The sequence below is a fragment of the Eoetvoesiella caeni genome, from assembly GCF_003315175.1.
GTDB classification, from domain to species: domain Bacteria; phylum Pseudomonadota; class Gammaproteobacteria; order Burkholderiales; family Burkholderiaceae_B; genus Eoetvoesia; species Eoetvoesia caeni.
Genome location: NZ_QNRQ01000001.1, coordinates 568,875 through 625,551, shown reverse-complemented (window position 1 = coordinate 625,551; position 56,677 = coordinate 568,875). Strand labels below are relative to the sequence as shown.

The 56,677-nt window shown below is 59.7% G+C and carries 54 protein-coding genes (2 of these 54 only partly in view); 28 read left to right on the top strand and 26 right to left on the bottom strand.

All coding sequences use genetic code 11. The features are described from left to right. The 7 genes from DFR37_RS02875 to DFR37_RS02845 all read left to right on the top strand — a co-directional run. Positions 1-22, top strand: the final stretch of a protein-coding gene (locus DFR37_RS02875; RefSeq protein WP_113931721.1) for a DegQ family serine endoprotease. 1,493 nt of this gene lie to the left of the window's left edge; 22 of the gene's 1,515 nt are visible here — the last part of the coding sequence; its start codon lies off the left edge, out of view; its stop codon occupies positions 20-22. 119 nt (positions 23-141) lie between these two features. Beyond that, on the top strand, positions 142-1,935 hold the full coding sequence (gene lepA / locus DFR37_RS02870) for a translation elongation factor 4 (RefSeq protein ID WP_113931720.1): 1,794 nt from the start codon (positions 142-144) through the stop codon (positions 1,933-1,935). A gap of 37 nt (positions 1,936-1,972) precedes the next feature. Further along, entirely contained in the window at positions 1,973-2,860 is an 888-nt protein-coding gene (gene lepB, locus DFR37_RS02865; protein ID WP_113931719.1) for a signal peptidase I, read from the top strand. Beyond that, positions 2,860-3,621 (top strand): ribonuclease III, encoded by a 762-nt coding sequence (gene rnc / locus DFR37_RS02860; protein WP_113931718.1) that lies wholly within the window; start codon positions 2,860-2,862, stop codon positions 3,619-3,621. The genes lepB and rnc overlap by 1 nt, the downstream gene beginning before the upstream one ends. Continuing rightward, a complete protein-coding gene (gene era / locus DFR37_RS02855) occupies positions 3,618-4,505 on the top strand; it encodes a GTPase Era (RefSeq protein ID WP_113931717.1) in 888 nt (295 codons plus the stop codon). Before rnc ends, era begins: the two co-directional genes overlap by 4 nt. Then, positions 4,498-5,085, top strand: coding sequence for a DNA repair protein RecO (recO, locus tag DFR37_RS02850; protein ID WP_113931716.1), 588 nt, complete (start codon positions 4,498-4,500; stop codon positions 5,083-5,085). The genes era and recO overlap by 8 nt, the downstream gene beginning before the upstream one ends. Before the next feature lie 5 nt (positions 5,086-5,090). Next, positions 5,091-5,681, top strand: coding sequence for a PIN domain-containing protein (locus DFR37_RS02845; RefSeq protein ID WP_113931715.1), 591 nt, complete (start codon positions 5,091-5,093; stop codon positions 5,679-5,681). Positions 5,682-5,824: 143 nt separating this feature from the next. Here DFR37_RS02845 and DFR37_RS02840 read toward each other — a convergent pair whose 3' ends face one another. From DFR37_RS02840 to DFR37_RS02820, 5 genes are all read right to left on the bottom strand, one after another. Then, positions 5,825-6,532 (bottom strand): Bax inhibitor-1/YccA family protein, encoded by a 708-nt coding sequence (locus DFR37_RS02840; protein WP_113931714.1) that lies wholly within the window; start codon positions 6,530-6,532, stop codon positions 5,825-5,827. A gap of 193 nt (positions 6,533-6,725) precedes the next feature. Beyond that, positions 6,726-8,117, bottom strand: coding sequence for an amidohydrolase family protein (locus DFR37_RS02835; protein WP_113931713.1), 1,392 nt, complete (start codon positions 8,115-8,117; stop codon positions 6,726-6,728). 20 nt (positions 8,118-8,137) lie between these two features. Beyond that, positions 8,138-9,529, bottom strand: a complete 1,392-nt coding sequence (locus tag DFR37_RS02830; RefSeq protein ID WP_113931712.1) for a nucleobase:cation symporter-2 family protein — start codon at positions 9,527-9,529, stop codon at positions 8,138-8,140. A gap of 450 nt (positions 9,530-9,979) precedes the next feature. Continuing rightward, positions 9,980-10,423, bottom strand: coding sequence for a DNA polymerase III subunit chi (locus tag DFR37_RS02825; protein ID WP_113931878.1), 444 nt, complete (start codon positions 10,421-10,423; stop codon positions 9,980-9,982). Positions 10,424-10,481: 58 nt separating this feature from the next. Next, positions 10,482-12,002, bottom strand: a complete 1,521-nt coding sequence (locus DFR37_RS02820; protein ID WP_113931711.1) for a leucyl aminopeptidase — start codon at positions 12,000-12,002, stop codon at positions 10,482-10,484. 54 nt (positions 12,003-12,056) lie between these two features. Between DFR37_RS02820 and lptF the strand changes: the two genes are divergently transcribed. From lptF to DFR37_RS02805, 3 genes are all read left to right on the top strand, one after another. Next, positions 12,057-13,175 (top strand): LPS export ABC transporter permease LptF, encoded by a 1,119-nt coding sequence (gene lptF, locus DFR37_RS02815; protein WP_113931710.1) that lies wholly within the window; start codon positions 12,057-12,059, stop codon positions 13,173-13,175. 135 nt (positions 13,176-13,310) lie between these two features. After that, positions 13,311-14,279: a CysB family HTH-type transcriptional regulator gene (locus DFR37_RS02810; protein WP_113931709.1), complete on the top strand. Its 969-nt coding sequence runs from the start codon at positions 13,311-13,313 to the stop codon at positions 14,277-14,279. Positions 14,280-14,406: 127 nt separating this feature from the next. Continuing rightward, entirely contained in the window at positions 14,407-14,778 is a 372-nt protein-coding gene (locus DFR37_RS02805; RefSeq protein WP_113931708.1) for a DUF2325 domain-containing protein, read from the top strand. Positions 14,779-14,952: 174 nt separating this feature from the next. Here DFR37_RS02805 and DFR37_RS02800 read toward each other — a convergent pair whose 3' ends face one another. Then, entirely contained in the window at positions 14,953-15,540 is a 588-nt protein-coding gene (locus DFR37_RS02800; RefSeq protein WP_242341693.1) for a C40 family peptidase, read from the bottom strand. Positions 15,541-16,077: 537 nt separating this feature from the next. Here DFR37_RS02800 and DFR37_RS02795 point away from each other — a divergent pair. The 4 genes from DFR37_RS02795 to DFR37_RS02780 all read left to right on the top strand — a co-directional run bounded on the left by DFR37_RS02795 (position 16,078) and on the right by DFR37_RS02780 (position 20,863). Next, positions 16,078-16,485, top strand: coding sequence for a heme-binding protein (locus DFR37_RS02795; protein WP_113931707.1), 408 nt, complete (start codon positions 16,078-16,080; stop codon positions 16,483-16,485). A gap of 110 nt (positions 16,486-16,595) precedes the next feature. After that, the gene (locus tag DFR37_RS02790; protein ID WP_113931876.1) at positions 16,596-17,822 is read left to right on the top strand and encodes an MFS transporter; all 1,227 of its coding nucleotides are present in this window, start codon (positions 16,596-16,598) and stop codon (positions 17,820-17,822) included. Between the two features lie 159 nt (positions 17,823-17,981). Further along, positions 17,982-19,961, top strand: coding sequence for an acetate--CoA ligase (acs, locus tag DFR37_RS02785; protein WP_113931706.1), 1,980 nt, complete (start codon positions 17,982-17,984; stop codon positions 19,959-19,961). A 179-nt stretch (positions 19,962-20,140) separates the two neighbouring features. Beyond that, a complete protein-coding gene (locus DFR37_RS02780) occupies positions 20,141-20,863 on the top strand; it encodes a DMT family transporter (protein ID WP_113931705.1) in 723 nt (240 codons plus the stop codon). 40 nt (positions 20,864-20,903) lie between these two features. On the opposite strand, the gene DFR37_RS02775 is transcribed toward DFR37_RS02780, so the two are convergent. Beyond that, the gene (locus DFR37_RS02775; RefSeq protein WP_170139810.1) at positions 20,904-22,550 is read right to left on the bottom strand and encodes an electron transfer flavoprotein-ubiquinone oxidoreductase; all 1,647 of its coding nucleotides are present in this window, start codon (positions 22,548-22,550) and stop codon (positions 20,904-20,906) included. A gap of 284 nt (positions 22,551-22,834) precedes the next feature. Here DFR37_RS02775 and DFR37_RS02770 point away from each other — a divergent pair, with 284 nt between their 5' ends. The 10 genes from DFR37_RS02770 to ftsB all read left to right on the top strand — a co-directional run bounded on the left by DFR37_RS02770 (position 22,835) and on the right by ftsB (position 33,427). After that, positions 22,835-23,290, top strand: coding sequence for an acyl-CoA thioesterase (locus DFR37_RS02770; protein WP_113931875.1), 456 nt, complete (start codon positions 22,835-22,837; stop codon positions 23,288-23,290). Between the two features lie 97 nt (positions 23,291-23,387). Continuing rightward, positions 23,388-24,086, top strand: coding sequence for a CoA transferase subunit A (locus DFR37_RS02765; protein ID WP_113931703.1), 699 nt, complete (start codon positions 23,388-23,390; stop codon positions 24,084-24,086). Positions 24,087-24,099: 13 nt separating this feature from the next. Beyond that, complete coding sequence (locus DFR37_RS02760; protein ID WP_113931702.1) at positions 24,100-24,753, top strand: CoA transferase subunit B; 654 nt, start codon at positions 24,100-24,102, stop codon at positions 24,751-24,753. A gap of 159 nt (positions 24,754-24,912) precedes the next feature. Further along, complete coding sequence (locus tag DFR37_RS02755; RefSeq protein ID WP_113931701.1) at positions 24,913-26,715, top strand: aminopeptidase P family protein; 1,803 nt, start codon at positions 24,913-24,915, stop codon at positions 26,713-26,715. 115 nt (positions 26,716-26,830) lie between these two features. Next, positions 26,831-28,489, top strand: coding sequence for a CTP synthase (pyrG, locus tag DFR37_RS02750; RefSeq protein ID WP_113931700.1), 1,659 nt, complete (start codon positions 26,831-26,833; stop codon positions 28,487-28,489). Next, complete coding sequence (gene kdsA / locus DFR37_RS02745) at positions 28,486-29,334, top strand: 3-deoxy-8-phosphooctulonate synthase (protein ID WP_113931699.1); 849 nt, start codon at positions 28,486-28,488, stop codon at positions 29,332-29,334. Before pyrG ends, kdsA begins: the two co-directional genes overlap by 4 nt. Before the next feature lie 81 nt (positions 29,335-29,415). Beyond that, positions 29,416-31,071 carry an MFS transporter gene (locus tag DFR37_RS02740; RefSeq protein ID WP_113931698.1) on the top strand — a complete coding sequence of 552 codons (1,656 nt, stop codon included), beginning with the start codon at positions 29,416-29,418 and terminating at the stop codon, positions 31,069-31,071. After that, positions 31,071-31,565 (top strand): MarR family winged helix-turn-helix transcriptional regulator, encoded by a 495-nt coding sequence (locus DFR37_RS02735; RefSeq protein WP_113931697.1) that lies wholly within the window; start codon positions 31,071-31,073, stop codon positions 31,563-31,565. The genes DFR37_RS02740 and DFR37_RS02735 overlap by 1 nt, the downstream gene beginning before the upstream one ends. Before the next feature lie 202 nt (positions 31,566-31,767). Continuing rightward, complete coding sequence (gene eno / locus DFR37_RS02730; RefSeq protein WP_113931696.1) at positions 31,768-33,054, top strand: phosphopyruvate hydratase; 1,287 nt, start codon at positions 31,768-31,770, stop codon at positions 33,052-33,054. 37 nt (positions 33,055-33,091) lie between these two features. Beyond that, complete coding sequence (ftsB, locus tag DFR37_RS02725) at positions 33,092-33,427, top strand: cell division protein FtsB (RefSeq protein WP_113931695.1); 336 nt, start codon at positions 33,092-33,094, stop codon at positions 33,425-33,427. 147 nt (positions 33,428-33,574) lie between these two features. Here ftsB and DFR37_RS02720 read toward each other — a convergent pair whose 3' ends face one another. The 15 genes from DFR37_RS02720 to DFR37_RS02650 all read right to left on the bottom strand — a co-directional run bounded on the left by DFR37_RS02720 (position 33,575) and on the right by DFR37_RS02650 (position 48,539). Continuing rightward, complete coding sequence (locus tag DFR37_RS02720) at positions 33,575-34,594, bottom strand: TadE/TadG family type IV pilus assembly protein (protein WP_113931694.1); 1,020 nt, start codon at positions 34,592-34,594, stop codon at positions 33,575-33,577. A gap of 111 nt (positions 34,595-34,705) precedes the next feature. Continuing rightward, positions 34,706-35,632 (bottom strand): Hsp33 family molecular chaperone HslO, encoded by a 927-nt coding sequence (hslO, locus tag DFR37_RS02715; protein WP_113931693.1) that lies wholly within the window; start codon positions 35,630-35,632, stop codon positions 34,706-34,708. Positions 35,633-35,740: 108 nt separating this feature from the next. Beyond that, positions 35,741-36,262 carry a gamma carbonic anhydrase family protein gene (locus DFR37_RS02710; RefSeq protein WP_113931692.1) on the bottom strand — a complete coding sequence of 174 codons (522 nt, stop codon included), beginning with the start codon at positions 36,260-36,262 and terminating at the stop codon, positions 35,741-35,743. Between the two features lie 20 nt (positions 36,263-36,282). Continuing rightward, positions 36,283-37,674, bottom strand: a complete 1,392-nt coding sequence (locus DFR37_RS02705) for an acetate--CoA ligase (RefSeq protein WP_113931691.1) — start codon at positions 37,672-37,674, stop codon at positions 36,283-36,285. Positions 37,675-37,797: 123 nt separating this feature from the next. Next, entirely contained in the window at positions 37,798-38,292 is a 495-nt protein-coding gene (locus tag DFR37_RS02700) for an RDD family protein (protein WP_113931690.1), read from the bottom strand. Between the two features lie 163 nt (positions 38,293-38,455). Further along, positions 38,456-38,650 carry a hypothetical protein gene (locus DFR37_RS02695; protein ID WP_113931689.1) on the bottom strand — a complete coding sequence of 65 codons (195 nt, stop codon included), beginning with the start codon at positions 38,648-38,650 and terminating at the stop codon, positions 38,456-38,458. A gap of 137 nt (positions 38,651-38,787) precedes the next feature. Next, positions 38,788-40,332 carry a THUMP domain-containing class I SAM-dependent RNA methyltransferase gene (locus DFR37_RS02690; RefSeq protein ID WP_113931688.1) on the bottom strand — a complete coding sequence of 515 codons (1,545 nt, stop codon included), beginning with the start codon at positions 40,330-40,332 and terminating at the stop codon, positions 38,788-38,790. 14 nt (positions 40,333-40,346) lie between these two features. Beyond that, entirely contained in the window at positions 40,347-40,763 is a 417-nt protein-coding gene (locus DFR37_RS02685) for a CopD family protein (RefSeq protein ID WP_113931687.1), read from the bottom strand. Continuing rightward, the gene (locus tag DFR37_RS02680) at positions 40,763-42,055 is read right to left on the bottom strand and encodes a glutamate-5-semialdehyde dehydrogenase (protein ID WP_113931686.1); all 1,293 of its coding nucleotides are present in this window, start codon (positions 42,053-42,055) and stop codon (positions 40,763-40,765) included. The genes DFR37_RS02685 and DFR37_RS02680 overlap by 1 nt, the downstream gene beginning before the upstream one ends. Before the next feature lie 122 nt (positions 42,056-42,177). Continuing rightward, on the bottom strand, positions 42,178-43,233 hold the full coding sequence (gene holA, locus DFR37_RS02675) for a DNA polymerase III subunit delta (protein ID WP_113931685.1): 1,056 nt from the start codon (positions 43,231-43,233) through the stop codon (positions 42,178-42,180). Between the two features lie 6 nt (positions 43,234-43,239). Further along, positions 43,240-43,917 (bottom strand): LPS-assembly lipoprotein LptE, encoded by a 678-nt coding sequence (locus DFR37_RS02670; RefSeq protein ID WP_113931684.1) that lies wholly within the window; start codon positions 43,915-43,917, stop codon positions 43,240-43,242. An 8-nt stretch (positions 43,918-43,925) separates the two neighbouring features. Continuing rightward, positions 43,926-46,589 carry a leucine--tRNA ligase gene (gene leuS, locus DFR37_RS02665; protein WP_113931874.1) on the bottom strand — a complete coding sequence of 888 codons (2,664 nt, stop codon included), beginning with the start codon at positions 46,587-46,589 and terminating at the stop codon, positions 43,926-43,928. Positions 46,590-46,730: 141 nt separating this feature from the next. Continuing rightward, positions 46,731-46,898, bottom strand: a complete 168-nt coding sequence (rpmG, locus tag DFR37_RS02660) for a 50S ribosomal protein L33 (protein ID WP_113931683.1) — start codon at positions 46,896-46,898, stop codon at positions 46,731-46,733. Positions 46,899-46,932: 34 nt separating this feature from the next. Next, positions 46,933-47,169, bottom strand: a complete 237-nt coding sequence (rpmB, locus tag DFR37_RS02655) for a 50S ribosomal protein L28 (RefSeq protein ID WP_113931682.1) — start codon at positions 47,167-47,169, stop codon at positions 46,933-46,935. A 176-nt stretch (positions 47,170-47,345) separates the two neighbouring features. After that, positions 47,346-48,539, bottom strand: coding sequence for a Bcr/CflA family multidrug efflux MFS transporter (locus DFR37_RS02650; protein ID WP_379881314.1), 1,194 nt, complete (start codon positions 48,537-48,539; stop codon positions 47,346-47,348). 401 nt (positions 48,540-48,940) lie between these two features. On the opposite strand from DFR37_RS02650, the gene DFR37_RS02645 reads away from it, so the two are divergent. Next, positions 48,941-50,146, top strand: coding sequence for a class I SAM-dependent methyltransferase (locus DFR37_RS02645; protein ID WP_218951374.1), 1,206 nt, complete (start codon positions 48,941-48,943; stop codon positions 50,144-50,146). A gap of 38 nt (positions 50,147-50,184) precedes the next feature. On the opposite strand, the gene DFR37_RS02640 is transcribed toward DFR37_RS02645, so the two are convergent. The 4 genes from DFR37_RS02640 to radC all read right to left on the bottom strand — a co-directional run bounded on the left by DFR37_RS02640 (position 50,185) and on the right by radC (position 54,810). After that, entirely contained in the window at positions 50,185-51,591 is a 1,407-nt protein-coding gene (locus tag DFR37_RS02640; RefSeq protein ID WP_113931679.1) for an MATE family efflux transporter, read from the bottom strand. 1 nt (position 51,592) lies between these two features. After that, the gene (locus tag DFR37_RS02635) at positions 51,593-53,338 is read right to left on the bottom strand and encodes an ArnT family glycosyltransferase (RefSeq protein WP_113931678.1); all 1,746 of its coding nucleotides are present in this window, start codon (positions 53,336-53,338) and stop codon (positions 51,593-51,595) included. Between the two features lie 209 nt (positions 53,339-53,547). Next, positions 53,548-53,814, bottom strand: coding sequence for a type B 50S ribosomal protein L31 (locus DFR37_RS02630; RefSeq protein ID WP_113931873.1), 267 nt, complete (start codon positions 53,812-53,814; stop codon positions 53,548-53,550). Between the two features lie 306 nt (positions 53,815-54,120). Then, positions 54,121-54,810 (bottom strand): RadC family protein, encoded by a 690-nt coding sequence (radC, locus tag DFR37_RS02625; RefSeq protein WP_242341669.1) that lies wholly within the window; start codon positions 54,808-54,810, stop codon positions 54,121-54,123. 252 nt (positions 54,811-55,062) lie between these two features. Here radC and DFR37_RS02620 point away from each other — a divergent pair, with 252 nt between their 5' ends. The 3 genes in view from DFR37_RS02620 to DFR37_RS02610 are tightly spaced (at most 23 nt apart) and all read left to right on the top strand, a layout consistent with a single transcriptional unit that may run on beyond the window. Further along, entirely contained in the window at positions 55,063-55,539 is a 477-nt protein-coding gene (locus DFR37_RS02620) for an FKBP-type peptidyl-prolyl cis-trans isomerase (protein ID WP_113931677.1), read from the top strand. Beyond that, positions 55,539-56,504: a 4-hydroxy-3-methylbut-2-enyl diphosphate reductase gene (ispH, locus tag DFR37_RS02615; protein WP_113931676.1), complete on the top strand. Its 966-nt coding sequence runs from the start codon at positions 55,539-55,541 to the stop codon at positions 56,502-56,504. Before DFR37_RS02620 ends, ispH begins: the two co-directional genes overlap by 1 nt. Positions 56,505-56,527: 23 nt before the next feature. Next, positions 56,528-56,677, top strand: the 5' portion of a protein-coding gene (locus DFR37_RS02610; protein WP_113931675.1) for a YdgA family protein. Its footprint extends 1,293 nt past the window's final position; only the first 150 of its 1,443 coding nucleotides appear in the window; the start codon lies at positions 56,528-56,530; its stop codon lies off the right edge, out of view.

The following is a 56,677-nucleotide window of genomic DNA, read 5'->3' as shown; positions in this document are numbered from 1 at the left end:
TCCTGTAACGCCAGGAAAATAATCTTCAGAAACGGCTAAAATGCTGTGTTATCGGCAAAAGGGGGCGCTGAATGCGTCCCTTTTTGCTTGCCCTTCTTAAACTTCACCCAGGGCACTGCCCGGGTTTTCTTGTATTGGTGTATGGATCATATCCGCAACTTCTCCATTATTGCCCACATTGATCACGGTAAATCGACACTGGCCGATCGCCTGATCCATCGTTGCGGCGGCCTGGCCGACCGGGAAATGTCGTCCCAGGTTCTTGATTCCATGGAGATCGAGCGCGAACGTGGCATTACGATCAAGGCGCAAACCGCGTCTTTGAGCTACAAGGCCAAAGACGGCCGGGTGTATGCGCTTAATCTTATCGACACTCCGGGACACGTCGACTTTTCCTACGAGGTCAGCCGCTCTTTGTCGGCCTGCGAAGGCGCGTTGCTGGTGGTCGACGCCACGCAGGGGGTGGAAGCTCAAACGGTGGCCAACTGCTATACCGCCATCGAACTGGGCGTCGAAGTCATTCCGGTCCTGAATAAAATGGACTTGCCCTCGGCCGATCCGGACGGCGCACGCCAGGAAATCGAGGACGTCATCGGCCTGGACGCTTCCGATGCCATCATGGCCAGCGCCAAGACCGGCATGGGCATAGACGACATCCTCGAAGTCGTCGTTGCCAAGGTGCCGCCTCCGGTTGGAGACCCGCAAAAGCCATTGCAAGCCCTGATCATCGATTCATGGTTCGACAACTACGTCGGCGTGGTCATGCTGGTGCGCGTCGTCAACGGTATATTGCGCCCCAAAGACAAGATCCTGCTGATGGCCAGCCACGCCACGCACTTATGCGAGCATCTGGGCGTTTTTACGCCCAAGTCCGAGCCCCGGCCGCTGCTGTCGGCGGGCGAAGTGGGTTTTGTCATTGCCGGCATCAAAGAACTTGAAGACGCCAAGGTCGGCGACACCATTACGCTGGCCGGCAAGCCCGCGCCTGCGCCGCTGCCGGGCTTCAAAGAAGTCAAGCCGCAGGTGTTCGCCGGGCTTTATCCCGTTGAAAGCAGCGAATATGATCAGTTGCGCGACTCCCTCGAAAAACTCAAGCTTAACGATTCATCGCTGATGTTCGAGCCCGAAGTCTCGCAGGCCCTGGGCTTTGGGTTCCGCTGCGGGTTTCTAGGCCTGCTGCACATGGAAATTGTGCAGGAAAGGCTGGAGCGCGAATTCGACATGGACATCATTACGACGGCGCCGTCCGTCGTTTACCAGGTCGAACAGCGCGACGGCTCGGTCTCCATGATAGAAAGCCCTTCGCGCATGCCCGAGGTAGGCAATATTACCGAGATTCGCGAGCCCATTGTCACGGTCACGCTGTTCATGCCGCAAGAGTACGTTGGCGCCGTCATGACGCTGTGCATGGCCAAGCGCGGCGTGCAACTGAACATGGCGTATCACGGGCGCCAAGTGCACCTTACGTACGAAATGCCGCTGGCAGAAATCGTGCTGGATTTTTTCGACAAGCTCAAGTCGGTGTCGCGCGGCTATGCCTCGATGGACTACGAGTTCAAAGAGTACCAAAGCTCCGACGTGGTCAAGGTCGACTTGCTGATCAACGGCGATCGCGTCGATGCGCTGGCCATGATGGTGCACCGCGCCAATGCCCGCTACCGCGGCCGCGAAGTCGTGTCCAAGATGCGGGGGCTGATCCCGCGCCAGATGTTCGATATAGCCATCCAGGCGGCCATCGGCGCCGAAATCATCGCCCGCGAAAGCATCAAGGCCTTGCGCAAAAACGTACTGGCCAAATGCTATGGCGGAGATATTTCACGCAAGAAAAAATTGCTGGAAAAGCAGAAAGCCGGCAAGAAGCGCATGAAACAAGTCGGCAACGTCGAGATTCCCCAGGAGGCCTTCCTGGCGATCTTGCAGGTCGAAGATAAATAAATCCATAGTCAACCAAGATCGATAGGATGTGGTGTATATGAGTTGGGATTTTGCCCTGATATTGTTCGTGTTGCTGGTGGTCACCGGAGCCGTCTGGCTTGTGGACCTGGCGTTCCTGCGCCGCAAGCGCTACGCCCGCGCCGAGGCCGTCATGGCGGTATTCGACGCCAACCCGACCGGCGTCGGCACGTTCGAGGCGGCCCGGCTGCGCCAGCAGGCCTACGACAAGGCGCACCGCATACCCTGGTGGGTAGAGTACTGTGTCAGCTTTTTTCCGGTCATCCTGTTTGTATTCGTGCTGCGCTCGTTTTTGGTCGAGCCATTCCGGATTCCGTCCGGCTCAATGTTGCCCACCTTGCAAAACGGCGACCTGATCCTGGTCAACAAGTTTCAATACGGCTTGCGCCTGCCTGTCATCGATAAAAAAATCGTCGACCTGGGCGAACCCAAGCGGGGCGATGTCCTGGTGTTTCGCTATCCCGTCGATCCGACTGTCGACTACATCAAGCGCGTGGTGGGGCTGCCTGGCGACGTTGTGCTCTACCAGAACAAGACCTTGTCGATCAACGGCAAAGAAATTGCGCATCAGCGCGACGGCGACTATTACGAGCCAGATCGCTCGGCGTACGTCGGCCGCTATACCGAGAACCTGGGTACGAAGCAACACGAGATTCTGCTTAATAAAGATGCGCGGCAGGACTTTATGGCCATTTCGGACTATCCTTATCGAAGCAACTGCGAATACCTGGGCAATGGCGTGCGCTGCACGGTCCCGGCCGGACACTATTTCATGATGGGCGATAACCGCGACAACAGCCTCGACAGCCGGTATTGGGGTTTTGTGCCCGAGCAGAATATTGTCGGCCGCGCATTCTTCATCTGGATGAATTTCAGCGAGCCCAGTCGTATAGGCCGGTTCCGGTAATGGTCACTAATGCACATCTCGAAACAGCAATCGATTATCACTTCAGTGATAAGGGGTTGCTGCAGCAAGCGTTGACGCACCGCAGCCATAGTTCGCATCACAACGAGCGCCTGGAATTCCTGGGCGATTCGGTCCTTAATTTTGTTGTCGCCGCCTTGCTGTTCCAGCGCTTCCCGCGTATTGACGAAGGCGATTTGTCGCGCCTGCGCGCCAATCTGGTCAAGCAGTCTTCGCTGGCCGATATCGCCCAAAAGCTGGAGCTGTCCCAGTATTTGCGCCTTGGCGAGGGCGAGCTCAAAAGCGGCGGCTTTCGCCGTCCGTCCATTTTGGCCGATACTGTGGAAGCCATTTTCGGCGCGGTCTTCCTGGATTCCGGCTTCGATGCCGCGCAAAAAGTGATTGCCAGGCAATATGCGCCTATTTTGCAGAATGTCGATCCCCAAACCCTGGGTAAAGATCCCAAGACCCTGTTGCAGGAACTTCTGCAAGGGCGCAAGCTGGATCTTCCGCTGTACACCGTGGTGGCAACCCATGGCGCGGCGCATAACCAGATGTTCGAGGTAGAGTGTACGGTTCCGGCGCTGGATATCAAGGTAGGGGCCGCGGGCTCCAGCCGGCGCGCGGCCGAGCAGCTTGCCGCCACCCAGGCTATCGCCTCCATCCAGCAATTGGTCCCGGCCAAGGGCGCGGCCTCGCGCTCCAGGGCCCGCAAGTCCACGCAGTTATCTCTGCCTGTTGCAGTACCCCAGGAGCGTAAATGAGCCAAGCATTCCATTGCGGTTTTGTCGCCATCGTAGGGCGCCCCAATGTCGGCAAGTCCACGCTGGCCAACACCCTTATCGGCAGCAAAATATCCATTGTCTCGCGCAAGGCGCAAACCACGCGCCACCGCATCCACGGCGTCCTCACGCGCGAACACGAACAATTCGTCTTCGTCGACACGCCCGGTTTCCAGACCCGCCATGGCGGTGCCATGAACCGCATGATGAACCGGGTCGTGACCCAGGCGCTGGCCGATGTCGACGTAGTGCTGCATGTGGTCGAGGCCGGCAAGTGGTCGGCGGGCGACGCCCAGCTTCTGCCCTTGCTGCCCAAGGGCGACAAAACACTGCTGGTTGTGAATAAGGTCGACGCCCTGAAAGACAAGAACGCCATGTTCGCCTACGTCAGCAAAATCATGGCCCTGCATCCTTATGCGGCGGTCGTGCCGGTCAGCGCGTTGCGCGGCGTGCAGCTCGAGAATTTGCTGGGCGAAGTGGCCAAGCGCCTGCCCGAGGGCGAGGCCATGTTCGATACCGAAGCCCTGACAGACCGTTCGGTGCGGTTCATTGCCGCCGAACTGGTACGCGAAAAAATCTTCCGCCTGGTCGGCGACGAACTGCCTTACGGCTGCACGGTCGTCATTGAACAATGGGAAGAAAACGACAAGGGCGTGCGCATTGCCGCCTGCATCGTGGTCGAGCGCGAAACCCACAAGCCCATCCTGTTGGGCACCGGCGGCGCGCACATGAAGCGCATTGCGTCCGAAGCGCGCCAGGACATGGAAAAACTGCTGGATAAATCCGTATTCCTCGACGTGTACATCAAGGTACGCAAGGGCTGGTCGGATCGCGAGGGGGCCTTGCGCGAACTTGGGTATGAGTAGACGTTCGAACCGTGTCCAAGATGTTCGGGGGTATATGCTGCACGCCTCGCCCTGGCGTGAAACCTCTCTGATTGTGCATGTCTTTACCCGCGAACATGGCAATGTGTCGCTGGTTGCCAAAGGGGCAAAACGCCCGTATTCCGTTTTGCGCCCGGTGCTGTGCGCTTTCCAGCCGCTGTCCTTGTCATGGAGCGGGGCCGGCGAGATCAAGACGCTGGTGCGTGCCGACTCGCTGGGCATCCAGCCCTTGGGCGGGCGGGCCTATATGTCGGCCTGGTACATGAACGAACTCTTGCTGCGCCTGCTGCCGCGCGAGGATCCCCACGATATTTTATTCGACGCCTACGACGCGGCCTTGCAGCAACTGGCGCAAGGTTCCAAGGCGGCGGGGGCGTTACGGCGCTTCGAATGGATCTTGCTCAACGAAACGGGCTACGGTGTGGACGAGGCGTTGCCCAATTTCAACGATGCCGAGGGCGAGCCCGAACTGCGCCGCTCTTTGCGCGAACGTCTGGACGAACTGTTGGCCGGCCGGCCCCTGCTTACCCGGAAAGTCCTGATGGAGCTGCAGCGATTCTGACCGCTATGCCCGACATCATCGTCATCGATACCTGCGTGCTCATTTCCAATGTGCTGCGCCGCCTGCTGCTGCGCATGGCCGCGCACGGCTGTTTCCAGCCCGCCTGGAGCGCAGTGATAGGCGATGAGTGGCGGCGCAATGCCGCCCGCATCTGGGACGTTCCGGCGGCCGATATCCAGGCGCAGTGGGATCAATTGCAACGGGACTTCCCGTTGGCCGACCAGGGCGATGTCAGCGCCTACAAACAGGGTTTGCAGCGTAGCGACCCCAAGGATTGGCACGTCATTGCCGCGGCGCTGGCCGCGCAGGAGCGCAATCCCGGCAGCACCGTGGCCGTCGTGACACGCAACATCAGGGATTTCAATCGCAGCGAATTGCGCCAGCGCGGGCTTTTTCTGTTCGAGCCGGACCAGTTGCTGCAGTTGTACTGGCAAATCAACCCTGAACTGCTGCGCGGCCTGTGCGCCTTGATTCTTGCCGACTACGCCGAAGTGGGCCGGGCCGACGAAACACTGGAAGCCGTGCTCAAGCGCGAGCGCCTGTTTCGCCTGAACCGCCTGTGCGCAATGCCGGCGCAAGAGGGCAAGGCAGCCTGAGCGAAATACGGCAGGGCCGGGCAACTGCCAAAGAAACGAAGGATCAATCCGCAATCGCCATATGGCCCAGAAGCATGTGTAGACGGCAAAATGCATTGGGGCCGGAATTTCCGGCCCCAAATAGTATCTACGGCTTGGCTGATTTATTCGCGGTTGCCGCCGAAGATGCCCAACAGCATCAGCAGGTTCGCAAAAATATTGTAGACGTCAAGATAGATGGCCAGGGTAGCCGAGACGTAGTTGGTTTCGCCGCCCCGGATCACGCGTTGCAGGTCGACCAGCAAAAACGCCGAGAAAATGGCAATGGCCATGACCGAGACGGTAAGCACCAGCGCCGGCAGCTGCAGGAAGATATTGGCCAGCGAGGCGACGATCAGGATAACGACGCCGATGAACAAAAACTTTTGCCAGTGCGAGAAGTCGCGCTTGGTGGTGGTGGCCACGCTTGCCATGGCTCCGAAAACCACGGCGGTGCCGCCAAAGGCCAGCATGATAAGCTGCGAGCCGTTGGAAAAGCCCAGGACATGACCGATAAGGCGCGACAGCATGAGGCCCATGAAGAATGTAAAGGCCAGCAGCAGGGCTACACCCAGCGAGCTTTCTTTGTTGCGCTCGACCAGATACATCAGGCCAAATGCGCCGATCAGGAAGACGATGGCGCTGGTGCCGGGGCTGGCCGCCATAAAGCGGTTCATGCCGCTGCTGAGCCCGACAAGCGCGCCCAGAACCGTGGGGATCATGGACAGCGCAAGCAGCCAATACGTGTTGCGCAAGACGCGGTTACGCACCACGCCTTCTGTGCCGGCGTATGCGCCCTGGACTGGAAGAGGGGGTTGACGAAAATCGCTCATGAAATATCCTTTTTGCCAATAGGCGGTGTTGTTGCGTGAAACCCGCGGCAAAGCCCCATGCTGCAAGCATGGGCCAAACCGCAATGGTACATACCAAATATAGCACTTAAAGCCTGGCGCCCCGGCATTCCGAAACCGGAATATCAAGGCGCCGACAGCCAGTAGCTAGAATAACTGACAAATAGCTGAATAATCAAGCCATAGTAGGGCTGTTTCCCCGTATCGGTATATTCAGGCGGGTTACCAGTTGCCGGCATAAGTGGTGGGCTTGTGCCTTGATTTCCTCGCCGTCGGCCAAAAGCAGGCGCTTGTTTTCATAGACGACTTTGCCGTCCACCATCGTCAGCGTTACGTCGCGCCCCGATCCCGAGTACACCAGGTTGGCAACCAGATCGAAGCAGGGCGCTTGTGCGGGCGTATCGAGCGAAACAACCGCAATATCGGCCAATTTGCCTGCGCTGATCTGGCCCGCGTCGATACCGGCAAGCCGGGCGCCTTCACGCGTGGCCAGCTCGAAGGCGTCCCAGGCGTTGCTGGCGACCGGGTCCAGCGCGGACAGGCGCTGCACATACACGACCTGCTTCATAATTTGGAACAAATCCATGGAATGGCCCGCCGCGCCGTCGGCGCCTATGCCTACGGTTGCGCCGGCGTGGCGCAAGTCCTTCAGGCGCATGGCGCCCGACGCCAGGTATTGATTCGACATGGGGTTGTGGGCAATGCCGCAGCGGCGTCGCCCGGCGATTTCCACTTCCTCATCGTCAAGCCAGATGGCGTGTGCGAATGTGGCATTTTGATCCAGCAGGCCTTCACGCTCCATCCAGACGAAAGGGCGCGCCCCGTAGGAACGTTGATAGATATCGGGGTCGATGGGGGCTTCGGAAACATGGGTTTGCCACTTGACCTTGAATTCGGCCGCCAGCGCTACCGACTGGCGCACCAGGTCCTGGTCGTTATAGATGATATTGATGGGAGAGGGCCAGATGGCAATGCGATCGTCCTGCCATTGTTCCAGGCATTCGCGCATTGATGCGATTTCGTGGCCGGTGTCGTGCTGGAACAGGGCTGGATCAAGTCCGTTGTCGCGGGCTACATCGGTAAATGGACCAAACATGCCGCGCGCGACGACGCCGCGCAGGCCCATGTCGCGCAAAGCCGCCGCCACGGCCAATGTAGTGGCGGTGTCGGCGGGGGCATAGTGGTTGTCGATGATGGTGGTCGTGCCGCAACTGACCGCCTCCATCGCGCCGGCCCGCACCGCGGCAATGGCTTCAGCCGGCGAGATGTTGGCCGCAAGCGGCAGCATGAATTCGCCCAGCCATTGCCACAGGGCCATGCCGTCGCCCAGGCCTCGGCCAGCCACCTGGAAAAGATGGTTATGGGTATCGATGAGTCCCGGGATCACGGCCTGGCCACGGCAGTCGATGCGGCGTGCCGCTTGCCAATGCTCCAGGCTTTCGGCGGAGCCGACAGCCGCAATGCGGTTGCCGCGCACAGCGACTGCGCCGTCCTTGATAAGGCGGCGCTCGTCGTCCATCGTTACTACAGTGCCGTGCATGAACAGGGTGTCGCAGATATCGGGCATGGGGAATTTCCGTAAAAGAGTCAAGGTCGGGCGCTGGACTGGGCCATGCCCAGCTCGGGTGGTGCGGCGGCTTCGGCCGGATCGTCGGACAGGTCCAGTTGGCTGTGGCGCACACCATTGAAAATCACGTTCAGGATTACGGCGGTAATGACTGTCAAGAGCACGCCGCTTTGCAGGAAGGGAGCCATGTATTTCGGAAAGGCCGAGAAAAAGTTCGGCGACATGGTGGGTATCATTCCTACGCCCAGGCTGATGGCCAGAATAAGCGTGTTGTGGCGGTTGTTGCGGAAGTCGACGCTTTGCAGAATGCGTACCCCAGAGGCCGCGACCATGCCGAACATGGCGATGGCCGCTCCGCCCAGGACGTAATGGGGAATGGTGGCAATGACATGGGCGACTTTGGGCAGCAGTCCCAGCATGATCAAAAAGATGCCCGCCGCGGCGCAGACATAGCGGCTGCGTACGCCCGTGATTCCCACCAGGCCGATATTCTGCGCGTACGAAGTGTAGGGAAAGGCATTGAAAATACCGCCGATGGTGGCACCCAGGGCATCGGCGCGCAGGCCGCGCTTGAATTCGCTGCGCGTGATTTTATGATTAAGGATTTCCCCCAATGAGAAAAACAGGCCGATTGACTCGACCATGGTGATCAGCACAATCAGCGTCATGGTGATGATTGCTACGGGCTCGAAGGTGGGCAGGCCGAACTGGAAGGGCCGCACCATTTCCACCATGGGCACGGCGTCAAGGCCGGTGATACTGACTTTGCCGAAGGCAACGGCCACCAGCATGCCCGCGGCGATGCCGGCCAGCACAGCCAGGCTGCTGAAAAAGCCGCGGGCAAAGCGGGCCACCAGCAACGTAACCACCAAGACCAGGCCGGCTACGCCGATATAGAAGGGGTTGCCGAAGTCGGCCGCGCCATAGCCGCCGCCGGCCCAGGCAATGGCCACGCCCAGCAGGCCGGTACCCAGCGAAAGCAGCGTGGCGCCGGTAACCAGCGGAGGAAACAGCGGCAGCGCCTTGATGATGACCGGCATGAACAGAAAACAGATCAGGCCGGCCGCGATAATGGCTCCGTAAAGGCCGGGCAAACCCATTTCAGGATTCATGCCGATGGCTATCATGGGTGCAATGCCCGCATAGGAAACTCCCATCATGACCGGTAGCCTGATGCCTATCCACTTGCCGATGCCCAGGGCCTGCAGCAACGACACTAGCCCGCAGCAAAGCAAGTCGGCGTTGATCAGAATGGCAAGGTGCTCGGGAGAGAGGTTAAGCGCTCCGCCGACGATCAGCGGTACGGTGACAGCCCCCGCGTACATGACGAGGACATGCTGCAAGCCTAAAGTGGCGGTGCGTCCTATGGGTGGACAAGTATCGATGTCATCGATGAATTTCTGGCTTTTCATGGTTGTCTCCTCGAATGGGAATGGTGCTGCATAAGCCTCTATGGGCATTTTTAGAATTGAACCGGCTGGACTGGGTTGCCGCACGCATTTCGGCCGCTATGTGCAAGGAGCGGCTAATATTGTTTTGCGGGTTGAATGGTTTTCTGCGTTGGGTGATGCCGGTAGCTTGAAAAGCCGGACGGGACTGCGAGTACGCTGCTGATGCCGCGTCGATTGAGTGAAGGTACTATCTTGGATGGAGGCAGTGAAGCGCATTGCGATAGGGATCCTTGAGGGATACTGTGCAAAAAGGCTTGTAAAGGTGCAGTTAATTAAACACGCCGCCTTCTTATTAAACAAATTATTTTATTTTAATAATTAATCTATTTTGTTTATGAATCATGGCAGCCCCGGGTCTTCGAAGAAAGGCTCGGCCTTGCGGCCGGAGTTCCGTGGCGGGCCAGGGAAATATCAGGGCTTGGCAGGCCGGGCGGCCCGCCCTGAAATATCGTGTGCGTGAAGCTCGTGGCCTTGGGCCTTGTATTGCTTCCAGCGCTCGCGTGCCGCCATGGTTTCCTCTTCGTCCTGGGATACGATTTCGAGCACCCGCTCGAATTGTTCGCAACCGGCGGGACAGTCCGCGTCCAGGTTAAGCAGCCATGCATCGGGCCTGGCCGTCGGCGGCGCGCTGGTAAGCAGGACGGGCGTCTGCGCGGCCAGGGGGTCGTCGGCGAACACATGGGGAACGAATGCCGTGGCGGCGACGCCCCACAGCATTTGGTCGAAGCGTTCCAGCAGCGGCATATCGCGGCTGTACACCACAACCGGATGTCCCGCCTGATAATGCTTGCGCACGACCTCGCAGGCCGCACGCAGGCGATCGGCGGCGCCGAATGCGAAGTCTATGCGGGCCATCACGCTGACCCGCCAGGCCGGCGGTATGCCGGCCTTGTCAGTTGCCAAGACAGGCTTTTCATGCCTGATTGAGCAAGTATTGAATCAGCATGGGCACGGGCCGGCCCGATGCGCCTTTGTCCTTGCCGCTACGCCAGGCGGTGCCGGCGATGTCGAGGTGAGCCCAGCGGTATTTGCCGGTAAAGCGCGACAGGAAGCAGGCCGCCGTAACCGAGCCGGCGGGGGGGCCGCCGATATTGGCGATGTCGGCAAAGTTGGAGCGCAGCTGTTCTTGGTAGGCTTCTTCAAGAGGCAGGCGCCATGCCGTGTCGTTGGCTTCTTTGCCCGCGCGCAGCAGGCTTTCGGCCAGCGCATCGTCGCTTGAGAAAAGGCCGGTATTGACGTGGCCCAGCGCGACGATGCAGGCACCGGTCAGCGTCGCGATGTCGATGACGGCGGCGGGCTTGAAGCGCTCGGCGTAGGTCAGCGCATCGCACAGGATCAGGCGGCCTTCGGCGTCGGTGTTGAGGATTTCGATGGTTTGGCCCGACATGCTGGTTACGACGTCTCCGGGCTTGTTGGCGCGCCCGCTGGGCAGGTTTTCGCACGAGGGGATGAGCCCGATGACTTCCTGGTCGATCTGCAGTTCTGCAACGCTGCGCAGCGCACCCAGGACGGTCGCGGCCCCGCACATGTCGTACTTCATTTCGTCCATGCCGCCGGCCGGCTTGATGGAGATGCCGCCCGCGTCGAAGGTAATGCCTTTGCCCACCAGCACGATAGGCGCTTTATTTGTCTTGGCGGCTGTTTTTGCGGCTGTTTTGGCGGCGGCGGGAGGGGTGTACCGCAGCACAATGAAGACCGGCGGTTCGTACGAGCCGCGCGCTACGGAAAGAAAGGAGCCCATCTTGAGGGCTTCAATCTGCTTGCGGTCGAGCACTTCGGCTTTGAGGGTCTTGAATTCCTTGGCCAGTTTTTTTGCAGTGTTGCCCAGATATGTGGGCGTGCAAATATTGGCCGGCAGGTCGCCCAGCAAGCGGGTAAGATTCATGCCGTTGGCGATGGCGCTGCCGGCGTTAAGCCCCAGTTGCGCTTCGGCTGCATGATTACGCGGCACCGAAAGCGTAATTTTCTTTAATTTGGGGCGGGCATTGGCGTCGCTTTTGCTTAGCGTGGCGTCGTAGCGGTAGGTGGACTGGCCGGCGGCCACGGCAGCGGCTTGCGCGCGCTGGCCCAGAGAGCTGTTGGGGCAGTCGATGGCGGCCAGGGTTGAAACGCCCTCGATCAACTGGGCCTGTGCGCAATAATTGGCAAACGTCAGCTCAGCGCCGGCATGGGTTTTGGCGTTGTAGGACTCTTGTTTGCCCAGGCCGACTAAAATAACCCGGGCGGCCGACACGCCATTCAGGTTTCTAAGAACCAAATGGGTGTTAGGCTTAGCCTGAAACTCGGATTTAAGCACGCTTTTCAGCGCGCCATTGCTGGCTTGGTTGATAATGTCGGCCGCCGGGCTAAGAATGCCGTCGGCAAATACGCCGATCGCCAACGCAGACGTTTTGATTTGGTGCAACGAAGCAGTGGTCAGTGTGCTAAATTCCATACGAGTTCCCGAAAGTGTCTATAGGATGCTGTCGATTATCCCGCATTTTCTCTTATGTCACTATTCAAGCGTTCTGTAGTCTCCGAAATCCTGGGTCATGGGGGGGTGGTATTTTCCACCTTGCTGGTGGTATGGCTTAGCGTGCTGCTGGTTCGCCTGCTGGGCGAAGCCGCCAACGGCACCATCGGAGCCGACGTGGTCTTCGGTCTGGCCGCGTTTTCCAGCATCACGGCGTTGCCGACTATTTTGTCGGTGTCGCTGTTCATTGCCGTACTGACTACGGTAACGCGTAATTTCCGCGAATCCGAAATGGTGGTCTGGTTTGCCAGCGGCCTGTCGCTTAAAGACTGGATCAACCCGGTCATGCGCTGCGCCGTGCCTGTGGCCGTGCTGATCGCCTTGCTGACTTTGCTGGCGTCGCCCTGGGCCTACCGCCAGATAGAAGAATACCGCCAGCGGTTCGAACAGCGCTCCGACTTGTCCAAGGTCACCGCGGGCCAGTTCATTGAAACCCAGGATGGGGCCAGGGTGTTTTTTGCCGAAGAGCCCACCAAGCCGGGAGACGAGCTGGGGAAGGTTATTGCTCGCGTGCTCGAGCCCGACTGGCTTAGTGTGATTACGGCCGATAGTGCGCGTGTCCAGAATGAAGCCAATGGCGACCGCTTCCTGGTGCTTAGCCACGGTCGGCGCTACGATCTCAAGCCGGGCAACAACGAATTCCGGCTATTCGACTTCCAGCGCTATGGCTTCAGGCTGGAAAGCAGCGGCACGGCTACTTCTCCAGATGCATTGCGCGCCACGGTCGAGCGCCAGATCAAGGCGCGGCCCACGATGCAGCTATTCAAGGACGCCACCGATACGGCTCGTTCGCAACTTATGTGGCGCATTGCCTTGCCGCTGGCAGCCTTGAACCTGGCCTTGCTGGCGCTGCCACTGGGGGCGGTCAATCCCCGCCTGGGACGATCGGGCGATATCCTTATCGCGGGCCTGGTCGGCCTGCTGTATATGAACCTGATCAATTTATCGCGGGGCTGGATCAGCAACGGCAAGCTGGATTTCGGGATAGGGGTGTGGTTGATCCACGCTTTGTTCCTGGCCCTGATGGCTTATATGATGTGGCGCAAGCTGCGGGTCAAGGCGCCAAAGGACTCCGTTGGCGTGAGTGCCGCCTGAACCCGCAGGCGCGGGTCGAGCCGGGCGACTTCGCGGCAGGCTTCCTAGCAAATTCGCTAAGAAGCTTATTTCTAATAATTATATAGAATAATTTCTATATAACATATAATGGTTTCGACTCTTTGAGGCCATTATATGAATCTCCAACAATTTCGCTTCGTCCGTGAAACCATACGGCGTAACTTCAATCTTACCGAAGCGGCGCGTTCGCTGTTCACATCGCAGCCCGGCGTATCCAAGTCCATTCTTGAATTCGAAGACGAACTGGGCATCAAGATTTTCGAGCGGCACGGCAAGCGCATCAAGGGGTTGACCAAACCGGGCGCGGTTGTCGCCCAGGTCATCGACCGCATCATGCGCGAAGTCGACAACCTGAAAAAGGTCAGCGACGAATTCGCGAGGCGTGACGAGGGCGGCCTGGTGATTGCCTGTACCCATGCTCAAGCCCGTTATATCTTGCCTAAAGTCATACCGGCTTTTCGCGAGCGTTTTCCAAAAGTACGCGTTTCGCTGGCTGAAGGCAACCCGCCCGCGTTGGCGCAAATGGTGCTGCACGAACAGGCCGACGTGGCCATCGCCACCGAAACCTTGGTCCATACCCAGGGGCTGGCCGCTTTGCCGGTCTATTCCTGGGAACACATCGTCGTGGTTCGGCCAGACCACCCCCTGGCCGAGCTTACTTCGCAGCAGGCCAAGAACCTGACGCTGGCCCAGGTTGCCCAGTATCCCATCGTTACCTATGACCGGCAGTTTTCAGGCCGCTGCGCCATTGACGAGGCCTTCGCGGCTGGAGCCGTCACGCCCGACATCGTGCTCGAGGCCATCGACGCCGACGTAATCAAAACCTACGTCGATGTAGGCCTGGGTATCGGCATTATTGCCGGCATGGCTTTCGATCCGCAGCGCGACAAGGGCTTGGTGGGCTTGCCCGTCGGCCATTTGTTCGGCACTCATACAACGCGGGTCGCCATCAAGTCCGGCGTGTTCCTGCGCGACTATGTCTACGTTCTTCTTGAAATGCTGGCCTCGAACCTGACCCGTGAAGTTGTACAAGAGGCGCTCGAAAAAAGTCCTCAGGCCGAAGAACCCGCCATAGCGCGATAAAAATCGCAGTAGCGGGGCTTCGCGCAGGCGGGGCCCATATCGTTTATTTTACAAATGCGAATCATTCTTGTTGACTATATTAATGAGAATGATTATCGTTATGTAAATCTCTGAGAAAGGAAGCGATATGTCTGGAACTGTTAATGCTGTCGTGGTTGGAGCGGATCGCCTGGGCAATATTCCCGACCTGCTGAAAGGGCACAATATAGCTATAAAACAGCATATTAGCGGGCGCGATCCGGCGCACCAGAAGAAGACCCTGCAACTGCCTTCGGGCACAGATCTGTTGATTTTGCTGACGGATTTCCTGGGCCACAATGTCATGAAGACATTTCGCACGGCCGCCCAGCGGTCGGGTGTCAGGGTCTTGGCGTGCCGGCGTTCGGTATGCTGCATGCAGCAGGCCTTGACGCAAAATGGATATTGTCAAAGTTGCCCTCAGCAGCTTGCCGTCAGTCCTGGAAAGCAGGGTAAAGCCGCATACGCCATTGCGTCCTAGCCTTTTCAAGGCAGGGTCGCTGTCAAAGAGTCTGTCGCGGCGGAGTTTTGCCGCAGGGTGGCCAACGAAGCACGGTGCCCATTAAAAATCCCTGCCGCACGAATGCTTGCAGGGATCGAATGCTTTCTTCTTTTAGGGCATGCTGCCCGCGTTTGGGCCGGATGCCCCGCATTGTCAGTTCAGGCTAAGAATCCTGCCCGAGCTGTCTGCCAGGCGGCGGGCGCCGTTGTAGCGCTTTTTCCAGTAGCTTTGGCTCATGTCTTCGACACGGACGACCGCGCCGGTGCGGGGCGCGTGGACGAATTTTTCGTCGCCCAGGTAAATGCCCACGTGCGAGTAGCGGTGGCCCCGAGTATTGAAGAACACCAGGTCGCCTTTTCTTAGTTCGTTGCGTTTGACCGAGATGCCTTCATGCGCGATCTGCGCTGAGTTGCGCGGGAGTTTAAGGCCAAGCGATTTTTCGGCCGCGTAAATGACCAGGCCGCTGCAATCGAAACCGGTGTAGGGGGTATTTCCGCCGAATTTGTATTTGGTGCCCAGAACGCCAAGCGCTGTGCCGGCTATGGTTTTTGAGCTGCCGCCCAGATTTACGGGGTATTGGCTGTTGCTGTAGCTGGGGAATTGATTGCTGGAGAGGTATGCGCCGAGGGGGTCGGACTTGGTTTGAACGAGGAAGCTGTCGCGCATTGCGCGCATGCTGGATTCGGCTTGCTCGTTTTGGCCGTTGGTGGCACATCCGGCCAGTGCCACCGTTGCGGCGATGATCAAGCCCTTGACGCCGCGCCATCCATATCTTGAGGTAATCGCAGTAATTGTGGATAGTCGGTGTGGGGGCATAGTTCGTGTTTGCTGTGGTTCAGGTTGAAATGATCCGTTGCCACGCTTTGCAAACCATTTGGATTACGTTAGTGATGACGTAATCCAAATAATCTCAAAGGCCTGGCCGGCTGTTGGAATCACAGGATTCGGTAAAAAGTACTCGGGGCAGTTTAACCAAAAGAGGTTGTGAGGTAAAGCTTAAATCCTTCTAAAAATGTAACAACTCGGCCGCTACCGATTATTTAAGTTCATGTTTTTTATGGAATTTGATTTTTCACCTTCTATTGTCGTTAATTGCAAAGAGCTAAAAAATTGGTGTATTCACTAATATAAGAGCGATTTTTCGGACCAGGTCGCGGTACAAGGCGGCGCTGCTGTAGTGCAGCGCCCCAGGCGATTGTGGCATTATGCGAAGTTGCAGCCCGGCAAGTTTCGTGTTCCATCGATAAGCCGGTTCGCCGCAATCAACACGGAGACGCCATGAAAACCAAACCCATGCTTACAGTTACCGATGTAAAGACAATTCTGGATGCGGCAGAGCAGTTTGCGCTTAGCCATAATTGGGCCGTCACCATTGCCGTGGCCGACGATGGGGGGCATTTGCTGGGTCTACTGCGGGTGGACGGAGCAGCGCCGTTTACAGCGCAGGTCGCTCCGGCCAAAGCGCGTGTGGCGGCTATAGGGCGGCGCGAATCCAAGGCTTTCGAAGAAATCATCAATCAGGGCCGCTATTCCTTTTTGTCTGTACCGGGCATGGACGGCATGCTCGAGGGCGGCGTACCGATAGTCATGGACCAGCAGGTGGTTGGAGCGGTCGGCGTTTCGGGCGTCAAGTCCAGCGAAGACGCTGAAATTGCACGTGCGGGCATCGCAGCGCTGCATTCGTGAACCACGGCGAACAAGGCGGGGCGACGGCCGCACCCGGAACCATTTCGCAGGGCCTGTTCCGCGACGCGGTCAACCCGGGAGTAACCCGGCGCGAAGTCTGGGCCTGGGCCATGTACGACTTTGCAAACTCCGGCTATACCACGGTCGTCCTGACTACGGTGTTCAACAGTTATTTCGTTGCCGTCGTGGCGGCCGGGAAGTCATGGGGTACCTTGGCTTTTACCGCGGCTCTGTCTCTTTCCTATTTGGCAATCATGCTGACCATGCCCACGCTGGGGGCGCGGGCCGATGCCAATGCCTCCAAGCGCCGGCTGCTTTTCACCAGTACAGTGGGCTGTGTCGCGGTTACGGCAATGCTGGCGTTGGTGGGGCCGGGTGACATTTGGCTGGGGTTGGCGATTTTGGCGGTTTCCAATTATTGCTATTGCGTCGGCGAGTCCATCGTTGCCGCCTTTCTGCCCGAAATCGCCAAGCCGCAGGCCCTGGGGCGGGTATCGGGCTGGGGCTGGGGATTCGGTTATTTCGGAGGCATGCTGGCCTTGGGCTTGTCGCTATGGCTGGTGTTTCGGCTGTCCGCCGACGGCATTCCCGAGTCGCAGTCGGTGCCCTATGTCATGCTGCTGACGGCCGGAATTTTTGCCGTCGCCGCCATTGCCCCATTCCTGTTCCTGCGCGAGCGCAGTGCACCGACGCATCGCCCGGCCGAAGGGTTGCTGGGCAGGTTGTGGGCGGCCTGGCAAGAAACCGGCAAGTCCTTTCCCGATTTTCGCCTATTGCTGCTTTGCGGAGCTTCGTACCAAGCAGGCATCGCGGTGGTCATTACCTTGGCGGCGGTCTATGCAACGCAGGTCATGGGCTTCGACATGACCCAGACCATGCTTCTGGTTTTTACCGTGAATATCGGCGCAGCCGTCGGAGCCCTGCTGTTTGGCCACGTGCAAGACCGCATCGGGCATAAAAAAGCGCTGACACTGACGCTATGGGGCTGGATCGTCATGGTGCTGATCGCCTATATGGCGGTAAGCCTGTGGATCTTCTGGGTAGCCGCGGTCATTGCAGGGCTTTGCATGGGGACCAGCCAAAGCGCGGGCCGGGCCATGGTGGGCGCGCTTGCGCCGCCGCAGCGTTCGGCGGAATTTTATTCGCTATGGACGTTTGCCATCCAGCTTGCGGCGGTGGTGGGGCCCCTGAGCTACGGCCTGGTTACGTGGATAACCCAGGGCAATCATCGGCTGGCTTTGCTGGTCACCGGAGTTTTTTTTGTAATTGGTTTGTTGGTGCTGTCCCGCGTCGATTTTGTGCGTGGCGCCCAGCGGCGCGATGCGGCGCCGGGGTAAGGGTCATCATGGCATTCGCTGCGCCGCGGGTGTACAACGTAAGCGTGCAGTAAGAATACTGGTGTTCTATTTGCCTGGTTGATCAAGCGGATCTTTGCATTTCCAATCGATCCCGGCGAATTCGGTATTAAGTCTAAATTGCTAAAAGGAGCCATTATTATGTCCAGTACGATTGAATCGGTCTTGGTTGAAAATCGCGTCTTTCCGCCTTTTCCCGACCTGGTCAAAAATGCGAATATTTCGGGTATGGAGGCTTACCAGGCGTTGTGCCGCGAAGCCGAGCAATCGCCGGATGCTTTCTGGGGGCGCCTGGCCCGCGAAAACCTCGTCTGGGATAAACCTTTTTCCAAGGTGCTCGACGAATCGCAAGCTCCATCCTACCGCTGGTTCGGCGACGGCGAGCTCAATGTGTCGGCCAATTGCCTGGACCGCCACCTGAACACGCCAACGGCCGATAAAGCCGCGATTATTTTCGAAACCGACGACGGCAAGGTCAGCCAGGTGACTTACCGCCAATTGCATGCGCGGGTGTGCGAGTTCGCCAACGGCATCAAGGCGCTGGGCTACCAGGCGGGCGAGCGCGCCATTATTTACATGCCCATGTCCATCGAAGCCGTGGTCGCCATGCAGGCCTGCGCGCGGCTGGGCATTATTCATTCGGTGGTGTTCGGCGGCTTTTCGTCGCGCAGCCTGCAAGAGCGTATTGTCGATGTCGGGGCAACGCTGGTCATTACCGCCGACGAACAGGTCCGCGGAGGCAAGTCCATACCCCTGAAGCCGGCCGTGGATGACGCCTTGGCTGCGGGCGGCTGTGAAGCCGTCAAGCACGTTATCGTCTACAAGCGTACCGGCGGAAAAATCGGCTGGCACGAAGGCCGCGATCTTTGGATGCACGATGTCGCCGCCAACCAGCCGTCTGTTTGCGCAGCCGTGCCCCTTAATGCGGAGCATCCGCTGTTCATCCTGTATACCTCCGGTTCCACCGGCAAGCCCAAAGGGGTTCAGCACGCATGCGGCGGCTTTTTGCTGTGGGCGCTGTTGACGGTCAAGTGGACGTTCGACGCCAAGGACGCCGATGTATTCTGGTGCACCGCCGATGTGGGCTGGGTAACCGGCCATACTTATATCGCCTACGGCCCATTGGCGGCGGGCCTGACCCAGGTCATGTTCGAAGGCGTGCCCACATATCCCAATGTGGGGCGGTTCTGGGAAATGATACAGCGCCATAAAGTCACGGTCTTCTATACGGCGCCAACGGCGATCCGCTCATTGACGAAAGCGGCCGATGCCGAACCCGCCTATCATCCGCGCGAGTACGATCTCGACAGCTTGCGCATTATCGGCTCGGTGGGCGAACCCATCAATCCGGAAGCCTGGATGTGGTATTACACCGAGGTCGGCCGCGAGCGCTGCCCCGTGCTTGATACATGGTGGCAAACCGAAACGGGGGCGCACATGATTACCCCGCTGCCGGGCGTCACGCCTCTTAAGCCGGGTTCGTGCACCTTGCCTTTGCCGGGCATCGCCGCGGCCATTGTCGACGAAGCCGGCGGCGACGTCGAGGCGGGGCAAGGGGGATTTCTGGTGATCAAACGTCCGTGGCCCGGCATGATCCGCGCCATCTGGGGCGACCCCGAACGCTTCAAGAAAAGCTATTTTCCACCCGAGCTCAAAGGCTATTACCTGGCCGGCGACGGCGCCCAGCGCGACCGCGACGGCTATTTCTGGATCATGGGCCGGGTCGACGACGTCCTTAACGTCTCGGGCCATCGCCTGGGTACGATGGAAGTCGAGTCGGCGCTAGTCGCCCACCCGATGGTGGCCGAAGCCGCCGTGGTGGGGCGCCCGGACGATACTACCGGCGAAGCCGTCGTGGCATTTGTGGTGCTGAACCGTTCGTTGCCAGAGGGCGAAGAGGCCGCAGCCATTGCCAAGCAGTTGCGCGATTGGGTAGCGAAAGAAATCGGTCCCATTGCCAAACCCAAGGACATACGTTTTGGCGAAAACCTGCCCAAGACCAGGTCGGGCAAGATCATGCGGCGCCTGTTGCGCATAGTGGCCAAAGGCGAAAAAGTCACGCAGGATGTTTCCACGCTCGAAAATCCGGCCATTCTGGACCAGCTGTCGCAGTCTGTGTAAACCATGCTCGGCTGATCCCGGCTCCGTCGCACGCTAGAGCGGTACCTGCCATGCACGGCGCGGCCGCAGTACACTGACTGCGGTGGACGGGTCGGCCGACATGTATTGGTACGGCAACGGAAAAGGCCGTCCATCAAGCGGGGCGCGGAGGGCGCCCCTTTTCTTGCCCGGAGCATATATTGAAGTCCAGCCAATCCGATCGCGGCGCCTTGCTGCTTATGGCCACGATAGTCCTGATCTGGGGACTGGGCTGGGTCATCATGAAATTCCTGAGTCCCTATGTGGGCTCTTTCGACGTGGTCGTCATCCGCTACGCACTGGGGTTCGCGAGCCTGCTCGTCATACAGCTGGCCTGGCGCCAGCCCTTGCGGATACCTCCTCTTGGGCTGACGCTGGGCATTGCCGTGGTCGACCCTTGGCACAATCAAAGCACGCTGGTCAGCATGCTGCTGGCTATTGGTGGGGGCGCCAGCTGGGGCATGGGCACGGTATTTAGCAAAATGCTGTTGCAGCGCCATCGCAATGTCAATGTGCTCAATCTTACGACCTGGCAGATGTTTTTGGGAACCTTGCTGGCCTTGCCGTTTACCCAGTTGATTCCGCAGCCCGCCATTGTCTGGAGTCCCGCCGTGGTGGTGGGCCTGCTTTATCTTGGGGTGATGTCCTCGGCGGTGGCCTGGGTCATGTGGCTGGCGGTCGTGCGGCGCGTCAATGCGACCGTCGCCGGCATGTCGGGCCTGGGCGTCCCGGTGTTTACGGTGGTGCTGGCGTGGGCGTTTCTGGATGAAATGCCGGGGGCGCTGGAGCTGACCGGCATTATCCTGATGCTGGCCGGCTTGCTTGTTGTGGTGCTTGCCCCGCAAGGCCGAAGAGCCGATCCGGTGCCGCAGGTTCCTTCCTGAAAAGAAAACCCAAGTACCGGACGGGGCTCACGGGCTGCGGCTACATGCCGCTGTAAACAGGCCCTTCGCCGCCTTGCGGCGCTACCCAGACGATATTCTGGGTTGGGTCCTTGATGTCGCAGGTTTTGCAATGGACGCAGTTTTGCGAATTGATTTGCAGGCGGTCGTCGCCCTTGTCGTCCTTGATGAACTCGTACACCCCGGCCGGACAGTAGCGGGCTTCGGGCCCGCCGTATTTGGCCAGGTTGATGGAGACCGGGACCGATGCATCTTTAAGGGTCAGGTGCACGGGTTCGTTTTCTTCGTGATTGGTATTGGAAATGAATACCGAACTGAGGCGATCGAAAGTGAGCTTGCCGTCGGGCTTGGGGTAGTCGATGCGCGCACATTCGGCGGCCGGTTGCAGGCAGGCGTGGTCGGGCTTGCTATGGCGTATGGTCCAGGGCATTTTGCCGCGCAGCAGCCACTGTTCTATGCCTGTCATGAGCGTGCCCATGGTTCGGCCTTTCTTGAACCATTGCTTGAAGTTGCGCGATTTGTTCAGTTCGTCATGCAGCCAGGATTTCTTGAAGGCTTCGGGGAAGGCCGAGAGTTCGTCGTGGCTGCGGCCCGCCACCAGGGCGTCGAATGCGGCTTCGGCGGCCAGCGCGCCGGTCTTGATGGCCGAGTGGCTGCCCTTGATGCGCGAGGCATTGAGGAAGCCGGCTTCGCAGCCGACCATGGCGCCGCCGGGGAAAACCAGCTTGGGCAAGGACAGTAGCCCGCCGGCGGTGAGCGAGCGCGCGCCGTAGGCGATGCGCTTGCCGCCTTCGAAGGTGCGGCGGATGGCCGGGTGAGTTTTATAGCGCTGGAACTCTTCGAATGGCGAGAGCCAGGGGTTGGCGTAGTCCAGGCCTACGACCAGGCCCACCACCACAATATTGTTGTCCAGATGGTAAAGGAAGGAGCCGCCGTAGGTGTCGGCATCGAGCGGCCAGCCCGAGGTATGCACCACCAGGCCGGGCTGCGATTGCGCCGGGTCGACTTCCCACATTTCTTTAATGCCCAGGGCGTAGCTTTGCGGGTCGCATCCGGCATCGAGCTTGAACCGTTCGATAAGCTGGCGCCCCAGTTGGCCGCGCGAACCTTCGGAAAAAATCGTGTAGCGCGCATGCAGTTCCATGCCGGGCTGGTAATTGGGGGTGTGCGAGCCGTCGCGCGCAACGCCCATGTCGCCGGTGGCGACGCCTTTGACCGCGCCTGTGTCCGTGTACAGGACTTCGCTTGCGGCAAAGCCGGGGAAGAGGTCGACGCCAAGGCCTTCAGCCTGTTCGCCCATCCATTTCACGACGTCGCCCAGGCGCACGATGTAATTGCCTTCATTGTGGAAACAGGCGGGCAGGAGCCAGTTTGGCGTGGCATGCGCTTTTTTCGCGGTCAGGAAAAGGAATTTATCCTCGGTGACGGCGGTATTGAGCGGCGCGCCTTTTTCTTTCCAGTCCGGGATCAGTTCGGACAGCGCTTGCGGGTCCATGACGGCGCCCGAGAGGATATGAGCGCCGACTTCAGCGCCTTTTTCCAGGACGCAGACGCTGATGTCCTGGCCGCGCTCGGCGGCCAATTGCTTAAGACGGATGGCCGTGGCAAGCCCGCCGGGGCCGGCGCCTACGACAACCACGTCGTATTCCATTGATTCGCGCTCAGACATTGAAGTAAATCTCCTGATTGTTTTGTATTGGGTTCGGCCGCCCTGTTGAGGGCTTGGCCAGTATTATTGCCAGTGCTCAATGCCGATAGTATTGCAGCTTGCCATCCGGTTTTCAAATAGGCGTTATGCGCCGCCGTGAGCTAGTACCCCGCCTGGTTAGTTGCTAGAGTATCAACTGGAAGATGGCGCTGGGTCTTGACGCATGCAGGGCCGCTTTTCTTGCCGTTATACTGACTTATACTTTAATTCGCGATTGTACTGATAAAGGATACGAAGGCGTGCCCATGCAGTTAGCCGATATTACGTCCCCCATCGCCGCCGGCGGCGTGTTTCGTTGCGTCATGCCCATGCGCTGGGGCGACATGGACGCCCTGGGCCACGTCAACAATGCCGAATACTTCCGCTACGTCCAAGAGGCGCGCGCCAAGCTGTTCGAACAGGCCAATATGGTCCAGCCCTACGATAGGGTGGGGGTGCTGGTCCATGCTTCTTGCGATTTTGTAAAATCCTTGCAGTACCCGGGCGATGTCGCTGTCAGCCTGACCCTCACGCGGGTCGGACGCTCCAGCCTGGAATTCGACTTTGTCATCGAGCTTCAACACGAGCCCGGGGTGGTCTATGCCCGCGGCAAGAACATTATTGTCTGTACCGAAATGAGCCGGGGCGTTTCGTCGCCCTGGACGTCCGACGAATTGGCGCGCTTTGCCGCATGTTTTTCGTCTGGCGCGGCAAAAGGGTGACAGGCAATCAGCAGATTTGTTTTTTAGACTGACTCGCCCGGGTGTTGCACTTTTTCGAGCAGTGCACTTTGGGCGCCAACAATGAGGGGATGGAGTAATGGATAAGGTCTACGCAAGTGCCGCAGAAGCGCTGAAAGGCGTCGCAGCCGATAATCTGACCGTAGCTGTGGGCGGATTCGGGCTGTGCGGCATCCCAGAGGCGCTGATTGCGGCGCTGCGCGATTCGGGGGTACAAAACCTGACTTGCATCAGCAATAATGCGGGTGTCGACGGTTTCGGGCTGGGGCAGTTGTTGTCCACGCGCCAGATCAAGAAAATGATTTCGTCCTACGTGGGCGAAAACAAAGAATTCGAGCGCCAGTTTCTGGCTGGCGAATTGGAACTGGAGTTCACGCCGCAAGGTACGCTGGCCGAAAAGCTGCGCGCCGGCGGCGCCGGCATCCCGGCATTCTTTACGCGCACAGGGGTGGGCACCGTAGTGGCCGACGGCAAGGAAATCCGCGAATTCGACGGTGAAAACTACGTCATGGAGCGCTCATTGGTTCCCGATGTAGCCTTGGTCAAGGCCTATATGGCCGACCGCAGCGGCAATCTCATCTTCCGCAAAACCGCGCGCAACTTCAATCCTGTTTGCGCCATGGCAGCAAAGCTGACCATAGTCGAAGTCGAGAAGCTGGTCGATACGGGCGCCATGGACCCAGACTCCGTGCACTTGCCCGGCATCTATGTCCATCGCATTGTCGTTAACGCCAACCCCGAAAAGCGCATTGAACAGCGTACGGTCCGCAAAGCATAAGGAGACGGAAATCATGGCTTGGAACAGAGAAGAAATGGCAGCGCGGGCTGCGCTTGAATTGCGTGACGGGTTTTACGTCAACCTGGGCATAGGCATGCCTACGCTGGTGGCAAACTATGTGCCCGAAGGCATGGAAGTTTGGCTGCAATCGGAAAACGGCTTGCTGGGCATTGGGCAGTTTCCCACCGAAGACGAACTCGACGCCGACCTGATCAACGCCGGCAAGCAAACGGTCACGACCTTGCCGGGTTCGTCCATTTTTTCGTCCGCGGACTCATTTGCAATGATACGCGGCGGTAAAATCAATCTGGCTATTCTCGGCGCCATGCAGGTGTCCGAGCAGGGCGATCTGGCCAACTGGATGATTCCGGGTAAGATGATCAAAGGCATGGGCGGCGCCATGGACCTGGTGGCGGGCGTCGGCCGGGTCGTCGTGCTTATGGACCACGTGGCGCGCAAGAAAGACGGCACCGAAGACTTCAAGCTTTTGCCCGAATGCACTTTGCCGCTGACCGGTGTTGGCGTGGTCGACCTGATCATTACCGACCTGGGCGTCATGGAAGTTACCGCAAACGGCCTGAAGCTCGTCGAGCTTGCCCCTGGCGTAAGCGTCCAGGAAATCCAGGACAAGACCAAGGCCAAGCTCGACGTTTCGGCAGTCGCGTAACAGCCGAAGGAATAGCGCATCAAGCGCAAAGCGCCTATTCTTCAAGGAATAGGCGCTTTGTTTTTTGCCGCCGGGCCGCCCCAAGGCAAAAAGCGCCCCCTTGGGGGGCAGCAAGCCGCGCAAGCGGCGCAGCGTGGGGGCTTTTTTTAAGGAAATATTGTGGGCAATACCATTTTTGCGGAACGGATTCAGGCTTTGCGTGCGGCCATGGCCGCACATAATCTTGATGCATGTGTCGTGCTGTCGTCCGATCCGCACTTGTCCGAATACCTGCCCGATCATTGGCAGGCCAGGTCCTGGATCAGCGGTTTCGAAGGGTCGGCCGGGACGTTGCTGGTGACGGCCACGTTTGCGGGTTTGTGGACCGACAGCCGCTACTGGGAACAGGCCGACCACGACTTGCGCGGCTCCGGCATCCAGACCATACGGGCCGGCGCGGAAGGCGTGCTGGGAATTACCGAATGGCTGGCGCACGAATTGCCTAAGGGCAGCCGGATAGCGGTGCATGGCCAGACCATCAGCGTTCAGACGCACCGCAACTGGAAGCTGGCGCTGGACGCCGCAGGCGTGCAACTGGTTTGCAATATGGATTTGCCCGGCGAAATCTGGAACGGGCGGCCTGCCTTGCCCAATGCGGCGGTATACGAACACAAAGCCCCGTTTGCCTGCCGTACGCGGGCTGAAAACCTGGCTGCCGTCAGAGCGGCCATGGCGGCGCACCATGCTGACTGGCATTTCATTTCTACCTTGGACGACATAGCGTGGCTGTTGAATCTGCGCGGCAACGACGTCTCGTACAACCCTGTGTTCCTGGCCCATGCCCTTATCGGCGCGGACACCGTGCGCCTGTTCGTTGCGCCCGGCAAAATCAGCACAGAGCTGGCGGCCGAACTTGGGCGCGACGGTATTCAAGTACAGCCTTATGAAGCCGTGGGCGAGGCCCTGGCTTGCCTGCCGGCCGGGCAGGCGCTGCTTGTCGATCCGGCGCGAACGACAGTCGGTGTGATCGATGCGGCCGCCTTTGTCGATAAAGTGGAAGGGCTTAATCCTTCGCAGTTGCTCAAGTCGCGCAAGAACGAGGCCGAGATAAACCATGTGCGCCGAGCCATGGAACAAGACGGCGCTGCGCTGTGCGAGTTCTTCGCATGGTTCGAACAGGCCCAGGGCCAAGAGCGCATTACCGAAATAACAATCGACGAAAAAATCACGCAGGCGCGCGCGCGCCGCGAGAATTTCGTCACGCCCAGCTTTTCGACGATTGCCGCCTTCAATGCCAATGGCGCCATGCCGCATTACCATGCAACCCAAGAAAGCCACGCCGTCATCGAAGGCAATGGGCTGTTGCTGATCGATTCGGGCGGGCAGTATCTGGGGGGGACTACCGACATTACGCGGGTTGTTCCCGTTGGGGAACCCAGCCGCGCACAGAAGCACGACTATACCGTCGTGCTGAAAGGCCACATGGCGCTGGCGCAGGCGGTTTTCCCGCGCGGCATACCGGGGCCCATGCTGGATCCAATCGCGCGCTTGCCCATCTGGCAGGCCGGCGCCGAATTCGGCCATGGCACGGGCCATGGCGTTGGGTACTTTCTTAATGTCCACGAAGGCCCGCAAGCTATTTCCTACCGTACGCCCTTCAACGCGCACATGGGCATGGAGCCCGGCATGATCACCTCGAACGAGCCAGGCTTGTATCGGCCCGGGAAGTGGGGCATCCGCATTGAAAACCTGGTGGTGAACATCCCCGCAGACACGACCGAATTCGGCGAGTTCCTGAAATTCGAAACCATAACTCTGTGCCCGATCGATACCCGTTGCGTGCTTCTTGAATTGCTTACCAATGAAGAGCGCAATTGGCTTGACGGCTACCACAGGCAGGTCCGAGAACGGCTTTTACCCTTGGTCCAGGGGACTGCGAAAGAGTGGCTTTTGGAGCGCACACAAGCAGTGGGAACGCTTTGATCGGGTTCGGGAGATTCGGCTGCAGCTTCCCCGGCGCGGCCTCTGTGAAGATCATCCGCGTCGGCTATAATTCTAATTTCCCGCTCCAGCCCGGCAACACCGGGTACCGATTACGATGACCAAATATGTGTTTGTAACGGGTGGGGTAGTGTCCTCCTTAGGTAAGGGCATTGCTGCTGCTTCTCTCGCCGCGATTCTTGAATCTCGCGGTTTACGGGTTACGATGCTTAAGCTCGACCCGTATATCAACGTCGATCCGGGCACCATGAGCCCATTTCAGCATGGCGAAGTTTTCGTCACTGAAGACGGCGCCGAAACCGATCTGGACCTGGGGCACTACGAGCGCTTCATTTCCGCCCGCATGCACAAGGTCAACAACTTCACGACCGGCCAGATCTACGAATCGGTGCTGCGCAAAGAGCGCCGTGGCGACTACCTAGGCAAAACCGTTCAGGTCATTCCCCACATCACCAACGAAATCCAGGACTTCATTGCGCGCGGCGCCAAAGCGGCCTGGAATGGCGAAACCGACGTTGCCATCGTCGAAATCGGCGGTACGGTCGGCGACATTGAATCCTTGCCCTTTCTTGAAGCGGCGCGCCAAATGAGCCTGCGCCTGGGCCGCAACAATGCGGCTTTCATGCACTTGACGCTGGTGCCTTTCATTGCTTCGGCGGGCGAACTCAAAACCAAGCCCACGCAGCACTCGGTGCAAAAGCTGCGCGAGATCGGTATTTATCCCAACGCCTTGCTGTGCCGCGCCGACCGTCCCATACCCGACGAAGAGCGCGCCAAGATTTCGCTGTTTTCCAATGTTCCGCTCGATGCCGTTATTTCAGTCTGGGACTCGGACTCCATTTATAAAATCCCGTCCATGCTGCACAAGCAAGGCCTGGACAACCTGGTGTGCGACGCGCTGGCCATTTCGCCTCCGCCGGCCGACTTGTCCATGTGGGACCGCCTGGTCGAAGCCATCGAACATCCGCGCAACGAAGTGCGCATCGGCATGGTCGGCAAGTATGTCGACCTGACCGAGTCGTATAAGTCCTTGTCCGAAGCATTGGTGCATGCCGGCATACACACGAACTCGCGTGTGGCCATCGAATATATCGACTCTGAAGTCATCGAGGCCGAAGGCACGGGCTGCCTGGAACATCTTGATGCCATTCTGGTGCCCGGCGGTTTCGGCAAGCGCGGCACCGAAGGCAAAATGGCGGCCATCCGCTACGCACGCGAAAACGGTGTGCCTTACCTGGGCATTTGCCTGGGCATGCAATTGGCCGTCATCGAGTTTGCCCGTTCGGTTGCCAAGCTTGAGGGCGCCAACAGCACCGAGTTCAATCCTTCCACCGCCCATCCGGTGGTGGCGCTGATCACCGAATGGCAAGACCGCGAAGGCAAGATCGAGCGTCGCGACCAGTCGTCCGATCTGGGCGGTACCATGCGCAAGGGCGCTCAGCGCTGCCCCGTCAAGCCCGGCAGCCGCGCTCATGCCATCTACGGCAATGAAGTGTACGAACGGCATCGCCACCGCTACGAAGTCAATAACGTCTACGTACCACGTCTCGAAGAGGCAGGCATGGTGATCAGCGCGCGCACGCCCACCGAACAGTTGCCCGAAATCATGGAACTGCCGGATCATCCGTGGTTCATGGGGGTGCAGTTCCACCCTGAATTTACCTCCACGCCGCGCGACGGCCATCCTTTGTTCAGCAGTTTCATTACCGCCGCGCTCAAGCGCCAAGAGCAGCACGGCAAAGGGAAGCCGGCATGAAGCTTTGCGGATTCGAGGCAGGCCTGGACCAGCCGTTTTTTCTGATTGCGGGGCCCTGCGTTATCGAGTCGCGCCAAATGGCGTTCGATACCGCCGGGCAACTCCAGGAAATCGCGCGCAAGCTGGGCGTGCCTTTTATCTATAAAAGCTCGTTCGACAAAGCCAACCGCAGTTCCGATAAATCGTATCGCGGCCCGGGCATGGACGAAGGCTTGCAAATTCTTGCCGACGTCCGCGCCCATTTCAATCTGCCGGTGCTCACCGATGTACACGCCACCGAACAGGTGGCGGATGTGGCGGCCGTGGTCGACGTCTTGCAGACTCCTGCATTTTTATGCCGGCAAACCGACTTCATCCACGCCTGCGCGGCCACGCTCAAGCCTGTCAATATTAAAAAGGGGCAATTCCTTGCCCCGCACGACATGGTGCAGGTGGTGGCCAAGGCACGCGCCGCGGCCATCGAAGCCGGCGGCGACGGCGGCAACATCATGGTGTGCGAACGCGGCGCTTCGTTCGGCTACAACAATTTGGTCTCGGACATGCGTTCGTTGGCCATCATGCGCGAAACCGGATGCCCAGTGGTGTTCGACGCCACCCACTCGGTGCAGTTGCCGGGCGGGCAGGGAACGACATCGGGCGGCCAGCGCGAGTTCGTACCCGTCCTGGCGCGCGCGGCGGTGGCGGTCGGCGTAGCCGGGCTGTTCATGGAAACCCATCCCGACCCCGACAAAGCCCTGTCCGACGGTCCCAATGCCGTTCCTTTGCATTACATGGCAGGCTTGCTCGAATCTCTGGTCGATATCGACCGCAGCGTCAAGCGCAACGGCTTGTTCGAAATCCGCTAGGCTTTCTTCGGCATTTGCGTGCTCGGGATGACAGGCGTAAAATCATTGACTTATCAATGATTGTGTTATCAAGAGTAAATCATGGCTCCCATTGCTGCCTCGGACTCATCGCTTACGGGCCGCGTACTGACCGTACGTCAATCGCTTTTTGCGATGCTGGGCCTGTCATTTGTCGTCATGATGGTTGCCATCGACCAGACCGTCGTGGGCATGGCCTTGCCGACCATAGTGGCCGAGCTGAACGGCTTCGAGCTGTACGCCTGGGTCGGCACCTCATATTTGCTCACTTCAGTCATCATGGTGCCCATTTTCGGGCGGCTGGGCGATTTTTACGGCCGCAAGCCCTTTGTCATTGCGGCCATCGTGGTGTTCGGCGCGGCGTCGGCCTTGTGCGGGTTTTCGAACAGCATGATGCAACTGGTGCTGGCGCGCGCCTTGCAAGGCATTGGGGGCGGCATGCTGGTGGGTACGGCGTTCGCCTGTATTCCAGACCTGTTTCCCGAACCAAGCGTGCGCCTGCGCTGGCAAGTCATTTTCAGCTCGGCCTACGGGCTGGCCAACGCCATAGGCCCTACGCTGGGCGGCGTTCTGACCCACTACGTGGGCTGGCGCTCGGTCTTTTTCGTGAACCTGCCCATCAGCTTGCTGGGCTTATGGTTCGTCTCGAATTATCTGCCCCATATGCGCCATGAACAGCGGGGGCGCATTCACCTGGATTGGCAAGGGGCGCTGTTGATCGCGGCCGGCCTGAGCTGCTTGCAGTTGTTCGTCCAGTTTTTGCCGGCACCGGGCCAGGGCCAAATGGCGGCGCTGGCCGGCATCGGCGGCGTCGTGATGTTTGCCGCCCTGTATTTTTGGGAGTCACGCTGCGCCCAGCCCCTGTTGCCGCTGGAAATGTTCCGCAACAGAAGCCTCTCGGCCTTGTTCGGGCTGTCCACCTTGCTGGGCTTTGCGCTGTTTGCCATTTTGTTTTATGTGCCCCTGCTGCTGCAGGGCGGCTTTGGCATGACGCCTCAGGTGGCCGGCCTGGTGATTACCCCGCTTGTGGTTTTCATTACCGTGGCCAGCATTGTCAATAGCCGGATTCTTGTGCGCTTGCCCAATCCCAACGTCATGCTGTATTGGGGGTTTGCCCTGCTGATCGCCTCGTGTGCCGGCCTGATTTTCATCAACCGTACTACAAGCGAATGGATCATGGTGGCGGTGCTGGTCGCAGGCGGCTTGGGGCTGGGCTTTGTCCTGCCCAACCTGACAGTCTTCGGCCAGGAAATTGCGGGCAGGTCGCACCTGGGCATCGCGACGGCGGTACTGCAATCCACGCGCATGATAGGCGGCATGCTGGGCATGGCCATTATCGGTTCGCTTGTCAACTATTATTATGTACAGCATGTAAGGCTTGCCGTTTCCACGCATATGCCGGCGGCGTGGGGCGGTTTGCTGGAAGACCCGCAAATGCTCATGAATGCGGCCGACCAGCAAAAGTTCGTTGCGCAATTGCAGGGCCTGGGGCTGGATGGCTCCATGTTTATCGATACAGCGCGCAGCGCCATGGTCTCTGCCATTCATGCAGGGATGATCGCGGTCCTGCTGTTCGTGATAGCTGCGGTGTTCTGGGTGCGCGTCATCGAACCCGTCAACCTTAAGCGCAATGCGGGGCGCAAACCGGCCCAGGACAAGGAAAGCCCAAGCGCCGGCATGGCTTCGGGCCACGGCGGACCGGCCAAAGGGGACGAATGATGCCAGCGGAACTACCGGCTTTCAAAGTCATTCAAAAATTGGGCCGCACCTATCGCGCCATGCTCAGCTCTTTTGATGCAAGCCTGGGCCAGCCTTTGCCGCGCTGGCGTATTTTGCTGGCCCTGCATCAGCAAGGCGAAGTCTCGCAAAAGCAATTGGTGGAAGACCTGCGCATCGATCCGGCGGCGTTGACGCGCCAGGTCAAGGCCATGCAGAACCTGGGGCTTATTGTGCGGCGTCCCGACGAGCGGGATAACCGCCTGACCAATGTCAGCCTGACGCAGCAGGGCATCGACGTGGTCCTGCAGATACTGCCTCGCCGCGCGGCATTCTTTGACCAGATGCTGTCGGACTTGTCCGCCGACGATGTGGAGACGCTTGGCCGGCTGCTCGATAAGCTGGAGCGTCGTCTAAGCACCGGAATGCTCGATGCGCCAAGCGGCAAGAGCGGCGGGCGGCTCAGAGCCGCGTCGCCATCTACAGATACCGCCTGAAAGTCTCCAGGCTGTGGGCGGGGCGGACATTTTCCGTTTGGTTCTTAAACCCTGATACGAAAAAATCGCCGCGGTTTAGCCTTGAAACGGGCTCATTTCGGCTGGCGCGGGTACAATCAGACCTTTAAATAAATCGCCATGCCGCCGCTTCGGGCGCGCGTGTGCCAATCCGATCGTTATTTCAGGCAGGACTGTCAAAATCATGAGTGCAATCGTAGATATCATTGGGCGCGAAATTCTTGACTCGCGCGGTAACCCCACCGTTGAATGTGATGTGCTGCTCGAGTCGGGCGCCATGGGCCGCGCGTCGGTGCCTTCGGGCGCCTCCACAGGTTCGCGCGAAGCGATCGAACTGCGCGACGGCGATGCCTCGCGCTACCTGGGCAAAGGTGTGCTGCGCGCCGTCGAAAACATCAATACCGAAATCTCCGAAGCACTGATGGGCCTGGATGCCCAGGAGCAAACCTTTGTCGACCGCAGCTTGATCGACCTGGACGGCACCGAAGGCAAGAGCCGCCTGGGCGCCAATGCCGTCTTGGCAGCCAGCATGGCAGTGGCCCGCGCGGCCGCCGACGATTCGGGCTTGTCGCTGTACCGCTACTTCGGCGGCAGCGGCCCCATGCAGATGCCCGTGCCCATGATGAACGTCATCAACGGCGGTGCCCACGCCAACAATACGCTCGATATGCAGGAATTCATGATCCTGCCCATCGGCGCGATCAGCTTTCGCGAGTCGCTGCGCATGGGCGCCGAAGTCTTCCATGCACTCAAAAACCTCATCAATAAGCAAGGCATGTCCACCGCCGTGGGCGACGAAGGCGGTTTTGCGCCCAATGTGGCCAATCACGAAGCCGCCATCCAGCTTATCCTGCAGGCTATCGCCGAAGCCGGCTACGAAGCCGGCTCGCAAATCGCGCTAGGGCTCGATTGCGCCAGCACCGAGTTCTATCGCGATGGGCGCTATCACCTGGCGGGGGAAGGCGGTGTTTCGCTTACGTCCCAGGACTTCGCCAATTTGCTTGGCACCTGGTGCGACAAGTATCCCATCATCACCATTGAAGACGGCATGGCCGAGAACGATTGGGAAGGCTGGAAGCTGCTTACCGACCAACTCGGCAAAAAAGTGCAATTGGTGGGCGACGATTTGTTCGTCACCAACACCAAAATCCTCAAGCAAGGCATTGACCAGGGCGTGGCCAACTCCATTCTCATCAAGATCAATCAAATCGGCACGCTGACCGAAACTTTTGCCGCAATCGAAATGGCCAAGCGCGCAGGTTACACGGCCGTCATTTCGCACCGCTCGGGCGAAACCGAAGACTCCACGATCGCCGACATTGCGGTGGCCACCAACGCCATGCAAATAAAGACCGGTTCGCTGTCGCGCTCCGACCGCATGGCCAAGTACAACCAGTTGCTGCGAATCGAAGAAGAATTGGCCGAAGTCGCGTCGTACCCCGGCCGCGATGCGTTCTACAACCTGCGCTAACCTTGAAAGCCCGGTTCGCCGGGCATAAAACCAGAAAATGCGATTGCTACTTCTAGTTTTGATTCTGCTGACCGCCGCCATTCAATATCCATTGTGGTGGGGCAAGGGCGGTTGGTTGCGTGTCGGCGAATTGCAGGAACAGATGGCCATTCAGCACGAAACCAACGAAGCCTTGGTGGCTCGCAACAATGCGCTGGCCGCCGAAGTGCAGGACTTGAAGTCGGGAACCTCGGCGGTTGAAGAGCGCGCGCGCGGTGAATTGGGCATGATCAAAGAGGGTGAAGCCTTCGTGCAGATCCTGGCACCCAACGAAAAAGAACCCGTCGTTACCACGCCTCATTTGGCCAAGCCCGGCGAGAAAAAAGGCAATTGAGCGCCCGGCCTGGCCAGGCCGGGTCAAGCCCCGGCCCGGTTCCGTCCAGGTCCAATTGTGGGCTGGCTGTGGCGCCGGTTGCCGCAGCGAACGCCGCTTGGCAGCTTGCCGGGCTTGATGGCGCCGGTGCAGGCTGCACGGCATTTTTCAACCAGGCAGACAGCATAGCGTTGCGCCGCATTCGGGGTCTGGGGCACCGCTGGGCGGCTTCGTGTCTGGACCGGCGGGCCCTTCGGTGACCGGCGTTTGGACCGGGGCTTCCGGAGCCGGGCCCAAGCCGGAGTCGGCCGGCGCGCCGGGTACTGGCACGGAGCCGCCATTTTCGAGCCCTGGCAGCGGCTTGAGGCTGGCTTCGCCCTTGAAACACCATATTCCTGTACATGCTGGCGTTGCGCCAGCGGCTTGCGCCGGTGCCGTGACAGTTGCACCGACGATTTTTCCATGGGCCGGCGCCGGCCATTGCAGCGGGTGCGTCTGCATGGTCAGGCGGATTTCCTGGCTTATGGGCAGGTAGCCCCCGCCGGCCATGGCGTGTGCGGAATAATTTTGAGCGCCGGGCGCCAGTTGCCGGACCAGGCTTTTTACGCCGGGCAATGCGGGTTCGTGCAAATAGGTAAGCCGCAGGACCAGGGTGTTGGCTTCGTGTATGGAAAGCCCCGAGGCCGGGCCGCGGCCTTGGTTCCAGCCGCGGGCCATATAACGCTGATGCTGCTCGGCCTGGTAGTTGTTGTCGATGGCCGGCAATCCATGCAATGCGCCTGCCTCAAGCCCCCGACTGCCGAAATCCTGAAACGCCTTAGGCCCCGGTTGCAGTATTTCGATTTGCCAGGGGGGGCCGCCCGTGTCCTTGCCGCGCTGGCGCAGCGCTTGGCCCAGCCTTTGTGCCGGTGTTTGCGTGCCCGATTGCGGATAAAGCGCAAGCAGGGCTTGCTCGAATGCTGCTTCGATGGCCTGGGGGTTTGCATGCTGCGTAATGCCGGCGCGGCCGGCTTCGAGCAAAGCCAGGCTGACGGCTTGCTTGACGAAAAACCATTGGGCAAGCTCGACCGTGCCCAGGCCTGCCATGAGCAGGGGCGCGGCAATAAGCGAAAACTCGGCCAGGCCGCTTCCGGCTTGCCGGAGCGACGGCCGGCAAGCCGCCGCGGCGGAGCATTGAACAGGAACCATAAGGCAAGTGTGCCCGGTCCCGGCTCAAGCGTCGATTGTGGAAAGTGCCCGCCTCGGTGCCGCGATCGCCACCAGGAACGCGCTACGCCTGGAGCCCCTTGCGGCTACTTGTCAATGCAGGGACTGGCTGCCGTCTTGCGCTGCATTGATATGCTGCGTGAACAGGGCGGCGCAGTCGACTGCGTCGAACCGGTAGGGCTTGCCGCAAAAATTGCACGATACGTCGATATGTTCGCGCTCGGACAGAATGGACTCGACCTCGTCGCGTCCCAGTATGCGCAGCATATCGGCCACACGCTCGCGCGTGCACGGGCACCACCAGCGTATGTCTTGCGGCGGGAAGGCTATCAGCGTCTCTTCCCAGAATAGTCTGTGGATGACGGCATCGCTGTCCAGATCCAGGAGTTCGGCGGGCTTTAGCGTGGCTGCCAGGATGCCGGCGCGCTCCCAGGTGCTTTCGGTTTCGGCGTCGTGGCCGGCCGCCGCATTGCCCCCTTGGCCCGGCAGGCGCTGCAGCAGCAGGCCCGCCGAATGTACTGCGTCGGCCGCCAGCCAGATGCGCGTATCCAGTTGTTCGGAATTGCGCATGTACAGTTCGAGCACCTGGGCCACGGTGTCGCCTTCAAGCGGCACCACTCCCTGGTAGGGCTGCATGTCGGTGGTGTCGCGGTTTGGGTCCAGCACGACAATAAAGCGCCCTTGGCCATGGGCGTTAAGCAGGCTTTGCAGCGTGCCGTCCGCAGGTATGGCGTGCCCTTCGCGCAATGTGGCGGTGGCCCGGATATTAAGATCGGCACTGCATTCCACCACGATGAGAGCCACGGGCCCGTCGCCTTGTAGCTGCAGCACCAGGGAGCCGTCGAACTTCAGGTTGGAGGCCAGCAAGACGGCGGCCGAGGTCAGTTCGCCCAGCAGCCGCTGGATGCATTCCGGGTAGTGCTGGTGCGCAAGCCCGGTCTGCCATGCATTGCCAAGCTTGACCGTCTGCACCCGGGTGCTGTGGTCATCGAATAGGTATTTTTTCAATTGATCAGTCATGCGGGGATTTTAACAAATAGCCCCTCATGATGCGGTGCGCCCGCACGGTGCCAGCCTGCGTACTTGGAGCCGTGGCTACTCAATCGAGCCTGTGGGCCGGGCAGCGCACTAACCCAGGCGTTTAAGGCCTTTTTTGTATTCGCGGCCTCGCTGGACATAGCCCTGTGCGCCTTCATGGATGCCGCGGATTTCGTCATCGGTCAGTTGGCGCACGATTTTGCCTATGCCGACCACCAGCGAGTTGTCGGGGATTTCGCGGCCTTCGGGAATGATGGCGCCGGCGCCGATCAGGCAGTTGCGCCCGATGACGGCATTGTTCAACACGACGGCTTGTATGCCGACAAGGGCGCCGTCGTGTATCGTGCACCCGTGCAGCATGGCCTGATGCCCGACCGTGACGTTTTCGCCGATGTTCATGGGAACGCCAACGTCCACGTGCAGTACGCTGCCTTCTTGAATATTGCTGTTGCGCCCAATGACGATAGGGGCATTGTCGGCCCGGATGCTGACATTGGCCCAGATGCTGACGCCGGCTGCGAGCCTGACATCGCCGATAAGGTCGGCACTGTCGAATATAAAGGTGTCTGGATCGATAGCGGGAGCTAGCGCTTCGTATTGATAAATTGCCATGGTGTTTCCTTTGCTGCTTTTTACTTGGCGCGCGCCAGCAGGATGTCCGCGGGCTGGATATGCTGGCCCGGGCTATTGGGCGTGTTGCCGCGCTGCCCACAATGCCAGAAATAGCCCTGCTTGTCGACAATGGCCAGATCGCCCGTCAGCAGCCAGTCGCCGCGCAGGTGGGCGTGAGTGGCGGCCTCGTTGCGCCAGTACCTTTGAAATACGGCCGGATCGGGATAGCCTTGGATATCGTAGCGATTGACTGCGATTTCGCCAACGATGTTGGCGGGGCACGGGTTGCCGTCATCGTCCAGTACCGTGACCAGATGGCCGGGGTAGGGGCGTCCGAGGCTGCCGGGAATGGCCGGCCATTTTAGATGGCTGTTGCCCACCACATGGTTGGCTTGGGCCTGGCCGAACATTTCGTTGGGCGTAACGCCCAGCGCTTGCCGGCACCATTCGTAAACGTGTATGGGCAGGCTGGCGCCGCTGGCCATGATGTTGCGCAAGGCCAGGTCATGACTTTCGCGCGGGGTCGGGGCAGCAGCCATGATAAGTTCAAGCGCGCTGGGCACGAAGAACGCGTTCGTGACGCGATAGCGTTCCAGAATGTCAAGTGCGCCCGCGCCCGAAAGCGGCGCGGTAGTGGCCACGATGCTGCGGCCGAAATACATGGTCGGCAACAAGGCGTTCAAGAGCCCTCCGTACCAGGTCCATTCGGACGGAGACCAAAAGACATTGCCGGTTTGCGGAAACCAGTTTTGTCCGGCCACAAAGCCGGGCAGATTGCCGATTAGCGTGCTGTGCGCGTGGACCGTGCCCAGCGTCTTGCCGCTGGGGCCGGTGCTCCCGTACAACAGCAGTGCAGGGCTGTCGGAACGAGTGGGCACAGGCTTGAAGTCGACCGGCTGGCGCGCAAGCAGGCTATTCCATGGAAGGATGTTGTCGTGCTGGAAGCCCAATCCTACGATTTGCGCCAAAGCGGGGCAGCGAACCTGAGCCTGCAGCAAGTCGGCTCCCGACGCAGTGTCCACGACCGCTACCCGGGCTTCGGCGTCGCGCAGGCGTACGCCCAGGCCATCGGGTCCCCATTGCGCCGACAGTGGCACGGCTATGGCGCCGACGCTGAGCACGGCCATGCAGGCTACGACGAACTCGGGGCGCTGTTCCATGACGATGGCGACACGGTCGCCGGGATTGACGCCCATCTTGACCAGGCCGTTGGCCAGACGGTTGCAGGTCTCGGCCAATTGAGTGTAGCTCCACACCTGTGCCGCGCCGTGTTCGTCCTCGAAATAAATGGCGGGCCGCCTGCCCTCGTGCGGATTCTCGGCCCACCGGTGTACGCACGCTTGGGCGATATTGAATTGAGTCGGGACAAACCACTGATAAGACGAGTAGAGATCAGGGTATCGATCGTTCATTGTTTGTTTTTTGGCTGCGACGAGGTAAAGAAAGGCGTGTACGCCTTTTTACTGTGCAAGCATGAACGACAAGCGGGTTCTGTGCAATCCCTGGGCTACAGAAAGTGATTGACCCTAGGGTTTTTACGGAGTCAGGCTGACCAGGCGTGTACCGAGCAGGCGATCGTGCAGAAATTGGCCGTCGCGATCAACCCAGGTCCATATGAATATAGCGAAGGGCGCAAAGACAATAAGCAGGTCGGTCGAGGCGTAGCCGGTGGCGTACGAAGCGCCTTTGACCAGCAGGGCAGCCGCCAGCGGGATGCACCAGGCCAGCAGATAGCGCGAAACCAGGCGCGCAAGCCTTGGTGTCGAACCATCGCGTTCGGCGATGCGGATATTCCAGGTTTTCATGGGCAAGGTTTGCCCGCCCCGCCGCCAGCACAGGATGAAGTAAATGCCGATGGCGACAAAGACGACCGCTTGCCGGCCGTGGCGCAAGGTCAGGCCGCTACGGCTTTGGGTCAGGGTGTCGAACACGTAGGCGGCCAGGAAGACGACGCCGAACAGCAGCACGCCTTCATACATCATGCAAGCGAATCGCCGCAAGCGGCTGGGGGTGGACGAAACAGGAGGCATGATGTGTGACGCGGCTGGTAAGGGGTTAAAAGCGATAAGCCGCTATTATCCCGCATATCGGATGCTGCAAAGCAAAAAGCCGCTTTTGCGGCTTTTTAGAGAGAGCAGGGACTACATTTATCCTGCAAGGCGACCGGAGCAACCCGATCTTAGCGCACTGTTATTAAGCGGCCGATTCAGCGTGCTTGGTGCCGACAGTTTTGGCGCCGCTGCTTTTTTGCGCGCTGCCGCCAAGCTTGACGAATAGATTCTTCAGTGCAACACCGGGTTTGAAGCGGTTCTGTTCTTCGATGGCTTCGTTCATCAGTTGACGCTCAAGTTCATCGGTAAGACGGATGTCGCTGTTTAAGTTGATCATGATTTAGCCTCTCTATGTGTTGAACGTTTCGTTCAGGGTTAACCCTATTATAGGGATAACCCTAGGCTAAAGCAAGCTTAATTTGTTGCGCTGCCGCAGAAATCGGCAATGTTGCGTAAATGCCGCAGTATTGCGTTTTATCGACGGTAGCCGGCTTCTACCATTTCAAAGCTGAATAGGCGGCAGTCCAACGCGCCGTTGTACAGGGGGTAGCGGCGCTTGGGCTTCAGCCGAAGCTTCTGCGGAAGGCTTAAATCGCTGGTAATGACGCCTACCTGCCAGCCGCTGAAGTTTTGCTTCAGGTTTTGCGCCCAGGCGCGCCACATCTCGGTGTCGTCGGTTTCCATGCGCTCGCCGTAAGGTGGGTTGGTGATCAGCCAGCCTGTCGGCGCCGGAGCGGGGGTGTGGCGCGCGTCTCCCACTTCGAAGCGGATGGAGTCGGGAGTCAACCAGGCGCGCTCGACGTTCTGGCGGGCGGCCTCGATGGCGGCCGGATTCAGGTCTACCCCCACCAGCGGGCTTTCCAGTTGCGTACGGATATGGGCGCGCGCGTCGTCCTTCAGGTCGCGCCAATGGCGCGCGTCGTGGTCGCGCAGGCGCTCGAAGCTGAATGGCCGCCAGATGCCGGCCGGCACGCCCAGCGCGATCCAGGCGGCTTCGATCAAGATAGTGCCGCTGCCGCAAAATGGATCGAGCAGCGGTTGCGATGGGTCCCAGTCGGATAGCGCCAATATCCCGGCCGCGAGATTTTCGCGGATGGGGGCGTCTCCTTTGTCCAGCCGCCAGCCCCGCTTGAACAGCGACTCGCCCGAAGTGTCCAGGTACAAGGTTGCGCTGTCTTCGGTTAAAAACAGGTGTACGCGCGCATCGGGCCTTACCGTGTCGATGTCGGGCCGGGCGCCTTCGAGTTCGCGCAGGCGGTCGCAAATGCCGTCTTTGGCGCGCAAATTGCAATATTGCAGGCTTTGCATGGGGCTGCGGATGGCCGACGTGTCGACCCGCAAGGTTTGTTCGGGTCCGAACCAGCGTTCCCAAGGCGTTTGGCGGGCCAGTTCTAGAATATCGTCTTCGTGATGTACGGCGCCGTGCGCTACCTGGAGCAGTATGCGGGTGGCCAGGCGCGAATAAAGATTGGCGCGCTGCATGCCGCTCCAGTCGGCATGGAAGTGGCAGCCGGCCCGCCCCGGCTGGGCGTCTTCAAAGCCCAGTTCTTGCAGTTCGGCGGCCAAGGCTTCTTCCAGCCCTTGGGGGCAAGGAGCGAATATTGCGAAGATTTCGGCTTCTTTGCGGCTGCGGGGTGCGGCGGTACGGCGCTTTATGCGGGGCGCGACGGTTTCGTGGGGCGGTTCTGAGTCGCGCGTTTGCCGCCGCGGACGGGCATCGGCCGCAGGTGCGGCAGCGCCGCGCGAAGCCGGCCTGGCGGAGCGTGCGCCCGGCGCGCGCTCGTAGGCAGTGCTGTCCGCAACGGGCGCCGGGGCTGGCCGGCGATTTGCGTCTTCGTGGGTGCCGTTGCCGCTGGCTTCCTGCAGGGCGCGTTGTTTGGCGCGTTCACGCTCCAGTTGCGCCACCTGGCGCGCGCGCGCGCCGGCGCGCTTGGGCTTGTTGTCGGAAGCTTCGGTATTGGGGGCGCTGGCGCGTCTGGAAAGCGTAAGGGTCTTGCGTGTCTTGTCGGACTCGGTCATAGGGAATTCGTGGATCAGAAGGGTCGGACTACAACCAGGGCAACAATAATAAGCAGCAAAAGCACGGGTGCTTCGTTGAACCAGCGGTAGTAGCGGTGACTGCGGGTGTTGCGGCCCGCCTCAAAGGTTTTCAGCAGGCGTCCGCAAGCCAGGTGGTAGGCAATGACCACCAGCACAAACAACAGTTTGGCGTGCATCCAGCCTTGGCCTTGTCCCAGCTTGAAGCCCAGAAACAGCCCTAGCCCGAACAGCACCGCAAGAACAGCCAGTTTGCTGGTGAAGCTATACAGGCGCCTGGCCATGCCCAGCAGGCAGGCCTGTACGGCGGGGTCCTGGTTCTGCGCAAGGTTGACATAAATGCGGGGCAGGTAAAACAGCCCCGCAAACCACGAAACGACGAACAAAATGTGTAAGGTTTTGACCCACAGCATCAGCCGCGCAACTGGCCGTCGCCGGTCAGTACCCACTTCAGGGTGGTAAGACCTTCGAGGCCGACCGGCCCGCGCGCATGCAGGCGGTTGGTCGAAATGCCGATTTCAGCGCCCAGCCCATACTCGAAACCGTCGGCAAAACAGGTGGGCAGGTTGATATAGACCGAACTGGAATCGACTTCGCGCTGAAATTGCGTGGCCGCATGCAGGTTCTCGGTGACGATGGCTTCGGTGTGGCCCGAGCTCCAGCGCGCGATATGGTCCATGGCCTGGCCGATATCGTCGACGATGCGGATGGCAAGAATGGGTTCCAGATACTCGGTGGCCCAGTCTTCGTCGGTGGCCGGCAAGGCCTGAGGAATGAGCGCGCGCGTACGTTCGCAGCCGCGCAGCTCTACGCCTTTGTCGAGCAGGCTTTGTGCCAGGCGCGGCAATATTTTTGGCGCAACGGCGGCGTGCACCAGCAAGGTTTCCATGGCGCCGCATATGCCGTAGCGGTAGGTTTTGGCATTCAGGGCAATATCGTGGGCCTTGTCCAGGTCGGCGGCCTCGTCGATATATACATGGCAGTTGCCGTCCAGGTGCTTCAGCAAGGGTACGCGTGCTTCGGCGGCCAGGCGCGCAATAAGTCCTTTGCCGCCGCGCGGAATGATCACGTCGATGTAGTCGGTAAGAGTAGCCAGCATGCCCACGGCGGCCCGGTCGGTGGTGCCTACGACCTGTACCGCGTGCTGCGGCAGGCCGGCGTCGGCCAGGCCCGCCTGGATAACGGCGCCCAGGGCGCGGTTGGAGTGGAAGGCTTCGCTGCCGCCGCGCAAAATAGTGGCATTGCCCGACTTCAGGCACAGGGCGGCCGCGTCGATGGTGACGTTGGGGCGCGATTCGTAAATGATGCCGATGACGCCGATAGGCACGCGCATTTGTCCTACCCGCATGCCGTTGGGCCGGGTGCTCGAGGCTGTCTGGCTGCCCACCGGGTCGGGCATGTCGGCAATCTGCAGCAAGCCCGTAATCATGGTTTTCAGGGCTTTGTCCGATAACATCAGGCGGTCGACCATGGCCGGCGCCAGGCCGTTGTTGCGGGCCGCTTCCAGGTCCTTGGCGTTTTCCGCCTGCAAAATGGCCTTGTCCTGTTCCAGGCGGGCGGCCATGGCGCGCAGTGCTGCAGCTTTGGCGTGTCCTGGCGCGGTCATGAGCGTGCGTGCGGCTTGCCGGGCCTGCTGTCCCAGGGTTTGGATTTGGGCGGCGAGTTCGGCATTGTGGGAGGAGGTGTCGGTAACGGGTGCGTTCATGATGGTATTCGTATGACGTGACATGCTAAAGACTATTATCCCAGCATAAGTAAGGGATTACTATAACGCGAGTGCGCGGTTTGGTTGTTTCGTGCGTCCGGATCAGTCAAATGACGCGCCGGCTAGGCGTGTGCGCCGGCGTTGGCGATGCGCAGCGTCAAGCGGGCCAGTTCTTCCCATGGGTCGTCCAGGCGGCCAGCTACCTTCAGGCCTTTTATCAGCCTGTCGACGTCATGGGCGTGCTGCACGGCGGCGGGCCAGGTCCGCGCCGGTACGCGTCTTAATGTCTGACGCATCAGGTTTTCGCGCGGGCCGAATATGCGCTGCTGGCGCATGGCGCCGGATAGATCCTGTCCGGCCGCCGTCATGGCCGCTATGCGCGCCATGACGCGGACTTCTTCGCCTACCGCCCACAGCACCAGCGGCAATGCCTCGCCTTCGGCGCGCAACCCTGCCAGCACGGACAAGGCCCTGGCCGGATTGCCCGACAGCATGGCGTCGCGCAAGCTGAAAACATCGTAGCGGGCAACATTCAATACGGCTTGTTCCACGTCCTTGGGGCTGAGCTTGCCTTCGGGATAAAGCAGGGCCAGCTTTTGGACTTCCTGGAAAGCGGCAAGCAGATTGCCTTCAACTTTGTCGGCCATCCATTCCAGGCTGGCCGGTTCCAATTGCTGGTTTTGCCGCGCCAGGCGTTGTTGTATCCAGCGCGGCAATTCGGCCCGCTCGATAGCGGGCAGCTCGATCAGCGTGGCCGCATCCAGCAAGCTTGCGGCCCATTTGCTGTTGCGGGTGGTTTTGTCCAGCCTGGGCAGTCCGACCAGGACCAGCGTATCGCTAAGAGCTCCGCCCTGGGTCAGGCCGGCCAGCTTGATAAGCGTTTCGCCGCCGATTTTCCCGGGCTTGCCGGTAGGTATCTTGACTTCAACGAGCCGGCGGTCACCGAACAGCGAAATGTTCTGCGTGGCGGCGATGACCGCCGACCAGTCGCCGCGCGCGTCAAGGATCAAGCTGGTGCGTTCAAGGTAGCCCGCACGGCGGGCGGCCGCCCGCAAGCCGTCTGTGGCTTCGGTGACCAGCAGCGGTTCGTCGCCCATCACCACATACAGCGGATCCAGTGCCTGCGGAGCAGTTTCAAGCTGGCTCAAGAGGCGGTCGATATCGAGCCGGCGTCCCATAGCGGGTTAGTACATTCCAGTACCAGGCGCGGCGCCGGGAATGGACAGCGGCGTCGGGATAGGCGACTGGTAGGTGTTGGGCGGGGTGCGTGCGGCGGGCGCGGTCGGTTCCGCAATCGGCAGGTCTTCAGGATTGTTGAAGGCCTTGGAGACCTCGGGTGCGGTCAGGCGCCGGACGATGCGATCGACCAGGCTTTGTTGCATCTCGATGTACAGCGTGCCGATTTCGCCTTGCTTGGCCTGCAGCGCGCCAGAATCGTAGGGAATTTCGCGGATGGTTTCCAGGGTGGTGGGCGGCAGCACCAGATGGCCTTTGTCGTCCGTAAGCTGGAAGACAAAGGTCAGGTTCAGTTCGTATTCTTCGACCTGGCCCTGAGGATTGATGGAGACTTCGCGCATGGACTGGTTGTTGGCCAGTTGAGTAAGCCGGGCACGGGCTTCGCCCGGTTCGGAGACGAAGCGCGTATTGGGCGAAGCGGCCCGGATGGCGCGGCGTATTTGCGCGCCGAAGGCCGAGTTTTCGGGAATATTGGTATACAGAGTGTCGAACGGCAGCGGCGTGACGCCCTTGAGGTGAAAGCCGCAGGCGCCCAGAACGGCAAACAGCGTCAGGCAGGCAAGCCCGCGAACCCAGTGGCGCGATAGTGTAGCGGCGGTACGGTAGGCGGTGTGTTGACTATGCATGGGTGCTGTTATCCGACAATGTTGACCAGTTTTCCAGGTACGACGATGACGCGCTTGATGGGACGTCCTTCAAGGAAGCGGCCTGTCGCGTCATGGGCGGTGGCGGCCTGCTCGATGTCTGCCTTGCTTGATCCGTTCGCCACTTTCAACGCGCCGCGCAGCTTGCCGTTGATTTGCAGCATGAGTTCGATCTCGTCTGCAACCAGGGCCGCTTCATCGACTTCGGGCCAGGGCGCATCCAGCAGGTCGCCATAAAGCCCGTTCAGCCCCAGTTCGTTCCAGATCTGCCAGGTGATGTGCGGTACCACAGGATACAGTACGCGCAGCAAGATGCTAAGCGTATCGGCAATGGCCTGGTGGGCGACTGGCGTATCGGGCAGATCGGCCGACTCAAGCGTATTCAGCATTTTCATGCACGTTGAGACGACGGTGTTGTACTGAATGCGCTGGTAATCGTAATCGGCCAGCTTGAGCAGGCTGTGGATTTCGCGGCGCAGGGTCTTGGTGGCTTCGTCGGCGCTGCTCCAGTCGGGGGCGGCCGGGGCCTGCGCCGCGGCCTGGACAATGGCCAGGCGGCTATGGCTGTAGGACCAGACGCGGCGCAAATAGCGGTTGGCGCCGTCCACGCCCGAGTCGGACCATTCGAGTGTTTGTTCGGGCGGGCTGGCGAACATGACGAACAGGCGCGCCGTGTCGGCGCCCATGGTGTCGATGAGCGATTGCGGATCCACACCATTGTTCTTGGATTTGGACATGGTGCCGATGCCGCCGTACTGCACGGCGGACCCGTCTTTCAGCAACTTGGCGCCGACAATTGCGCCCTTGGCGTCGTAGACATTTTCGACTTCTTCGGGCCAAAAATATTCTATGCCGCCTTTTTCGTTCTTGCGCGAGTAGATGTGGTTCAGCACCATGCCCTGGCACAGCAGGCGGGTAAAGGGTTCGCTGAACTTGACCATGCCAAGGTCGCGCATGACGCGTGTCCAGAAGCGCGCATACAGCAGGTGCAGCACAGCGTGCTCGATGCCCCCGATGTATTGGTCCATGGGCATCCAGTAGTCGTTGCGTTCGTCGACCATGGCATTGTCGTTGCCTGGCGAGGTATAGCGCATGAAGTACCACGACGAATCGACAAAGGTGTCCATGGTGTCGGTTTCGCGGCGTGCCGCCGTGCCGCATTTCGGGCACTTGCAGGACAGAAAGGCTTCATGCTTGGTCAGCGGGTTGCCGCTGCCGTCCGGAATGAGGTCGTCGGGCAGGATGACGGGAAGATCCTGCTCGGGCACCGGCACGGGGCCGCAGTCGGGGCAATGAATAATGGGAATGGGGGTGCCCCAGTAGCGCTGGCGCGAAATGCCCCAATCGCGCAGGCGCCATGTCGTTTGCTTTTCGCCCAGGCCTTTGGCGGCCAGGTCGGCAGCCACGGCATCGACGGTTTGGGCGGGGGTCAGGCCGTTGTATGGCCCGGAATTGACCGTATTGCCTTGCTGCTTGTCGCCGTACCATTCTTGCCAGGCGTCGGTAGAGTAGGTCTTGCCTTCGACGGCGACGACATCCTTGATGGGCAGATTGTATTTTTTGGCGAAGGCGAAGTCGCGTTCGTCATGGGCAGGCACGCCCATGACCGCGCCGTCGCCATAGGTCATGAGAACGTAGTTGCCTACCCAGATATCGATTTGTTCGCCAGTAATAGGGTGGGTTACCTGCAGGCTGGTGCGCATGCCTTCTTTTTCGCGCGTGGCCAGCTCGACCTCGGTGGTGCCGCCTTTTTTGCAGGTCTCGATGAAAGCCGCCAATTCGGGGTTGCTTTGTGCCGCATGCGTTGCCAGCGGGTGCTCAGGTGCCACGGCGCAAAACGTGACACCCATGATGGTGTCGGCCCGAGTGGTAAATACATACAGGCGGCCGTCCTGAATCAGTGCGCCGTTGTTGTCCTTGATGTCGTGCGGGAACGCAAAGCGCACGCCCGAGCTCTTGCCTATCCAGTTTTCCTGCATCAGGCGCACGCGTTCGGGCCAGCCGGGCAGGCCGTCATGAACCTGTTCGAGCAGTTCTTCGGCATAGTCGGTGATGCGCAGGTAATAGCCTGGAATCTCGCGTTTTTCGACGGGTGCGCCGGAGCGCCAGCCGCGTCCATCGATGACTTGCTCGTTGGCCAGCACGGTTTGGTCGACCGGATCCCAATTGACGATTTGGGTCTTGCGGTAGGCAATGCCTTTTTCGAGCATCTTCAGGAACAGCCACTGGTTCCATTTGTAGTATTTCGGGTCGCAAGCGCACATTTCGCGCGACCAGTCTATGGCCAGGCCCATCGCCAGCATCTGCTTTTTCATGTAGGCGATGTTGTCGTACGTCCATTTGGCCGGCGGCACCTTGGACTTGATGGCGGCGTTCTCGGCAGGCATGCCGAAAGCGTCCCAGCCCATGGGCATTAAAACGTTATAGCCGCGCATGCGCAGTTGGCGCGCCATCATGTCGTTGATGGTGTAGTTGCGCACATGGCCCATGTGCAGCTTGCCGCTGGGGTAGGGCAGCATGGAGCAGGCGTAGAACTTGGGCTTGGGTTCGCCCTTGGCATTGACGGCGGTTTCGCTGACGCGGTAGGCGTCGCGTTCGCCCCAATTTTGCTGGGCGGCTGCTTCGACGGCGGTGGGGCTGTAACGTTCCTGCATGGGATTCTTGGTCTTTAAGGTTTGATGCAAACCATACATTATAGGGTGCTGTGCCGTATAGCGCTTTGGATGCGCAGGCGGCTTGCGGGGAACGCAAAAAACCCTGGCGAACCAGGGTTTTTTTCATGCTGCTGTTGTCGATTACTTGAGTTTGATTTCTTTGTAGTCGACATGCTTGCGAGCAACGGGATCGAATTTCTTGATCAGCATTTTCTCGGGCATATTGCGCTTGTTTTTGGTGGTCGTGTAGAAATGACCGGTGCCAGCAGTGGATTCGAGTTTGATTTTCTCGCGAAGGCCTTTTGCCATGATGAGCTCCTGATGATTAGTACGCTGCTGCGGCTTACGCCACTACGCCACGGGCGCGCAGGTCGGCCAGGACGACATCGATACCGTTCTTGTCGATGGTGCGAATAGCCTTGGTGCTTACGCGAAGACGTACCCAGCGGTTTTCGCTTTCGACCCAGAAGCGGCGCGATTGCAGATTAGGAAGAAAGCGACGCTTGGTTTTGTTGTTCGCGTGCGAAACATTGTTGCCCGTCATTGGGCCTTTGCCGGTAACTTGGCATACGCGTGCCATGGTTATACCCCTTAAGTTTTTGCTATAAAGGCCCATCACCCTCAATAAAGCTCTTTGTATGTTTGCCTGGCAGCTTGTTTTGCCAAAACCCATACAAAGGGCAGTACCTATGGGTGAAACGATAAGACCGTAATATCTGTAAAGCCTAGTATTCTAATATGAATACGGCTAATTAATCAAGCTGCCCGTAGGCCAATGCGTCCAAATAACCACGATAGGACGGTGCTGATTGCCAAAATGCCTGTCAGCGGAAGCGCTGTGTCCGATTGCCATTGGCTGATTGCCAGGCCGGCCAGCGCTCCGAACAGCATTTGCAAAGTGCCCATCAGGGCCGAGGCAACACCCAGGCGCATGCCTTGGCGGGACAGCGCAAGCGCCGCCGCGTTGGGGTTTACAAACCCCTGGCTTGCCATAAAGCCCATCAAGCATACCATAAGCAAAGGCAGGGTCAGCAGGCCCAGCAAAGTCAGGGCCAGCGCGGCGGCAGAACTGACCACCACCGATATCAGCGCCAGTTTCAGCAGCTTTTCAGTGGTGTGCCGGTCAAGCAGGCGGGCGTTGACTTGCGCCGCGAGTATCAGCGCGGCCGCGCCCAGTCCGAAGATAAAGCCAAAGTACGTGGGGGCCACGCCGTAGACTCCCATGACCACGCGCGGCGTTCCAGATATATACGTGAACAGGCCGGCCGACCCGCATGCGCCGGACAAGGAAAAGCAAATGAATTGCCGATCGCGCAGCAATTGCCAATAATTGCCGGCAATGCTGGAGACGCGCAGCGGCGCGCGATTCTGGGGCGCGAGCGTTTCGCGCATGGTAAGCAGCGAAGCCAGCAACAGCAGCGCGCCGCCGATGGCCATCAAGCCGAAAATGCCGCGCCATCCGACAAACAGCAGTATCTGGCCGCCGAGTATGGGACCCAGGATAGGCGTGACGCCCATGATCAGCATAAGCAGCGACATGGCTTTGGCCGCGTCGCGGGTGCTGAAGTTGTCGCGGATGACGGCTTTCGGAATGACCATGCCCGCGGCGCCGCCGAAAGCCTGCGCAATGCGCCAAAGGGTCAGGTGTTCGATGTCGCCGGTCAAAGTGCAGCCAACGGAAGCGATCGTGAAGATGATCAGCCCGCCAAGCAATGGAGGCTTTCTTCCGTAGCGGTCGGCAAGCGGCCCGTAAATCATTTGCGCCAGCGCCATGCCGAATAAATAACTGGCCAGCGTGCGTTCGACCTGCCCTTGGGTTGTGTTCAGGCCCTCGACTATGGCGGGGAAGGAGGGCAGGTACATGTCTATGGCCAGAGGGCCAAGGGCGGCTAAAGCGCCCATGAGGACCAGCCATCCTGGCATTAGCGATTCTTTTTTTATTGGGGGCATGTAGTGGCGCGATCTTGATGATGCATGAGCGGACAGCTTGCTAGTCTAAAGGATTCCAGGAGTCGGTGCATGTGTGCACAATGCGACGTCGAAGCGCCTATGTCCCTGTTGCAGCCCCTGTTGTAGTTTCGGGATTGATCGTTTGGTGATAAATTGATAGCGGCTTTTTTGCAATCGCCCCGTAAGAGGGTGTCGCAGAAGGCCTGGGGACTTGTGCATATCTTTGAAATTTATAGACTTGTAAACAGGTAAGCACGCTTTGAACGAGCTCTGGCGGTTGCGCGTCTTCGTCTTATGCAGCGCTCCGCTTTGCGAGCTTCGTTCAGAGATGCTTGAACTATAGGGAGTGGGATGTGAGTTCGGTTTTATCGGCGGTAGAGAAAAAGTTGGCATCTTTGTCAATGGCGGTTCAGGTGCAGTTGCCCGACGGTTCTGTAGCTGGACCGGCCGACGCCAAGATGCGCTTGGTGGCTAAAGACAAAATTGCCTTGCTGCACCTGGCTTCAGGGCAAGCGGGGTTGTTGGGCGAGGATTACGTTGAAGGTCGGCTAGACGTCCAAGGTTCCATGCGAGACCTCATGCGTCTGGCCACCAGCATCTTGCCGGCCTCCCCCATCGACACGGGGCACGGCAATTGGTTTACCGGCCTGGCCAGGCACGCCGTTTCGGTCTGGCGCCACAGCACCGAACGCGATGCCAAGCAAATCCAGTTTCATTACGACTTGTCTGACGATTTCTACGAACTTTGGCTTGATCCGCGGCGAGTCTATTCCTGCGCGTATTTCCGCACTCCCGACATGACTGTCGCCCAGGCCCAAGAGGCCAAGCTCGACCATATCTGCCGCAAGCTGGCGCTCAAGTCCGGCGAGCGCTTCCTGGATATTGGCGCGGGATGGGGGGGCTTGCTGTTGTGGGCCGCGGAAAATTACGGAGTGGACGCCACGGGCATTACCTTGTCCAAGAACCAGCATGCCCACGTCAATCGTCTGATCGAAGAAAAAGGCCTGTCCGGGCGCGTGCGCATGACTTTGCTTGATTACCGCGCCCTGGACGAATCGCAGCCCTACGACAAGATAGCGTCCGTCGGCATGTTCGAGCATGTGGGGCGGGCGCAATTGGGGGCATATTTTTCCAAATTGCGCCGCCTATTGCGTCCGGGCGGCTTGATCATGAACCACGGCATCACGGCCGGCGGCGTATACAACGCCGAAGTCGGCGCGGGCATGGGGCAGTTCATCGAAAAATACATCTTCCCGGGCGGCGAGCTTACCCATATCAGCAACGAACTCGCGCGCATCTCGGATGCGGGTCTTGAAGACGTCGACGTCGAAAACTTGCGGCCGCACTATGCGCGAACGCTTTGGGCCTGGAGCGACGCGCTCGAGGCTCGGCTGGACGAGGCGCGGCAGTTCCTCAAGGGCGAGCAAGGAGCTAAATCGTTGCGGGCCTACCGCATATATTTGGCGGGTTGCGCCATGGGCTTCGAGCAAGGCTGGATAGCCTTGCACCAGGTGCTGCTGCAGCACAAGGCCACTGGACGCGGCGACGAGCTGGATTATCCGGCCGACCTTACCTACCCCTGGCGCCGCGAGTATATTTATCGTTGACGCGTCCTGGGTGGGCGGCAAGCAGCGTAGCCGCGCCTCTACCCGAGGCTGCGGCGATACTGGTTTAGTATGTGCCGGTACCAGCCATAAAGCAGCGTTGCCGAAATTGCCAGGCCGATCAGCGACATCAGCCATAAGCTGGCCGCCCCGATGGGGGCGCCCGGCATAACGCGTTCGATAATCGGTTCAAGGCTGCCCGCGGCAGGGCCGAAGCCCAGCCACCAGCCGCCTATCAGCCCTATGCCTGTAAGCGCGACGATTTGCAGCAGCATGGGCACTACCGCCACTTTGTAGGCACGCAGTAAATACGAGTTGATGCACTGCATGGCGTCGCATAAATGAAAGTAGGGAATGACCTGCATCAGGGCCGCGGCAATGGCGGCCACTTTCAGGTCGTTCGTATAGACGGCCAGAATCATTGGCTTGCCCACGATAAGCAGCACGATGGTTGCGATGGCACCCACGAATACGACTATTAGTCCTGCCTGTGCCGTTTTCTGGGCGCGATGTACGTCGTTGGCGCCGATTGCCTGCGCGGTGAGCGAAGCGGCGGCAATGCCGACCGCCATGGGCATCATGTAGCACAGCGCCACCAGGTTGGACATGATCTGGTGGCCGCCGGTCACGAACATGCCCTCGCGCGCCACCAGAAGCGCCATGAAACTGAATGCGCAGACCTCGACCAGATAAGAGCCGCCCATGGGCAGGCCCAGGCGCAGCAATTCTTTCTGGGCGGCCCAGCGGGGCCGGTACAGTTTAAGATTGAAGCCGGCGTAAAAAGTGTCGTGCTTGAGCATCCACAGCCCGGCCGCCAAGGTCATCCAACTGACGATGGCGGTGGACAGGCCCGCGCCGATGGCGCCCAGCGCGGGCGCGCCCAGCTTGCCAAAGATGAAGATCCAGTTGAACAGGGCCTTGAACGCAATGCTGACCAGGTTGATGCCCATGACCATTTTGGGCCGGGATACCGCTGTTCCCAACGCGTATATGGTGCGGAACACCAGCGCGGCGGGCAGTGCAAAAGCCAGGGCGCGCAAGTACCATGTAATGCCGTAGTGCACCTGGGGTTCGATGCCGCTGGACAGCGAGAGCCAGACGTCTGGAACCAGCATGGCGGCTATTCCCACCACTGACAAGCCAAGCGCCATCCAGACACCCTGGCCCCAGGCGTGGCCGACTTCGGCGTGGCGCTGGGCGCCGAAGTGCTGGCCAATAATAGGGATCAGCGCATGTACGACTCCCATCAGGCCGACGAACACCGTGATGTAAATCGATACGGACAGCGACATGGCTTGCAGGTCGGCGGCACTGGCATGGCCGGCCATGGCTGTGTCTATGACGCCAAAGGCGATGCTTGCCCAGGCGCTGATCAGCACCGGCCAGGCCTGGTGCAATGTTTGCTTGATATAGAAAAAAAGGCTGGCCGGGAGGGCTGGCGGGTTCATGCTAGTTGATCCGCAGCAGGCGGAACATTTCGCGCCGGTCGGCGCCGCGCTTGCCTTCCCATAGTACCTGCGCTCCATCGAAGCCAGCCGTGCCTGCCTCGACGCTTTGCGGCGAGGTTTGCTGCAGCACCAGTTTGCATTTGGAGCTGTAGCTGAAGTCAATGCCATTGAAGACATAGAACGATGCGCGCTGGCCGACGCCCAGCGCCGCGGCCCGTACGCAGTCCTGAGGCTGAGTCAAGGCTTTAAGAGTGACCGACAATTGCGCCGAGACGCTGCGATAGCTACGCACATAGTCCAGGGCGGGCATCCAGAGGGTGACCAACAGCAGCCAGGTCAAGGTGATGCCGCAGGCCGAAAGAACCGTGCCGCGCCATAATGCCGACGGCTTGGAGTGCAGGCGCCAGCGTACCAGGCCTATCCAGCAAAGAGTGCCCGCAAGCGCAATGGCTACTGCGGGCCACGAAATATATGCCTGGTAGCCGGTAGTCTGGCGGGCGATATTGTGCGCGATTTGCGTCGGCCAGCCGGCTTGCAGCGCTATCCAGCCCAGCCAGACCGTTGCGCAAGTCAGCGAAAAGCACATGACGGCAAACCAGTCCAGTGAATTGACGACGCCGCGGCGCAAGGTGGGCAGGGCGAATGCGGCCAGCACGGCGACCGGCAATGCCATGAGGCTGTATTCGGGTTCGAAGGGGTCGGCCAGAAAGCACATGACCGCCAGCGGCCAGACCGCGAACATCAGCGGAATCCAGATGTGGGGCGCGTAAAGCCACGAGCGCCAGCGCCAGATGGCCAGCAGTGCGAACGGCCAGGTGGGCCACAAGAACCAGGGCAGGTCGCGCAGGATGCTGATCAGCGCGGCGCTTTGAGGCCAGCCGAACGAATTGACGTTCCAGAGCCACCAGTTCTCCACCCAGTAGGGGCTAAGGTGGCTGGCGGGTATCCACCATAACAGGATCATGCTGGTGGCGATGACGGCGGCCACGATCAGCCAGTGCTTGGCCGGCCACAGCGCGCTGCGCGGCGCAAAAGCGAAAGGTACGGCCAGCATGATGGGCAGGGCGCCTATCCATCCGCGCGTCAGGAACGCCGCGCCCAAAGCCACGCCTAGAGTTACAGCGCCCGACAGCGGGTGGTCCAGCATGCGCGCGACGGCATAAAACGCCAATGCCTGGAAGGCGACAATGGCTGGGACCTCGGAGGTTTCGTGCAGGCGCCACATGATGCCGGCCGTAGCAAGGATTAGCAGCAATGCGGCGTCGGCGATCATGCGTCCGTAGGCGCGTACAGTCGGTTCGCCGCCAAAGGGCAGGGCCAGCGGCTGGGGTTCGGGGCGCCGGCCCAACAGGTAGGTTCCGTACCAGATGGACCACAGCAAAAGGCCGAACCACAAGAAATTGGGCAGGCGCGATGCGATGATGGCGGCGTCCAGCGGCGAGGTAAAAAACTCGAACAGTGGGCTGAACAGCCAGATGCTGAAAGCCCCTACCCACATGACGAAAGGGCCGTCCTGGGCGTACGCAAGTGTGCCGATCTGCGGCAGCCACAGCGCGTGGGCGGGCCCGTGCAGGGCGGTCAGCATGGTGGCCAGCCCTACGACGTCGTCGGTTTTCCATGGATCCCTGAAATACAGCCCGGCAAATATATAGACGACGGCCAGCAAAAGCAGCAACAGCCGCGGCAGCTTGGTGGTGGCCGAGGCGGTAAGGCGGGCAGGAGTCGAATGGGGAGATTGTAGGGCCACGGAGTCGGCGTAATTAAATGGATGACGGAGCCATCTTAAATTAAAACGGAAATAAAAAGGCAGCCCTGAGGCTGCCTTTTACGGGCGATAGCGGATAGGGGCAGTATGAATTCCGTGCTTTGCGGCCCCAGTGCATTTGCCTTGAGGCGGCCGGTGGAAAAATACTCCTGCGCTTCGCCGCTTGCCGCCCCGAGGGACAGCTTTTTCTATTACGACGCTTTCTTGACAGTGCCGGCGGTGCGGGCAAAGCGGGCGCGGAATTTCTCGACGCGGCCGGTTTCCACGAGGCGTGTTTGAGCGCCGGTGTAGAACGGATGCGATTCAGAGGTAACTTCGCACTTGAAGAGCGGGTAGGTTTTACCGTCCAGTTCAACGGTTTCGCGGCTGTTGAGCGTAGAGCGCGAAATGAACTTGTTGCCGGTTTGCTGATCCAGAAACACCACATCGCGGTATTCGGGGTGGATGCCTTCTTTCATGATGAATTCCTGTTGTATCGAAAAAGACGGGTCGCCAGCCAGGAGCAAGGCAAGGCACGTTCCTTGTTTTTGCTTATTCATGAAGTCTTTTTTCTTGGCTGTTTTATATCGCCAAGCGCCAAGGCTTCCCTAGCCACGTATCCAGATTAACTTGCAATTCTAGCACGAATGGCCTATGTGCCCAAAGCATAATAGTAGGTTTTGTGCCGGCGGTGTCGCATTCCGGCGTCAACAACCCATAGGCAAGCTTGGACGTCCATATTGCTGGGCAGGACCCAATTATTGCAGGCGGCGGCCCGGCCGGCCTCACAACTGGCCGCGTTCCGCCAGCGATACGGCGCCGCGCGGCGTCACGATAAGGTGGTCCAGCAGACGGATATCAACCAAAGCCAGCGCTTGCTTCAAATGGCGGGTCAGGGCAAGGTCGGCCTGGCTTGGCTCTGAAACGCCGGAAGGATGGTTGTGGGCCAGGATAAGCGCCGCGGCGTGATGCTTGAGCCCCGCCTTGACGACTTCGCGGGGATAGACCGAGGCTTGTGTAAGCGTGCCCTTGGCCAGTTCTTCGCAAATAATCAGGCGGTATTGGCTGTCCAGGTATAGGGCGAAGCAATGTTCTATCTTCAGGTGGCCGAGGGTGGCAATGCAATAGTGCTTGACGCGTTCCGGCTGGTCCAGCGCCTGGCCGATGCGCAGTTCTTCGGCCAGGGCGCGGCGGTTCAGTTCGTTGATGGCCTGTAGTTCGCAGGCTTTGGCCAGGCCAAGGCCGGGCAGCTTCAGCAAGGTATGGACATCGGCGGCGAGCAGGCCGCGCAGGCCGCTGAACTGTTCGATCAAGCGATGGCCCAACGAGACGGCATCGCAGCCCTTGGTTCCGGTACGCAGCACTATGGCTAGAAGTTCAGGCGAAGTCAGGGCCTGGGCGCCATGGGCGAGCAGGCGTTCGCGGGGGCGTTCGGGAGTCATGGCAATGGGGCGGCGAGGCGTAGGCGTGGGCATGGTTTTTCTCGGCTGGGTGGATGCATTCAGGAGTCTCGATCAAGCTGTCGGGCGTTTCGTCGGGTGGCGTGCCTGGCCTGGGACGGGATCGAAGAATTCCTACGATGCCTGTCTTTGGCGGGTTTGAGCAGCCGAGTGAACGGTTTTGTCCGTCTCGGCTTGTCCTGACAGGCCCTGGGCGCCGGTTGTAATGTGCGAAGTTGCAAGAGGCACTAAAATGATGAATTCGCAATGTTTTTTTGGTGAACGATTTTGATTTCCCCCATTGATTCCGCCAAGGCTGTCGTCCGTCCCGACTCTTACCTTACCTTGCATTACCGCATCGAATTGACAACGGGGCCGGCCGCGGGCTCGGTATTTGCCGACACTTTTGCCAGCCGTCCGGCGACCTTGCAACTTGGAATGGGGCAATGGGCGCCGCCCATGGAACAAGCCTTGCTGGGCCGCGAAGAGAGTACGCAATTCAGCATTGAATTGCCGGCGGCCCAGGCCTACGGCGAGCGTAATCCCGAGCTCATCCAGCGCGTGACCAATGCCATGCTCGAGGCCAATACCGAGCCGGGTACGGTATTCGAACTGGGCGATATCGTCGAGTTTTTCGCGCCCAACGGCGGCCGTTATTCGGGCATTCTAAAAGAGCGCGGCGAGGGTTGGGCCTTGTTCGACTTCAACCATCCTTTGGCCGGAGCCGACCTGCGCATCGATGTATCTTTGTTGGGGGTGTTGTAATGCCAGTAGGCAAGGTAGCGGGACAGGGCTCCGCAGAAGTCATCCTGGCCCAGCCGCGTGGTTTTTGTGCGGGGGTCGACCGGGCCATCGACATCGTCGAGCGTGCACTTGAACTGCATGGCGCTCCCATCTATGTACGTCATGAAATCGTTCATAACCGCTATGTGGTTCAAGACCTGAAGTCCAAGGGCGCGATTTTCATTGCCGAACTTGACGAGGCGCCCAAAGGCTCCATCGTGGTGTTTTCGGCTCACGGCGTGGCTCAAAGCGTACGCGCCCAGGCCGAAAAAATGGGCTTGCGGGTATTCGATGCCACGTGTCCGCTGGTCACCAAAGTCCATGTCGAAGTGGCTCGCATGCGCGAGGCCGGCCGCGAAATCATCATGATCGGCCATCGCGGCCACCCTGAAGTCGAAGGCACCCTGGGCCAGGCCGACAGCGGCATGTACCTGGTTGAAACCATTGAAGACGTAGACGCTTTGCAGGTCGCCGACCCGGACAACCTGGCTTTCGTTACCCAGACGACGTTGTCGGTCGATGATGCCGCGGCCGTCGCCCATGCATTGCGCACGCGTTTTCCCTCCATTGTCGAGCCCAAGAAAAGCGACATCTGCTACGCCACCCAGAACCGCCAGGACGCGGTCAAGGTAATGGCGCCCGATTGCGATCTGGTGCTGGTGGTGGGCAGTCCCAACAGTTCCAATTCCAACCGCCTGCGCGAGGTCGCCGAACGCAAAGGCGCGGCGGCCTATCTTATCGACGATCCCGACATGATCGATGCGGCCTGGCTGGTCAACGCCAAGCGAATCGGATTGACCGCGGGCGCATCGGCTCCCGAGGTGCTGGTGCGTCAGGTTATCGACCGTCTGAAAGAACTGGGGGCGGCTTCGGTGCGCACTTTGCCCGGCACCGAAGAGAACGTGGCATTTCCGCTGCCTCGCGAGCTTTCGCGCAAACGACAATAACTTAATATCTACGGATCGATCACATGAAAAAAGGCGCCAAGCTACTGACCGCAATTATTGTCTTGGGGGCGGTCTACACCGGGACGTCCTGGTATGTGGGCAAAGAAGCCCAGGCCACCATAGAGCAGATGGTCCAGCGGGCCAACGACCGGCTTACAGCGGCCTTGGGCGTC

Coding starts and splice junctions, on each gene's coding strand:
- DFR37_RS02810 (WP_113931709.1), top strand. CDS start 13,311: ATGAATCTCCAACAATTTCGCTTCGTCCGTGAAACCATACGGCGTAAC.
- DFR37_RS02705 (WP_113931691.1), bottom strand. CDS start 37,674: ATGAACGATCGATACCCTGATCTCTACTCGTCTTATCAGTGGTTTGTC.
- DFR37_RS02845 (WP_113931715.1), top strand. CDS start 5,091: ATGCCCGACATCATCGTCATCGATACCTGCGTGCTCATTTCCAATGTG.
- DFR37_RS02710 (WP_113931692.1), bottom strand. CDS start 36,262: ATGGCAATTTATCAATACGAAGCGCTAGCTCCCGCTATCGATCCAGAC.
- acs (WP_113931706.1), top strand. CDS start 17,982: ATGTCCAGTACGATTGAATCGGTCTTGGTTGAAAATCGCGTCTTTCCG.
- DFR37_RS02790 (WP_113931876.1), top strand. CDS start 16,596: ATGTACGACTTTGCAAACTCCGGCTATACCACGGTCGTCCTGACTACG.
- kdsA (WP_113931699.1), top strand. CDS start 28,486: ATGAAGCTTTGCGGATTCGAGGCAGGCCTGGACCAGCCGTTTTTTCTG.
- leuS (WP_113931874.1), bottom strand. CDS start 46,589: ATGCAGGAACGTTACAGCCCCACCGCCGTCGAAGCAGCCGCCCAGCAA.
- DFR37_RS02640 (WP_113931679.1), bottom strand. CDS start 51,591: ATGAACCCGCCAGCCCTCCCGGCCAGCCTTTTTTTCTATATCAAGCAA.
- ispH (WP_113931676.1), top strand. CDS start 55,539: ATGCCAGTAGGCAAGGTAGCGGGACAGGGCTCCGCAGAAGTCATCCTG.
- DFR37_RS02735 (WP_113931697.1), top strand. CDS start 31,071: ATGCCAGCGGAACTACCGGCTTTCAAAGTCATTCAAAAATTGGGCCGC.
- DFR37_RS02700 (WP_113931690.1), bottom strand. CDS start 38,292: ATGCCTCCTGTTTCGTCCACCCCCAGCCGCTTGCGGCGATTCGCTTGC.
- DFR37_RS02835 (WP_113931713.1), bottom strand. CDS start 8,117: ATGCCCGATATCTGCGACACCCTGTTCATGCACGGCACTGTAGTAACG.
- DFR37_RS02690 (WP_113931688.1), bottom strand. CDS start 40,332: ATGACCGAGTCCGACAAGACACGCAAGACCCTTACGCTTTCCAGACGC.
- DFR37_RS02645 (WP_218951374.1), top strand. CDS start 48,941: ATGGCGGTTCAGGTGCAGTTGCCCGACGGTTCTGTAGCTGGACCGGCC.
- DFR37_RS02825 (WP_113931878.1), bottom strand. CDS start 10,423: ATGGCCCGCATAGACTTCGCATTCGGCGCCGCCGATCGCCTGCGTGCG.
- DFR37_RS02760 (WP_113931702.1), top strand. CDS start 24,100: ATGGCTTGGAACAGAGAAGAAATGGCAGCGCGGGCTGCGCTTGAATTG.
- DFR37_RS02795 (WP_113931707.1), top strand. CDS start 16,078: ATGAAAACCAAACCCATGCTTACAGTTACCGATGTAAAGACAATTCTG.
- rnc (WP_113931718.1), top strand. CDS start 2,860: ATGGTCACTAATGCACATCTCGAAACAGCAATCGATTATCACTTCAGT.
- DFR37_RS02765 (WP_113931703.1), top strand. CDS start 23,388: ATGGATAAGGTCTACGCAAGTGCCGCAGAAGCGCTGAAAGGCGTCGCA.
- DFR37_RS02820 (WP_113931711.1), bottom strand. CDS start 12,002: ATGGAATTTAGCACACTGACCACTGCTTCGTTGCACCAAATCAAAACG.
- DFR37_RS02840 (WP_113931714.1), bottom strand. CDS start 6,532: ATGAGCGATTTTCGTCAACCCCCTCTTCCAGTCCAGGGCGCATACGCC.
- era (WP_113931717.1), top strand. CDS start 3,618: ATGAGCCAAGCATTCCATTGCGGTTTTGTCGCCATCGTAGGGCGCCCC.
- DFR37_RS02685 (WP_113931687.1), bottom strand. CDS start 40,763: ATGCTGTGGGTCAAAACCTTACACATTTTGTTCGTCGTTTCGTGGTTT.
- pyrG (WP_113931700.1), top strand. CDS start 26,831: ATGACCAAATATGTGTTTGTAACGGGTGGGGTAGTGTCCTCCTTAGGT.
- lepA (WP_113931720.1), top strand. CDS start 142: ATGGATCATATCCGCAACTTCTCCATTATTGCCCACATTGATCACGGT.
- DFR37_RS02670 (WP_113931684.1), bottom strand. CDS start 43,917: ATGCATAGTCAACACACCGCCTACCGTACCGCCGCTACACTATCGCGC.
- rpmG (WP_113931683.1), bottom strand. CDS start 46,898: ATGGCAAAAGGCCTTCGCGAGAAAATCAAACTCGAATCCACTGCTGGC.
- hslO (WP_113931693.1), bottom strand. CDS start 35,632: ATGACTGATCAATTGAAAAAATACCTATTCGATGACCACAGCACCCGG.
- ftsB (WP_113931695.1), top strand. CDS start 33,092: ATGCGATTGCTACTTCTAGTTTTGATTCTGCTGACCGCCGCCATTCAA.
- holA (WP_113931685.1), bottom strand. CDS start 43,233: ATGGGACGCCGGCTCGATATCGACCGCCTCTTGAGCCAGCTTGAAACT.
- DFR37_RS02830 (WP_113931712.1), bottom strand. CDS start 9,529: ATGAAAAGCCAGAAATTCATCGATGACATCGATACTTGTCCACCCATA.
- DFR37_RS02680 (WP_113931686.1), bottom strand. CDS start 42,055: ATGAACGCACCCGTTACCGACACCTCCTCCCACAATGCCGAACTCGCC.
- DFR37_RS02650 (WP_379881314.1), bottom strand. CDS start 48,539: ATGCCCCCAATAAAAAAAGAATCGCTAATGCCAGGATGGCTGGTCCTC.
- DFR37_RS02630 (WP_113931873.1), bottom strand. CDS start 53,814: ATGAAAGAAGGCATCCACCCCGAATACCGCGATGTGGTGTTTCTGGAT.
- rpmB (WP_113931682.1), bottom strand. CDS start 47,169: ATGGCACGCGTATGCCAAGTTACCGGCAAAGGCCCAATGACGGGCAAC.
- DFR37_RS02770 (WP_113931875.1), top strand. CDS start 22,835: ATGCAGTTAGCCGATATTACGTCCCCCATCGCCGCCGGCGGCGTGTTT.
- recO (WP_113931716.1), top strand. CDS start 4,498: ATGAGTAGACGTTCGAACCGTGTCCAAGATGTTCGGGGGTATATGCTG.
- DFR37_RS02775 (WP_170139810.1), bottom strand. CDS start 22,550: ATGTCTGAGCGCGAATCAATGGAATACGACGTGGTTGTCGTAGGCGCC.
- DFR37_RS02805 (WP_113931708.1), top strand. CDS start 14,407: ATGTCTGGAACTGTTAATGCTGTCGTGGTTGGAGCGGATCGCCTGGGC.
- lepB (WP_113931719.1), top strand. CDS start 1,973: ATGAGTTGGGATTTTGCCCTGATATTGTTCGTGTTGCTGGTGGTCACC.
- eno (WP_113931696.1), top strand. CDS start 31,768: ATGAGTGCAATCGTAGATATCATTGGGCGCGAAATTCTTGACTCGCGC.
- DFR37_RS02695 (WP_113931689.1), bottom strand. CDS start 38,650: ATGATCAACTTAAACAGCGACATCCGTCTTACCGATGAACTTGAGCGT.
- DFR37_RS02740 (WP_113931698.1), top strand. CDS start 29,416: ATGGCTCCCATTGCTGCCTCGGACTCATCGCTTACGGGCCGCGTACTG.
- radC (WP_242341669.1), bottom strand. CDS start 54,810: ATGCCCACGCCTACGCCTCGCCGCCCCATTGCCATGACTCCCGAACGC.
- DFR37_RS02720 (WP_113931694.1), bottom strand. CDS start 34,594: ATGGTTCCTGTTCAATGCTCCGCCGCGGCGGCTTGCCGGCCGTCGCTC.
- lptF (WP_113931710.1), top strand. CDS start 12,057: ATGTCACTATTCAAGCGTTCTGTAGTCTCCGAAATCCTGGGTCATGGG.